The organism is Streptomyces sp. NPDC059679, from assembly GCF_042734105.1.
Lineage (GTDB): Bacteria > Actinomycetota > Actinomycetes > Streptomycetales > Streptomycetaceae > Streptomyces.
In genome coordinates, this window is the sequence record NZ_JBHWES010000074.1 from 1 (window position 1) to 56,096 (window position 56,096).

Below are 56,096 nucleotides of genomic sequence, written 5' to 3' on the forward strand. Positions count from 1 at the left end.
CACAACTTCAACGGCACGAGGACCCCGAGACATGAAAACAGGCCACAGACTTAAGCCTGCGATTTCAGGCGCATCACACTAGTGGCTTGGCTCGGATTGTCGACCGCGTAATTGGTTCGCCGTCCGGTGCCCGTCATTCTGCCTCCAGGTGTGATCTCGACGGTGGCCGTGAGGGCGTCCTGGAATGTTCGCAAGCCTGCGAGCATGGGCGGGGGCGCCTCCCACCCCGCGTGTCTCTCCGCTCTACCCGCCGTGGCCCGTCGCCTTGCCCGCCACTGCGGCGGCCGTGCGGACGAAGGCGGCCAGGGCTGGGGAGATGGCGTGCTCGGGCCAGGCGAGGAGGAGCGTGGTGGGCTCGGCATCATCGACTGGGACAGCGACCAGGTCGTCGCGGAGTTGGTCGCGGATGGAGGAGGGGAGGACAGCGACCATGCGGCGCAAGGCGATGAGGTGGAGAAGCTGCCCAAGGTCGTGGACCTCGGGTCCGTGTGAGCCACCCTCAGATGCGCCCGGCCAGCGCGGCAGGGGCTCCCCGGCGAGGTCGTTCAGGCAGACCCGGGTACGGCCCGCGAGGCGATGCGAACTCGGTACCACGAGAAGTTGAGTCTCGGTCAGGAGGTCCTGGGTGTCCAGGCCGGTGAGGTCGTGGTGGGGGCGGTGAAGCAGGGCGGCGTCGGCACGGCCCTCCCGCAGGAGGATCTCACGCTCGCCGAAGCTGCACACCAGCTCGACCGGCAGCGCACCCGGCTCAGTCTGATAGGCGTCGAGGATCGCGGGCAGCAGGCCACCGTCGCCGCCCGGCTTGATGACCAGGACCAGACGCGGTTCGGCGCGGCCGGCCCGACGGGTGCGGCGCGCCGCGGCCGACGCGGCGTCGAGCACCGTACGGCTCTCGCGGAGCAGGACGGCCCCCGCCTTGGTCAGTGCGACCCGGCGACTGCCACGTTCCAACAGGGCCACGCCCAGCCGTCGTTCGAGCTGCTGAATGGCGCGGGAGAGCGGCGGTTGGGTCATCCCTAGCCGGGCGGCCGCCCGACCGAAGTGCAGTTCCTCGGCGACAGCGGTGAAGTAGACGAGCTCGCGGACCTCCAGTCTTTCCATACCCGCACGGTATCGCTGCTTACCTGATCGGTGTTGGAACTCCCGGCCGCCCCCGTGGTGGGCTGAACGCATGACAGAAACCACAACTGCCCTGGTCACCGGTGCCAACAAGGGCATCGGGCGCGAGGTCGCAGCCCGGCTCGCCTCGCTCGGCACGAACGTCCTGCTGGCCTCGCGCGACCCGGACCGCGGTGCGGCAGCCGCAGCCGACCTGGGCCCGCAGGTGTACCCGGTCACCCTGGACGTCACCGACCGCGCCAGCGTCCTATCCGCCGCCCGCTGGATCGAGGAGCGCTTTGGCCGGCTGGACATCCTGGTCAACAACGCCGGCATCTCTGGCGACCTCGCCGCCCAGAGCCCTGGCAGTGTCGAACTGCCCGCTGTACGCGAGGTGTTCGAGACCAACGTGTTCGGCGTGATCAGCGTGACCACCACGATGCTGCCGCTGCTCGCCCGCTCCCCCGCCGCCCGGATCGTCAATGTCAGCAGTGGACTGGGCTCCATCGCCCGGATGACCGATCCCGAGGACTACTTCACAACCCGGCCCCCGTTGGCCGCGTACGTCCCGTCCAAGACCGCACTCAACTCGCTGACCGTGCAGTACGCCAAGGAACTGCGCAGCCGCAACATCCTGGTCAACGCCGCCGATCCGGGGCCGTGTGCGACCGACCTCACCACCGCATTCCCCGGCCTCACCCGCACCGCGGCCGACGGCGCGGCCGTGGTCGTCCGGCTCGCCACGCTGCCCGATGACGGGCCGACCGGCGGCTTCTTCGACGAGCACGGCCCGGTCCCCTGGTGAGCTGCCTGTCAGGGAACCGAGGGACGGGGTGGTGGGGGCCAGCCCGGACGGGATGGGCGAGCCGGAGACCGCGCCGGCGCCCGACGGGCCGCAGCGCCCGGGTTACCCGCCGGACCGTGAAGGGTGTCTTTATTGCCGTACGGTAGTTGACCTGGGGCTTTGTGCACGCCCGAGTGTGGGCATGATCAGTGATTGTGGGTCTGCGACTGCTCTAACTGATCTTCTGCCGCCTGCTGGGCTGCTTCCTGTTGCTGGGCCGGTCGGCCGCCGCGAACAACGCCGAGATCCTTGCCCTTCGCCATGAGGTCGCTGTGCTTCGCAGGCAGGTAGAGCGGCCGCGGCTGTCATGGGTCGATCGTGCCGTGCTCTCCGCTCTCGCACGGCACCTGCCATCCGCCTTGCGCCGCCATCGGCTGATCACCCCGGGCACCCTGCTGGCCTGGCACCGCCGTCTGGTGCGCTGGAAGTGGCGCCAGACGGCGGTCGGACCCGGTCGGCCACCGTTGCCGGAAGAGACAGTCGCGCTCATCCAGCGCCTGGCGACAGAGAACCCCACCTGGGGATACGTCAGGATCCAGGGTGAACTGCGACGGCTTGGCCATCGGGTCGCCGCCGCCACCATCCGGCGCGTCCTGCGCCGCTCCGGTCTGCCGCCCGCACCCCAGCGCGCATCCCAGCAGACCTGGCGCTCCTTCCTCGGAGCCCAAGCCCACACGCTGCTCGCCTGCGACTTCATGCACGCGGACACCGTCTTCCTCAAGCGTCTTTATGTCTTCTTCGTCATGGAGATCGCCACCCGGCGCGTTCACGTCCTGGGCGTCACCGCCCACCCGACCGGCGTATGGGTCACCCAGCTCGCCCGCAATCTCCTCATGGACCTTGAGGACAGGGCTGGGTGCTTCCGGTTCCTCATCCGTGACCGTGACAACAAGTTCACCGCCGCATTCGACGCCGTCTTCGTCGGCAACGGCACAGCCGTCATCCCAACGCCGCCGCAAAGCCCACGGTCCAACGCGTTCGCCGAACGATGGATACGCACAGCCCGCACCGAGTGCACCGACCCACTCCTCATCACCGGCGAACGACACCTGCGCACCGTCCTCACCACGTATGCCCAGCACTACAACGCCAGACGGCCCCACCGCAGCCTGGACCTACGAGCCCCAGACGACGACCCGAACATCATCCCCCTACCTGCCGGCACAGTCAGGCGCCGACAGGTGCTCACTGGACTGCTCAACGAGTACCACACCACGCCGCCCCAACCGCCTCACCATCGACAGAGAACGCCCAGCTCAGCAGCCTGATCGGAATAATGACACCCTTCAGGGCACGGGCCCGCTACTGATCGCCGGGCGCGACCCCGCACGGGCCGCTGCCCTCGTCCGCTCCCTCGGCCCCGCGGGCCCCCCGGTCGAGGCACTTGCCGTCGATCTGGACGATCCAGCTTCCCTCGACCGCTTCGCGGCCCGCTGCCGACTGGTCGTCAACTGCGCGGGCCCCTCCTACCGCGTCCTGGACACGGTCGCCCGCGCCGCGCTGCGCCGCGGCGCCGACTACGTGGACGCCGCGGGCGACGACCCGGCCGCCATCCGCCTCCGCGCCCGTTGCGGTTGGCGCGACTGGCTCACGGCCGGACGAACGGCCGTCTTGTCCGCCGGGGCGCTGCCGGGCCTCTCCGGACTCCTGCCGCGCGCCCTGGCCGCCGACACCGACCACCCGGTCCGCCTCGACGCATACCTGGGCGGAGTCGCGGCCCTCACCCCGGCGGCCGCGGGTGACGTCCTGCTCAGCCACGGCCCCGAACACGGCACCCCCGCAGCCGCCTGGCGCGAGGGCGGCGTGCGCCCGCGGACCCTCGAACCCCGCCGCGGCCTCTCCCTGACCGCCTTCCCCCAGCCGGTGAACGCCTTCCCCTTCCTGTCCACCGAGGCGGGGCGACTGCCCCGCGCGCTGAACATCGGCGAGGTCCACTGGTACACGGTCTTCGGGGGCGACCGGCTACCCGAGGAACTGGCCATGGCCTGGGCTCTGGGCAGCACCGACCCAGCGGCCCTGGTGACCGCCGCCGCCGAGGACGTACGACGTCACGGCTCCTGGTACGGACAGGAATTCCACCTGTGGACCGGCACCACGGACGGCCCGCCCGCGCACACGCTCACCCTGCGCGCCGACGACTCCTACGAGCTCAGCGGCCTCATGACAGCGGCCACGACGCGAGCGCTGCTCACAGGCGGCATCCCACCCGGCGTCCACTTCGCGGCCGATGTCCTTGACCCACAGGAGACGACGGCAGCTCTCTCGGCCGATCCTGCGGCCCGCATCGAGATCAGCTGAGCCCTTCACGGCCGCCTGGACATTTCACCTGGCTGCGCCACGCGAACCTGCTATGAGATGACTTCAGAAGATCGCTTCGCGCGGCACCATACCGAGGGATCAAGCTCCTGAGTCCTGATGCGTCGCTGTTACTGGGGTGGCCGTACCGGGCGCCGGTGGCGGCAGCGCAGCCCGCCCGCTTCCCGAAAGGCGGACGTGCCGTCGACGCGCCGCGTACCCGGGAGAAGATCTGGTGGTGAACTCATCTGTGGCGGAGGGTGTCTCCGTCGTTCTGCTCCTGGCGGTGCTGACGTGCGCCGTCATCCGCCCGTTCGGGTGGCCGGAGGCGGTTGTCGCCGTCCCAGCCGCAGGCGTGGTGATCGCTACCGGAGCAATCTCGCTGGAGCACGCCCGCGAGGAGACGGAGCGGCTCGGGCCCGTGATCGGGTTCCTCGCAGCCGTCCTGGTCCTCGCCCAGCTGTGCGACGACGAGGGGCTGTTTCACGCGTGCGGAGCCTGGATGGCCCGGAGCTCGGCGGGGCGCCCGCGCCGCCTGCTGGTGCAGGTGTTCGCAGCCGCATCGGTGATCACCGCGGTGCTCAGTCTGGACGCCACCATCGTGCTGCTCACCCCGGTCGTGTTCGCCACCGCAGCCCGGCTCGGTGCCCGGCCGAAACCGCACGTCTACGCCTGCACCCACCTGTCGAACACCGCGTCGCTGCTGCTGCCGGTCTCCAACCTCACGAACCTTCTGGCGTTTGCCGCCAGCGGGCTGAGCTTCACGCGCTTCGCCGCCCTGATGGCCTTGCCCTGGCTGGTGGCCATCGCCACCGAGTACGTGGTCTTCCGCCGGTTCTTCGCCACCGACCTGGACGCCGGCGCTCAGGCCCCGCTCGCCGCCGAGCCGCGCGAGCTGCCGGTCTTCGCCCTGGTCACAGTGGCGTGCACGCTAGCCGGGTTCATCCTGACCTCGGCTGTGGACATCAACCCCGCCTGGGCGGCCTTCGCCGGCGCCGTGGTGCTCGCCATCAGGGCTTTGGCCCAGCGCCGCACCACCCCCGGCGCCCTCGTGCGCGCCGCCGCGGTGCCGTTCCTCGCCTTCGTCCTGGCCCTGGGCCTGGTGGTCCGCGCCGTCGTCGACAACGGGCTGGCGACCGGGCTGGGTCATCTGATCCCCGGCGGCACGGGGCTGGGGGCCCTGCTCGGCATCGCGGCCCTGGCAGCGGTGCTGGCCAATGTCATCAACAACCTGCCCGCCGTGCTGGTGCTGCTGCCGCTGACCGCCCCGTCGGGGCCGGGCGCGGTCCTGGCGGTCCTGCTGGGGGTGAACATCGGGCCGAATCTCACCTATGCCGGCTCCCTGGCCACGCTGCTATGGCGGCGCATCGTGCACGAACACGACAGTGACGTCGAACTCGGCGAGTTCACCCGGCTCGGTGTGTTCACCGTGCCTGCCGCCCTGGGGCTGTCGGTGGTGGCACTGTGGACTTCGCTCACCCTCATCGGAGGCTGACCACCATGAGAGTCATCGCCTGGATCACCGAGGGCACCTGGCCCGCCGGCATCGACGCCGCCCGCACCCACGCCCCCGACGACGCCGACATCGTGCTGCTCCACGTCACCCCGGCCGACATCCCGGGCGCGGCGCACGGTGCGTTCGCCGGTCTACTCGGCCGCGGCCACCGAGAACGCGACCCCGGCACAAGGCTGGAACACCTGGCCGCCGCCTCCGCCGAGACGCTCCTTGACCAGGCCGCGCAGCGTCTGGGTCGCTCGTGCGCCCGCATCGAGCGCACCGGCCGCGTCGAGCGGGAAGTCGTTGCCACAGCCGAGGGCGCCGACCTGCTCGTCCTCGCCCGCGACGGCGACCGCACCCACCTGGGGCCGCGCAGCCTCGGGCCTGCCAGCCGCTTCATCGTCGACCACGCCCCCTGCCCCGTCCTGTTGGTGTGGCCCGAGGCGGCGCCCGGCATCGCCACCATCCCGCCCCCGCCACCGCACCCGCCGCACCACCGGTAGCGGCAGGCACCGGGCGCTGAACCGCCGTCCGCGGCCGGGAGTGAGGCTGACGACAAATCGGGATGATTTTTGGCATGATACCCGTCATGCGGCAGCTGCCGATCCCCTTGAAGGGGGTCAATATTCCGATCAGGCCGCTGAACTGGGCTTTCCCTGTGGACGGTGAGGCAGCCGGGGTGACGTGGTGCGGTACTCGTTGAGTAGTCCGCCAAGTACCTGGCGGCGCCTGACCGTGGCGGCGGGCAGGGGGATGATGTTCGGGTCGTCGTCGGGTGCTCGTAGGTCCTGGCTGCGGTGGGCTCGTCCCGCGTTGTAGTGCTCCGTGTACATGGTAAGGACCGTGCGCAGGTGTCGTTCGCCGGTGATCAGGAGCCGGTCGGTGCATTCGGCGCGGGCTGCGCGTATCCATCGTTCAGCGAACGCGTTGGACCGTGGGCTCTGCGGCGGTGTCGGGATGACGGCTGTGCCGTTGCCGGCGAAGACAGCGTCGAACGCGGCGGTGAACTTGCTGTCCCGGTCACAGATGAGGAACCGGAAGCACCCCGCCCTCTCCTCGAGGTCCATGACCAGGTTGCGGGCGAGTTGGGCAACCCAGGCGCCGGTAGGACGGGCAGTGACACCCAGGACATGGACGCGCCGGGTGGCGATCTCCATGACGAAGAAGACATAGAGACGCTTGAGGAAGACGGTCTCCACATGCATGAAGTCACAGGCCAGCAGCGTGTGGGCCTCCCCGCCAGCGATAACAACGCTCGTGATCAATACATCTAGCGCTTGTCGATGGCGAGCTCGCCGTTCAGGATCACCATGCTGAGGTCGCGAAGGTTGCCGATGTCCGCAGTGGGATCAGCGTTCAGCACGAGCAGGTCGGCGCGATTGCCGGGGGCCACCGTGCCGAGGTCGGGGCGGACACATTGCCGCGACGCGCCGCTGGTGCCTGCGGCCAGCACCTGGGTGGGCGTCATCCCGGCCGCCACCATGAGTCCGGCCTCTTCCAGAGTGTTGGCTCCGAACAGGCCCCGACCGCTGAAGGTGTCGCTGCCCAGCGCGATGTGCACGCCCGCCTCAGCGACCTTTTTGAGATTGACACGGGCGTCCGGGTGGGCATCGTCGATCCAGAGCGTGGGCGTGTAGGTGATGTCGTGTTCGAGCATCAGATCGATGAGGGAGTGGTCGGTGAGGGGCTCGACAGTGACACCGTGCTCCAGGCCGTCCGCCCCGGCCTCGATCGCCTCGCGTGCCGCGGCTTGCTGAGTGGTGTGGACGGTAACCCGAAGGCCCCGTTCGTGCGCGGTCTCGATACCCGCCCGAAGGAGATCGAGGGGGAGCCGTTCCAACTCGACACCATCCGGAAAGGCAGGATTCCGCCAGAGGTACTTCGGCTCGCCAGATCGTGCGCACGCGCCTTCCGACAGGAGTTTGATCGCGTCCACCTCGCGGTCAGCGAGGTGGTGCACCAGGTCGCGCATCTGCTGCACGCTGTCGACCTCTCCCGTGAAGCGCTCGCGCGCCCAGGGGTTGTCGCTGAACACCGTGGCGGCGGGGTGCCCGTCGCGTCCGGTGATGCCGCAGCCGGTTGCCAGCAGTCGCGGGCCTCTCAGCGTTCCTGCGGCGATTCTGGCCCGCGTGTCCAGGATTCCGCCCGTCGGATCGCCCACCGACTTGATGGTGGTGATCCCGTGGTCGAGGAACAGTCCGAGCTTTTCGGGAAGCTCGTTGTCCTCGAAGGCCCGCATCGAGTCCGGATCGGAGACCGCACGCACGTCGTAGAAGTGGATATGAGTGTCGATCAGGCCCGGCATGACCCATCCTCCGGCCGCATCCACCTCCTGTCCGCCCCTGAGCGGCTCGGCCGAGACGGATGCGATCTCTCCACCGTTGATGGCGACGTCGTACAGACCGGCGAGCGCCTGGCGGCCGTCGAAGACATGTGCGCGCCTGACCACGAGGTCGTAGGTCGCCGGGCCGCGAGCCCCGGCGCTCACGACTGCTTCGGATTCCTGAGGCATCGCATTTCTCCTGGCGCGTAGGTGTTCGGGCCGTGGTGCACGCATCGTGCGGCCGCTGGTATCGCGGGCCGGGAGGGTTCGGACCCCGCCCTAGAACAAACTGCAACTAAATCAGTCACAGTTAAGTTGTGTGTCGCGGCGCAGGGTGTGCATGCGCCACCGCCGGGTCAGTGATCCTTCACTTCGTTGTCGGCGGGCAGTATCTGCTGCAGCAGGCCGGCGATCGTCGTCCTGCCGAGTCGTTGCTCCAGAGCCCGCTCCGCGTTCTGGAACTCGGCGTCGAGCAGGTCGCCGATATTGCGTCCGACCTCGCACGCCCCGCTGGGCGGATGGGTGTGCCGCGAGAAGATCTGGCCCCCCTCGACGGCGGCGTACGCGTCATAGAGCGTGATGTCCCGCGGATCGCCAGCAAGGGACCAGCCGCCCCCTCGGCCCTCGGTGGACCGCACCAGGTGCGCGTCTCGCAAGCGCCCGAGGATGCGCCGCACGAGGACTGGATTGCTGTCAAGGCTGTCCGCGATCTCCGCAGAAGTCAACGAGCCCCCGCGCCGGTGCGCCAGCATCGCAAGCGCGTGAATCGCGACCGCGCTCCTGCTACTGAGACCCGCCAACTCCTGCTCCTGTCATCGCCACCATTAACTGCAACCAGGCTAGTTGCAGTTAAATAGGTGGTCAACCGAGCTGTAGTGCCGGCCGCGTTCGGCAGGGCGGCTGTGCCCGCCGGGCACAGCCACCCCGTGGCTACTACGACACCCCTGCTCCGCCGCAATCGGCGGTGGGCACGGGGAACCGCGTCGTCCCCGCGGTGGCGGACGCTTCCCGTGCCGGCCAGTTCCCCGTCCCATTTCGGCCGGTGGCGGCGGCGTGCCGGTGGGCGCGGACGAGACCATGCTGTTGAAGACCTGCCGGTCCGACACACGCGGTCGGCCCCTCGAAGCCCGCGGCATCAGCGGAGCGAGTAACTCCACTTCTGGGTGATGGGTTCATGGCGGCGTATCACCCCACTGTCATCCGCCACCCGGTGATCTTTGAAGACGGACCCTAGCCGTGGAAGGTCGCGACCTCTTCGAGCGCAGCTCGTTCGGTCGTGACGTGGTTCACCGGCGCGTCCTCGTCGGCGTAGCCGAAGGAGACGCCCACGAGCAGTCGCCCTGCGCTGACTGCGAGTTCGGCGCGGACCGTGTCGGCGTAGAAGCTCAGCAGCCCCTGCGGGCAGCTCGCCACGCCGTACGCGGTCATCGCCAGGAGCAGCGTCTGCATGTAGGCGCCGACATCGGCGGCCAGCCGGGGCCCGCCGTCCCCGGTGACGAACAGGAACGCGGCGTGCGGCGCGCCATAGAAGCGCAGGCTCTGCGCGTCGTAGGCAGCCCGCGCCTGGTGATCGTCGGGGCCGATGCCCAGTGCTCCGTACAGGCGGGCGCCGAACGCCGTCCGGCGCGCCTGGTGCACCGGTGCGTACATGTCCTCGGAATGCGGGAGGTCCGCCGAGGTGCGGTGTGCGGCGTGGGCCGACTGCAAGGCGTCCGCCAGGCGTTCACGCGCGGCACCGCTGGCCACCTCCACCCGCCACGGCTGCGCGTTGGAGTTGGACGGCGCGGCACCGGCCAGCGAGAAGATCGCGCGCATCGTGTCCTCGGGCACGGCGTCCGGACGGAACGCGCGGGTCGCGTGACGGCCGCGTATCAGCTTCTCCGCGCAGCCGCTCAGCTCGGTGGATACCGGCAAGCTCATGGACACTCCTCGACAGCAACGATGTAAACGAAACCGTTTACCTTGTGGGTACGGCGGGACCCTAACAGACGCCACTCGCCGGGGTAAACGCAGGCGTATACTTGGTGCATGAGCGCGACGACTACGGCCTCCGGAGGGCGCGGGCGGGGCGGACGGGAGCGCATCCTGGCCGCCGCCGCCCGGCTGTTCGCCGTCCAGGGGATCAACGCGACCGGCATGGAGCAGGTCGCGGAGGCGGCACCGGTGTCCAAGCGGACGCTCTACGCGCATTTCCGGACCAAGAGCGACCTGGTGATCGCCCACCTCCAGGACCTCGCCTCGTCGGGCGCGACCCTGGAGAGCGTGCTGACCCGCGAGGACATCCCTCCGCGGGAGCGGATCCTCGGGCTGTTCGACCAGCCCACGCCGGACGCGGCACCGGTGCGCGGGTGCCCGTTCATCGATGCCGCGGCGGAGTTCCCCGACCCGGACAGCACGGTCCACTCCTACGCCCGCGAGCAGAAACTGCGGATGGTGGGGCTGGTCACCGCACTGCTGACAGAGCTGGGCTGCCGCGAGCCGGCCGCACTCGCCGAACAGCTGGTCACCCTCGCGGACGGGGCGGCCAGCCGGGCCATGGTGCTGGGCGAAGCGGACTACGGCAGGCACGCACGGACAGCAGCGGAGACCCTTCTCGCCCACGCCCTCGCGGGGTGACCCTGCGGGTGCGATCAATCATCCACGCAGGTCGGGAGCTTGATCACAGATCTTCGGTTCTCCTCGACATGCACCCCGGGGTCTTCACCTGCGCAGGGCCCCGGCGGCACCATGATCTGTCGTGCTGCTGCGTCTGGCCTACCTCGCCGCGACCAACGCCCTCGCCTTCCTGCGCCTCCTGCCGATGAACGACAGGAAGAAGGACGTCGAGATCCTCGTCCTCCGGCACCAACTGCTGGTCCTACAACGCCAGGCCGGGAAGCCCGACCTTACCCGCAGGTGCAGCAGGGCCACGAGGAGTGCCCGGTCGGGCCAAGTCAGCTGTGGACTGCCGTCAGCTGTGGTGGACGGTCTACCTGTGAACACTTCCATATCGCCCAGGACATCGTCCCATTTGGCGAGTCCGCGGCAGCAGATCCGGCCGGCCCGGGCCGGGCCGGGGATGCCCCATGTCGGCGGGAACGGGATTGACCAGGCCTGGATGAGAGCGCGTAGCCCGGGCCTGGCCGCGCTGGGCGGCCAGGCCCGGGGCGGCTGCTGAGGGCCGCAGGGGTTTGTCAGGCGGAGGCGGGACGCAGCGGGTAGGCGTAGCTGTAGGTGCGCCCGGAGTGCAACAGGTACTTCTCCAACGGTGCCGCGCCCCAGGAGTTGATGCCGCCGACGCCCATCTGGCGGTGGTTGACGAGCAGGATCGTCTCGTCGCGACGCCTCAGCTGATACGGATGCCTGGGGCCGTCGAGGTCCGACGGTGTGAAGTGCAGGGCGCTGGTCTCCAGCAGCGGCTCGCCCTCGGCGGAGTCGGCGACGACGGTCAGACCCTCGCCGGAGCGGTCGGTCAGCGACAGCCGGCGGACGTCCGTCTGGTTCCCCGTCTGCAGGTCCGGCAGCCCGGCCGGGGCGTCGAGGGTGTGCCGCACCCGCACCTCCGGGCCGCTCACCGTGACCTCGGTCGCGGTCTCGGTGACCGTCAGCCTGCCGGTCACCGGGGCGTCGCCGGGGGCCGGGGCGTGCCAGTCCAGCGCCAGTTGCTCGGCGGCGACCTCCTGCCCGGCCGGGGCCCAGCGGGTCCGCTCGCGCAGGACGGCGCCTCCAGCGCCGCCCGAGGCCCCGATCAGGCCGATCCACCCGGCTGACACCTCTGCTTCCACGTCGTCATCCTCTCGGGTCGGCTCGTTCGGGGGGAGGTCACAGGCGTCATCACGGTGATCACACGCCCGGGTAGTTGCGCCATACGCCTCGAGGAAACGGCTTTCGGCGCAATACGGTCCCCATGACGTTCCTGAGGTCCGAGCACATGAAGTGATATCGGGCGGTTGGCCAGTCGCTTTCATCCTCCTCGGCGACCCCCTCTGGATCACGGAGGATCTCGGCGTGGATCCACTCCACGAGATGCCGGACCTCCGGGTCCGCGAACCTTAGAAGCTGTTGTCTTTCCGGGCTTGAGGACGGTGTTTTCGCTGGTCGGGCATAGGGGCGATGATCCTGTGGGAGTGGTGGTCTGTCGTGTCGCCGCTGCTGTGGAGGCCTTGGATGCCGTCGGTTGTGGGGCTGCTGGAACAGCGCGAGCTCGTCGCTCGCCGTCGCGTGGACGAGCTGCGGGAGGAGGCCGACCGTATCCAGGCTGAACTGGCCGTGGCCGAGCGGGACTGGAAGGAATGGGCCATCGCTCGCTTGCGGGTGGGCGAGGTGCTTGCCCCGGGAGACGAGACCGAGCGTGGCCACGACCAGTTCGACCGGATGTCGGCGTACACCTGAACGTGGCTCTGGCAAGATTTTCGTAGCCGGGGATCATCTCGGGAGTTCCATGGTCGACCGATCCACGGAGCGGCGGAGGTGGGCGATGAGGACGACGCGGTGGCGGAGCAGGGAGACGCTCGCGCGTCCTGCCATGATCCGTTTCTGGAGCTTCAGGTCGGTGATTCGGCCCTCATTGACGCCGGAGTTGTAGGGGGTGGTAATCCCCTGGGCGACGGCATACTGGTCTTCGCGCAAGGCTCCGGCAACACCGGCAAGCGGTGCCAGGCCGCTGCGGGAGAGATCGTCGAGCCAGGTCGGCAGGGGTGTTGCGTCCCGGTTGTCGAGCATGGCGGCGAACCGGCGGACCAGGTCGTAGGTGTGCTGAAGTTCCGGGCATTGGTCGAGGAGTCGGTGCAGGCGCTCGGTGGCATAGAGGTTGCGTTTGTCCGGGCGGGTGGTGATCCATCGGGCGGTCTCGCGCGGGGACGGTGGGCGCTCGTGGGGCTGGTCCAGCGGCAGCCCACGTCGCAACGGTGCGATGGCCATCTTCACGCGCTGGTAGTGCCCGAGGTAGCCCTTGGTTCGGAGTTCCTCGTGCAGGGCCTTAGCATTATGTTCTCCCTCGTCCCAGCGTTGTTGCAGGTAATCGCGGTAGGGGTCCAGGGTGGAGGGTTTGCGGGGCGGGCGCCGCATCACCTCCTGCCAGGTGCTGGCGAGGGCGTACTTCCGCACCGTGCGGCGGTCCAGGCCGAGTGCCCGGGCCACGGCGCTGTAGCTGCGGCCGATGTCGGTCAGCGCGTGCACGGCCTCGAACAGCCTCCTGGCGTGCCGCCCGGCTCGCGTGTCCTGTGCCGTTCAGAAACGCGTCACTGCTGGTCATGCCGCGTATCTGTACTCATTGATCAGGCCACCAAGGATACGGGTCTGGAGTAGCCGTCCTGGGGTTTTCAAGTCGCTCAGCGGCGCGGTGTGGTGGTCGGCGAGTGGAGGTAGTTGCTCTCGGGCCTGATGCGGTCGATGCCCGTTGTAGTGTCCGGCGTAGGTGCTGAGAACGTGGAGAGCGTGGCGCTCGCTCCAGAGCAACAGGTGGTCGAGGGCCTCGCGCCGTAGCGTCCCGATGACCCTCTCGCAGTGTGCGTTCATCCGCGGGGACTGCGGGGCGGTCTTGAGGGTTTTGATGCCCTCAGCTTCGAAAATCGCGTCGAAGGAGTCGGTGTATTTGTCGTCCCGGTCGCGGATCACAAAGCACAACGACTCCAGGCGCACGCCCACTTCAAGCGCAAGGTTGCGGGCCTGTTGGGTCGTCCACTGTGCGGTCGGATGCGCGGTCACCCCGGCGATGTGGAGGCGGCGTGTGCCGTGCTCGAGGAAGATCAGTGCGTAGACGCGGCGAAGATCCACCAGGTCGATGTGCAGGAAGTCGCAGGAGATGATGACCTCGGCCTGGGATGTCAGGAACTCACGCCATGTAGGCCCGCCGCGGCGGGGAGCCGGGTCGACCCCGGCTGCCGTCAAGATCTTCCATACCGTGGATGCGCCGATCCTGTGGCCCAGCCGGGCGAGCTCCCCCTGGATCCTGCGGCAGCCCCAGCGCGGGTTCTCCCGCGCCAGCCGCAGCACCAACTCCTTCACAACTTCCGCCGTCGCTGGCCGGCCCGGCTTGCTCCGGCACGCACTGTAGTCCCACCTGCGTGCAACGAGACGCCGATGCCAGCCGAGCAAGGTCCCTGGTGTCACGGGGAACACCTGTTCCCAGCGACGCCGAGGTATCAGCGAAGACAATGCCGCGAACCACAACCGGTCCGCCCACTCATACCGCACCGGACTCGAAAGTTGCCTGCGCAGCACCGCGTTCTCATGCCGGAGCACGAGCAACTCAGCGTCTGTGGCCATCCGCCGCCGACGCAGCAGCACCGCTGGGACCGTCAGAAGCTTCCGCGTGACCTGATACACCAATGAGACGATCACCTGCACATGGTCCCAACGAGCCCGCAGATCCCGCCAGACCGCCTACGACCTGCAGCGACGCATTTCTGAACGGCACAGGACCGGCGCGGCCAACTGGCGGCGCAGGACAGCATTCTCGTGCCGCAACACCAGCAGTTCCGCCTCCTTCGCCGTCCCGCGACGCAGGAGCACCGACGGAACCGTCAGCAGCTTCCGGGTCACCTTGTACAGCAAGGACACGATCACGGAGGACATGATCCCAGCGGACTGACCGCGCCCCGTTCACCTGCGGCGATGACTTTTCGAGCGGCACAGGATCGAGCTCGGGGAGAGCGTGAAGGGCTTACCTTCCCGAATGATCCTGTGATGGTCTCCGAGTAGGCCCACGTTGCAGCGCGGGTCGGGAAGGCACGCCTGTGCTCAGCGTAGTCACCGACGACGGCTCCACCCAGTCCGGCTCCCTGATCGACGAGATCGTCCGCGAAGGAGCCCGCCGCATGCTGGCAGCCGCGCTGGAGGCGGAAGTCAACCAGTACATAGCCGAGTTGGCTGCCGAGCAGGACGAGCGCGGACATCGCTTGGTGGTTCGCAACAGCCACCACCAGACGCGGACCGTGATCACCGCGGCCGGCCCGGTCGAGGTGCGGGCCCCGCGGGTGAATGACCGGCGGGTGGACGAGGCGACCGGCGAGCGTAAGCGGTTCTCCTCGAAGATCCTGGCTCCGTGGTGCCGCAAGTCCTCGAAGATCTCTGAGGTGCTGCCGCTGCTCTACCTGCACGGACTGTCGTCCGGGGATTTCGTGCCCGCGCTGGAGCAGCTCCTCGGCGGCGCTGCCGGGTTGTCGTTGGCCACGGTCACCAGATTGACGAAGCAGTGGGGCGATGACCACGCCGCCTTCCAGGCGCGTGACCTGTCCGACCGGGACTTCGTCTACGTCTGGGCCGACGGGGTGCACCCCAAGGTGCGGCTCGGGCAGGTCCACTCGTGCGTCCTGGTCCTGCTCGGCGTGCGCGTCGACGGAAGGAAGGAGCTGATCGCCTTGGCCGAGGGGTTGCGGGAGTCCACCGAGTCGTGGGCCGACCTGCTGCGCGACTGCCGCCGACGCGGCATGAGGGATCCTGAGCTGGTCCTCGAGGATGGCGCGATGGGCCTGTAGAAGGCCCTGGCCGAGGTGTTCCCCGCCGCGCGGCATCAAAGGTGCTGGGTCCACAAGGTCCGTAATGTCACGAACTGTCTTCCGGAGTCCGCGCATCCGGGCGCCATGAAGGCGATGCAGGACATCTACAACGCCGAGGACCGCACGCACGCCGAGCAGGCGGTTCAAAGCGTTCGCGAAGACGTACACCGCGAAGTGGCCCAAGGCCGTGGCGAAGATCACCGACGACATCGAGGAGCTGCTGGCGTTCTACGACTTCCCAGCCGAGCACTGGATCCACCTGCGGACCACGAACCCCATCGAGTCGACGTTCTCAACGGTCAAGCTGCGGACCAAGGTCACCCGCGGTGCGGGCAGCCCAGCCGCCGCCCTGGCGATGGTGTTCAAGCTGGTCGAGTCCGCCCAGGACCGCTGGCGGGCGATCATCGGAGCCCACCTGGTTCCTCTCGTCCGTGCTGGAGCCCGGTTCGAAAACGGCCACCTCGTCGAACGACCAGAGACCATGGCGGCGTGAACTCTGGGCTGAGCCGATGAGCTCAGGTCACGGACGGTCATCTCTTCCCAGACCGGCGAATCTTCCCAGACCGGCGAACCGGTCCGTGGCCGCGACGATGGCGTCGATCGTGGCGTCCCCCGACAGCCCGTGCCCCTCGTCGCCGATCAGCACAAGCTCCGCGTCCGGCCACACCTGGGCCAGGTGCCATGCGATGTCCGGGGGGCCGCTGATATCCATCCGCCCGTGAACCATCACGCCGGGGATGCCGGTGAGCTTGCCGGCATCGCGCAGCAGCGCTCCGTCCTCCAGAAAACCGGCGTGCCGCCAGTAGTGCGTGACGAGACGGGCGAAGCGCATCCGGAAGTGCGGGTCCTCGTAACGGGGATCGGGCCGGTGTCCCCGGTGGGTGGACACGTGCACGTCCTCCCACCGGCACCATTCCCGCGCCGCGCGCTCCCGTACGGCGGGATCGGGATCGGCGAGCATCCGGGCGTATGCCTCCACCAGGCTGCCGTCTCGCTCCGGTTCCGGTACGGCACCGCGGAACCTCTCCCATTCCTCGGGGAAGATCCGCCCCATGTCCCGGGTAACCCACTCCACCTCACGGCGGGTGGTGTTGGTGATGCTGAACAGCACCAGCTCCGATACGCGTCCGGGGTGTTGCTCGGCGTAGGCCAGCGCCAGGGTCACGCCCCAGGAGCCGCCAATGACCAGCCAGGTGTCGATGCCGAGGCGCCGGCGCAGAAGTTCGATGTCGGCTATCAGATGCGGGGTGGTATTGGCGGCGAGCGAAATCTGCGGATCGGCCGCGTCCGGGGTGCTACGACCGCACCCGCGCTGGTCGAACAGCACGATGCGGTACGCCGAGGCGTCGAACAACTGGCGCCAGAACGGCCCCGCGCCGGACCCCGGCCCGCCGTGCAGGACGAGGGCGGGCTTGCCCCCCGGATTTCCGCAGGTCTCCCAGTACACGCGGTTGCCGTCGCCGACGTCCAGCATGCCGTGCTCATACGGCTCGAAGGAAGGATAGAGCCCGATCATGTGAGACGCTCTCCCTGAGATGTGACAGTGCTGTTAGATTAGCAGGGGTGAGGAATCATCCGGATCCGGCCGCTGTCGGCACGCTGCTCCGCCACGTGCTGGAACTGCTCGACGCGGACGTGGCCAAGGTCTACCAGGAGCAGGGCTTGTCCGAGTACCGACCCCGCTTCTCCCCGGTCGTACGCGCGCTGCTGGCCGAAGGCCCGCTGTCGGTCCGCGACCTAGCAGCGGCAATCGGCGTCACGCACTCGGCCGCAAGTCAGACGGCGGCCCAGATGGCCCGCGCGGGCCTGGTCACTCATACCTCCGACCCGCAAGACGCCCGCCGCCGTCTGATCGAGCTCACCCCCAAGGCCCACGCCCTGCTGCCGCAGATCCAGGCGGAGTGGGACGCGACGGTGGCTGCGATGGCGGAACTGGACGCGGAACTTTCCATGCCGCTGGCGGACCTGCTGACCGAAGTCGCGCAGGCGGCACGCCGCCGCCCGTTCCGGGAACGGATCGCGGCGGCCTATCAGCGCTAGGCGTCCGCCAGAGCCCTCCCACCTGCGAGCCATACGCGCGGCAACAGCCGTGCCGATGGCTCGGACGCTACTGACTCCCTCGTGGTCCCCGCCGAACAGCAGAACGCCAAGACATCCGAGTCAACCCATCTACAAGTCTTGACTATTACTCCATGACGGGCGGAGTTTGTCTCATCGCCGTGTCATTTCCTCGGCGCGGACGTCAGCTCACGCGTTGTTCAGCCAGGTCCAGCCAGTGCTCCACGTCGGCCGGGGTGAAGTGCCTGATGGCCCAGTCGACCATGCGAAGGCTCATGTGCGCCCATGCTGGCCGGAGGATGTCCTCAGGGAGAGAGTCGAGGACAGCATCGAGACGTTGTGTCACGCCTGGATCGGTTTCCTTCGCATGAATGCCGAAGCGCAGGGTGACGAGGTCGAATCGGCGATCGCCGCGGGCAGCGCCGTCCCAGTCGACAACGCCGGTGATCGAGCCGCCGATGGTCAGCATGTTGCCAGGCTGGAAGTCCATATGCACGGCGTCCTGCCCGGCCAGCTCGGGAAGGTAGTTGCTGCCGACGGCAGCAATCCAGCGTTCGAGTGCGGCACTGCGGCGGTTGTGTTGGCGCAAGGGCCCGTGCAGGCAGTAGCCGGCCCCGTCTTGCCGCAAGTGAAGTGCCACCGTCGGAATGTCGGGGCGGTCGGCAAGCTGATCGGCCTGCATCTGGTTGAGTTCGAGCGCTTGGTCCAGGCCGCTGTGGTCAAGGTGGTCGATCTTCGTGCCCGGCAGGAGTTCTTGCACCATGACTACCGCGTGATCGATTTGAGCGACCAGCTCGGTAGCCGGGGCCGGATAGCCTGCCAGCCGTAGCACCTCTGCAACAGCGAGTGGTCCCGCTTGCATGCCTTCAGCCTGGCTATGCGGGCGCCATTTCAGGACTGATCGGTGATCGTCGGGCCAGCGCACGTAGGCTGCGCCGACCTGCCCGCCTGGACAGGGGCCATCGAGAGCCAAACGGACACCGGTCTGCATTTGAAGGGCGTCTATCATCTGGGCGGCGTCGAGCCGCTCAGCACGCGCCCAGTTCTGCCGTGGAGAAGTCACTGGAGCGATTATCGCTGCTGGCCTCTCAATGGTCAGCCCAGTCAGAACACTGTTCTCTGGTTTCGTTCACGCGGATCTCCTTTGCTGCGACGGCCACTCCCCGAAGGGGGTCAGCTTCATTGCTCGACCGGGTTCGACCCGCTCAAGAAGCGGCTGTCCAAGGTCTCGCTCCAGGCGGTTGATCTGGACCACCAGCGTCGACTGGTGGATGCCGAGGGCCTGGGCGGCCTCGCGGATCGTGGGGTAGGTGGCGGCTGCCATGAAGCGCCTCGGCAGAACGATGCTCCCGTCCAACACGCCGACGGGAGCACACCAGCAACGCTTTCACTCGAACGAGGTACGGCAGCGACTTGCTGTCCTGTCGAAGTACATCTGTCAGATGGCGAGCCGCTGATCTGGTGGGGCGCCATCTTGATTGAGAACGCCGGCTCTCGGTGTTCTCAATCAACATGGCTTTCACGGAATCGTGCTGACGGACAGGACGGCCGACTCAGTCGTCTTGATCTTCGTTGATGCTGCCCGTGGTCTCCCTCAGCCGGCGCCGTGCTGCGTCCAGACGCTCCGTGTAGTCAGCAGCGAAGATCCCGGGAAGTGCCTTGTCCAACGTCCCCGCGAGCTTGTGGATCGGGGCCCACGCAGCCGGATCGTCGACCAGACGACTGAGATCCGTCATCTGAACTCGCTCCAGCCAGTCCGAGAGGACGAGCGCCTCGTTGGAGGTGAGCTTGATCGTGATCTCCGTGTTGTCCACGAGTCGAACTTAGCCTGGCGCTTCGCGGAAGTCTCGTTCGTGATGGAGGCAGAACCGCCGGTAGAGAGGGTCTTGGGTTCCGAGGGCGGTGTAGATCCGAGCGAACCGTCGGCTCAGCTCGGCTGTCGTTGCCAGGTAGAGCTCTTTGGGGTCGATGGTGGCCGTCGGCGGATTGAGGATCAGCTTCGCCAGCACCACGATCTCGGGGAAAGTCACGAGGTGACGGCGGTCCTCGGCTGAGATCTTCTTGCTTGCGGAGTGGGCTTCGACGCGGTCGAGGCGATCGGTCCATTCCTTCCCGAGGTCGATCGGCATGCCGGAGGCGGACCACTCTTCAATGATCGTCCGCGCGAGGTCGAGTGCCTGCCGGACTTGTCGCTGACGGCGGGCGATCTGGTCGAGTCGGTGTTGGGCCTGGATGACTTCCGGGAGGTGTGTGAGGGGGATGTCATGGGTGGACCGGGTCCAGAGCTGATGTCGGGGACAGAGGTGCTGGTGGGCGGGCGAAAGGGTGATCACCACGGAAGCCGTGGGGCTGCGCCGGGCCGTGCAGCAGCCGCAGGGACGGCCGATCAGCCGGTCCGGTCGGAGATCGGGGCCGTTGGGGTTGAGGAAGTCGGCGAGTGCGGGTAGAGCTCTGGCGAGCCTGGCTGGCGGGCGCCCGGAGAGTGTGGCCAGGCGGTCGGGTGAGTGGGGAGTCCATCCGGCTGTGGTGTTGCTGAGCGGGGAGAACTCTGGAGGGAGGGGGCCCAGAAGCCGGGCAAGGACGCTGGCCGGGCGGTTGTTGGCGACGGCCAGGCGGTGGAGGTAGGAGCCGAGAGTCTCGTTGTGGACGGGGCCGAGAGAGATAGGCAGGGGGCGGAGTTGTTCAGGCTGCGTCGGCATCCGGCCTCCGGCGGCGGGGCTTTCGGGCTCTGCGCCGTTCGTTGCGTGCGTCCTCGGCGGTCTGGTCGACCTCGATGGCGTCGAGGGTCTTGCGGGTAACGGCCTCGTTGCCGCTAATGATGGCCTCAAGGGCCGCGCCGCGGACCAATTGGGAGAGACTGCCGATCGCGCCGTCGGTGCGTTCGTGGAGGTAGCCGTCGAGCTTGACCAGGCTTCCGGGCTTGTGCCGGTGCAGCCTGAGCGCGTCTTCGAGTGAGGCGACCAGGTTCCGCCAGTCCTGTCGTTGTGCGCTGGTGCCGTAGGCGAACGGTTCGGTGTCGGTGACGGTGTAGCGGCCGGCGATCTGCTGCCCGCGGACTCCGCTGAACAGGCCGCTGGCCGCGACGTCCGGCCAGTACGAAGGTGGCGGGGATGCGTTCGGACAGGTATTTGAGCTGGTCGGAGGCTTCAGCTCCGGCCTGGGTGGCGAGGTTGAGGTTGTGGATCTCGTCGACCAGGGCGAGCTCGACCCTCAGCTTGATCAGCAGGTCGCAGACCGCGTTGGTGATGGAGGTCTGCGTCTCGGTTCTGGGAACCGGGAGGCCCAGGAACCGGGCGAACTCGATGGCGAGCATTTTCGGGGTGGCCCGGGGCGGAACGGTGACGTAGACGACGGGCATGCGTCCCTCAGCGGCCGTGCCGAGCCGTTTGCGGACCAGGAGTTCATGGTTGCGGCCGCTGGGCGATGGCGGTGGTCTTCCCGGTTCCGGCCTGGCCGGTGACGATCAGGCCGCGGCGGCCGGAGATCTGGTGCCGGTTGAGTAGGACGAGGCGCCGTCCGGTGGTGAACACGCTGCGGATGGTGGGGGTGGCCACGACCACGAGGCGGGAGTGGTAGTCCAGCCGGGGCTCGTTGTAGGCGAGCCGGTTCTCCTCGCTCAGGGCCTGAAAAGCCCGAAGCGAGAGCAACTGCGGGCAGGTCGGGGTGTCGTCGACGAACCGTCGCCACCCGTCCTTCGTGGTGAGCGGGTTGTGCTCGTCGTCCGGGACAGCGGGCGCGGTCACCACAGCGGTTGTCCTTCCTCTTCCAGGGGGTTGAAGACACCGAAGGTGACCGGCCTCTCCTCGTCGTTGTCCTGGCCCTCCGAGTCGGCAGCCCGGGCGGGCGGGAGCGCCGGCCGTGAAGGGACCTCGATGGCAGCCCGGGTGCGGGCCATCACCTGAGCGGATCCGGCAGGCGGTTTCCCGGACCGGCGCAGGAGCTTGGCCAAGAACTGCGCGACGGCAGTCTCGCTGGTGTCGTCCTTGCCCTGGTCAGCGAGGAGCTGGCGCGCGTGGCGCAAGGTGAAGTCGGCGAACGGGGCCCGGACCATCGGCCGATGCGTCCAGGTGGCCTCGATCCACCGCCGGGTGTCGCTTCGCCGTACCCAGACGCGGGAGACGTCGTAAGGGTCGTAGTGGACCTCCCACAGATCCTGCTTGGCCGTCACCCCGGACGGCTGCCGGCGGAGCCGGTTGAGTTCCGGGCTGTCATAGGTGCGGTAGTCGATCTTGATGCCGTAGTCGTTGATGGCCCTCCAGACAACGGGCAGCAGCCCGATGTAGTCCTCCGCCGACAGCGCGACTGGCAGGTAGCCGGCCCGGGCGACGGCGATCGCGTACGACTCGTTCGGCGACAGCGTCCGCCCTGGCATGTAGGGGTTGCGCAGACCCTCGTGCGGACGTTGCTGCCAGCAGACGATCCACTCGTCCAGCAGGTCCTGGAGCTGGGCGAGGGTCCAGACCGCCTCGGCCGCCGGATCACTGCCGCGGCGGGTGACATCGGAGCCGGTGTAGCCCGCGACGTACTGACAGAACAGCGAGTTGATCGACGCGAAGGTCCTCTCCACGATCGCCTTGTCCGTCGGGGTTCGGGGACGGGCGAGCTGGAGAGATTCCCAGCAGTGAACAGGCCGAGGAGAACGTGTCGGAGACGAACAGCTTGCCGTGGTCGATGACGATGGTGTCCGGGATGATCACCGGCTTGGCCGCGGCCTGCTCCAGCCGTGTATCGATCGCCGTCAGCCGCTCATGCGGCAGAATCGAGTCCGCCATCGCCAGTGCCTGGCTCCAGCCCGGCCGCATCGGCTCCGGCACCAGCATCCTCGCCAGCAGCACCGCGGCGTCGACGCCCTTGGTGCCCGCCGGCCGCAGCAGGGCCGCACAGATCGTCCGCGTGGTGACATCGACCGCGATGGTCATCTCCGGACGGGCCACGACACCCTCGTCCAGCACCGCCATCACATCCAGCCGCGTGGAATCGATCTGCACGATCTCCCCAGGCCGGGCGGCCATCGACGGGGTGAACGGACCTGCGGGCCGAAGCGCCCGCTGACGGCGGACCACTGCCGACCCGAAGGGCTCGTTGTTCTTGGCGACGTTGTTCACCAGCCGGTAGAAGGTGGCCCGCTTCGGCAGTTCCACCACCCCTTCGCCGTACTTCTCGGTGAGGATCTGCTCGGTCTGCATCATCAGCCGCTTGCGGTCGCCGGTCGACAGCTCCGTCTGCCCGGCCAGGGCCTCGGTCAGGGCGGACACGACACGTTCGTCAACCCGGCCCGTGCCCGGGACCGGGGTCGGAGGCTTCCGGGACCGGCCGTCCACCAGCCCCCCAGAGTCCCTCGGCCTCGTAACGCTGCCGCATCCGCAGAAAGGTCCGCTGGCTGAGCTGCTGTCCGCCAGCCGCCAGCTCGGCGACCTTCGCGGCTTCCCGTTCCATGAGCGTCCGCCAGGCCGGGTCGTACTCCGGCCGGGGAGCCGTGCCCTCCTCCGCGTCCGGCGGCAGGCCGGTGATCACTTCCACGACGTGCCGTTCCCAGAACCGGGCCTGCTCGACCACCGGCGGAGGCAGCGCGTCCACCAGCGCAAACGGCGGCAATGCCGACTCCGGGACGGCATCAGGTGCCCGGTCGAGGAGCTCGAAGTCGGCAGCGGCCATCACGTATGAGGCCGCCATCACGCTGGCGTCCCCCTCCTCGCTGACCAGCCGCAGGGCCGTTCCCTCCAGCCCGACGATCTGATGGGTGCGGCCCTCGAACCGGATCCGGTCCCCGACACGCAGCACCCCTCGGGGAGCCAGCTCACCCATGGCCCACCGCCGCAAGCCCGACACGGGAGCCGTCGCCCAGTGGAACCGCCAGATTGGTGTGCAGGTCACCGCACCACAGCAGGTGAAAGAGCGTGGGCAACACCGCCAACGGGTCACCCACCGCCTGGGCGCCGTCCATCAGCAGCTGCGGCTCGCGGAAGACCTCCCCGAGGCAGGCCGCGATGGCGCCGATCCGATTGCGCGGGTGCCGGTAGCCCGACAGCCAGCGGACGTTGGCCATCTCCACCGGATCCGGCTCGTGTACCAGCGAAAACGACCAGCACCCCGTCGCCTGACACATCGCCTCGGTCGCCGCGAACTTCACCGCGTCCTCTGACCCCACCCGGTCCGCCGGCCGGACATCGATGACCAGGCCCGAGCCGTCGTCCAACCGCGCGAAGTAGTCCGGCGTGTGCGAGATCCGGCGCCTCGGCCCCGGCCACGTCACCCGGAACGGCTGCGAGGCCAGCCCCACCACCCGCCGATCGTGATCGAGCAACATCGCCCGGTCCCGCTCCAGCCAGGACTCGAACCCCACCAACGACTCCGTCGTCGCAGCCCAGTACCAGCCCGGAAAGTGCCGCTGCCCGCGGTAGGACACGAAATGCCGGACCGGGGGCACCGCCTCGAACGCAACCCGAGCCACTGCCCCGAGCACCGACTTCCGCAGGCCACCACTGTCCCCGTCAGCCCACTCAACCTCGACCAGATCCAGGTCCATCGACACCCCCAGCACTCACGTACATGCTGAAAGCGACCGTGACAGGAACAGTGGGAACGAGACCAGCGAAGTGAGATCAAACCCCACGAACGAAGCAAACACCGCCGCTCAGGAGCCACCACACTGAGAATCTGCCAGCACGAACGAGACCGACTGGGAATCCGACAGCTTCAATGCGACAGGACAGTCGCTGGGCGGCCGTGCCGTGTTGATCGAGCTGAGTGTGCGACGTCTGTACTGCGAAAACGCCACGTGCGGAAAGACCCCATTCGCCGAGCAGGTGCCGGGTCTGACCGTGCGCTACCAGCGGCGCACGCCGCTGCTGCAGCACCTGGTCGAGGCAGTGGGCGGGCCGAGGCGGAGCCCGGATGCTGCGGATCCTGAACATCACGCTCTCGCGCTGCACCGTCCTGTCACAGCTGATGCGCATGTCACTGCCAGCCCTTCCCCCGCCCCGAGTGCTGGGCGTGGACGACTTCGCACTCTACGGTGACACCTTCGGAACCCTCCTGGTCGACGCCACCACCCGGCTGCCCCTCACACTCTGGGAGGGACGGGATGCCGAACAGCTCAGCCGCTGGCTGCACGAGCATCCAGGCGTCGAGATCGTCTGTCGTGACGGCTCCCTCACCTACCGGCAGGGCATCACCGACGGCGCCCCCGACGCCGTGCAGGTCAGCGACCGCTTTCACCTCTGTCAGAGGCTGTCCCGCCGCGTCCAGGACATCGCCGCCGCGCACCGTGGCTGCCTGTCCACGGCACTGCCACCGACTGTCGAATCCAACCCGTCTCCGGCCGGGGAGACCGTCGAGGACGCCGCGGCGGACACCCGGGCCGGGCGTCACGCCAGAAGGCTCTTCGAAGCCGTACACACCCTCACCGACACGAGCCGGCCCTACAGCGCCGTAGCCCGCGAACTCGGCCTGGACCGCCGCACGGTCCGCAAGTACGCCCGGGCCCGCACCTGGCAGGAGGTGATGCGCCGCCCGCCCCGTCGTTCCTCAACCCTGGATCCCTACCTCGACTACCTGCAACAACGCTGGGACGAGGGAGAACACAATGCGAAGATCCTCCACGAGGAAATCCAGGCCAAGGGGTACCTCGGCCACTACCAGCGCGTGAAGATGGCCGTCGCACCCCTGCGACGCGGTCTTCCCCTGGACGAGCCGCGCAAACGCCCGCCCTCCCCGCGCGAGGCCGCACGCTGGATCACCACTCACCCCGACCGCCGTAATCCACTGGCCAACGAACGGCTGCACCAGCTCCTTGAACACTGCCCGGAGCTCCGGCTCACGCACGACCTGGTCCGCCGGTTCGCCGCCATGCTGGACAGCCGCGATGCCACACCCCTGCCGACTTGGCTCGACGATCTCTCCAACAGCGGCCTGAAGCCCCTCGTCGGCATCGCCGGAGCCCTGCGCGAAGACCGGCACGCCGTGGCCGAGGGGATCACCACACCCTACAGCTCCGGCGTCAACGAAGGCCGCATCACCGACGTCAAACTGCAAAAACGACTGATGGCGGGACGCGCCGGTGTTCCGCTCCTCCGTCAACGGGTCGTCCTGATCGCCCACTTCCGCCGCCGCTATGCGGACGGGCTGACCGCCACCCCGAGATGATCTCCGGCTACGAAAATCTTGCCAGAGCCAGAAAAGTCCGTACGCCGACACACCAGCAACTCGGCGCCCCGATCGTGCTCGTGTGGGACAACCTGAACGTGCACAGAGACCGCCGACTGCAAGAGTTCATCGACACCCATGACTGGATCACCTGTTACTTCCTGCCGTCCTATGCACCCGATCTCAACCCCGTCGAGGGCATCTGGTCACTACTGCGACGCAGCAGCCAGGCCAATACGGCCTTCACCGACCCTGACCACCTCATGAGCGCGCTTCGGCACGGTCTCCGCCGGATCCAGTACCGCAGCAACCTCATCGACGGATGCCTCGCCGAAACCGGCCTCACCTTGACGACATCACGGCAACAAGGTCAGTAAACCAGTGGCGTCCCCGTGGACGAACCTCATAGCTTGTGAACTCGTGACTGATGCTCCGAAGATGCGCCCGAATCCACACGACCTCGGCCGGGTGTTCAACGAGGTGCCGGAGCTCTACGACCGAGTGCGGCCGGGGTACCCCGACGAGCTGGTCGCGGACCTTGTCGCCGTCACCGGCATGGACGATAAGTCGTCGGTCCTTGAGGTGGGCTGCGGTACCGGTCAGGCGACGCGCTCCCTGGCAGCGCTTGGATGCTCAGTGACCGCCATCGAGCCGGGCCTGGAAATGGCTGCACTCGCTCGCCACCGGATCAGCTCCTTCCATAACGTCGCAGTCGAGACGTCGACGTTCGAGGAGTGGGACGACCGCGGTCGACGCTTCGATGTTCTCGTGGCTGCGCAATCATGGCACTGGGTCGACCCTTCGATCGGCTGGCAGCGAGCGCACGACGTGCTCTACCCCGGGGGCTGGATGGCGCTGCTCGGCCACGTCGTTGTCCGCCGGCCGGGAGAGCCGGAGGTGTACGCCGAGACCGCCGATCTCCTCGAGCGGTTCTGCCCCGGGAACCCCGACTGGGGTCATCCTCCGCTGGAGGACGAGGTGCGCACCACAGACGTGGGCTGGGGCCTGGTCGACGATCCCGGGGGATTGTTCGGCCCGACGATCGTGCGCTGGTACCCAACCGTTCAGTGGTTCAACGGGGACGGCTTTGCCGATCACCTTCGCTCGTTGTCGCTGTACCGGAGGCTCGACCGCGACGTCCGTGAGCCCCTGCTCGACTCAATCGCCGAGCGCATCCGCACGCGGATGGGCGACCGGGCATCACGTCGTTATCTGAGCGTCCTCCGTGTCGGACAGCGCGCCGAGTGAGCCCAGTGGTGAAGGACCTGCCGAATCGGCGGCAACGGACCCACCGCACTTTCATGCCTGCCTGCCGAAAACGCCGTGGGTTCCCAGTGAAAGCACCTCAGTTACGCTGAACCCACGGCCGACGTGCCGGTAAGAACGCTGTCACCAGCCGCAAACGGCGGTGATCAGTCCTCGGACCTGGTGGGTTGCGGCAGTTCCGGCGTGCTCGTCACCTCAGCGAGTGCGAGGCGACCGCCCTTCAACTCGGGCACGTAGTTGTAGATCGTGTTCCTGGAGACGCTGAGGAGCTTCGCGATCGAGGTGACGGTGTTCTCCGGGCGGGCAAGCAGGTCGCGGGCGTGACGTACCTGCTCCTCCGTCATCGCTGGCGGGCGGCCGAGTCGGGCGCCGCGGGCGCGGGCGGCGTCCAGGCCCTCGTTGGTGCCCTGCACGATGAGTTCGCGGATGAACTCCGCGAGCGCCGCGAACACGTGGAAGACCAGGTGCCCGCCGGGCGTGGTCGTGTCGAGCGCCTCGTGCAGCGAGGTGAAGCCGACGCCACGCTTGCGCAGGCCGGACACGATCGCGATGAGGTCCTGGATGGAACGGCCGAGCCGGTCCAGCGACGGGACGACGAGGGTGTCGCCCTCGCGCAGGTAGTCGAGGGCCTTCCACAGTTCCTCGCGTTCGGCGTTCTTGCCGGACTTCTTGTCGGAGAAGATCCGGATGCAGCCCGCTGTGTTGAGTGCGTGGATCTGCCGGTCGAGCAACTGCCCCTTGGTGGACACGCGTGCGTATCCCACGAGGCTGCCGGTCCGTACGGCCGGAACGGGTGCGAGGAGATCGGCGGTGTCGTCGTCCTGGGGTGGCTGCACCTGTCAGATCGTGCAGAAAACGGTGCTCCTCAAGTTCTTGAGCACATTGACTTTCTGGCACCGTTTTATGGGCATGATCCGCCGGCGATCAGGCCGCGCGCCACTGCTTATTGATCTTGCTCAGGAATCGGTCGATTCATCAACAGTCGCTCTACTCCGCCACCTGGCGAGGTCGTTGCGGATGTTCAGGGTGTGGGGGTGGTCGGGGCCCAGCACCCGCACCCAGTCGGCCAGCAGCTCTTCATACGCGTCCGCGGCACCCGCCACGTCCCCGCCTCACCGATGGCGAGTACCTGGCGCCCGGGATCGAAGGCCGTTCTTGAGTTAGCTCGCACTGTCAGCCGAAAGCGTCATCGTCTGTAATTATTCGAGTCCGCCAGTACTTGTGCCTACTTCGGATTTCGCGGATGTACGGGTGGCTGGGGCCCAGCACCCGCATCGCGGCGTCCAGTAGGTGACTTAGCTCGGCCTCGGCGCCAAGCCAGTCCCCTTGCACTCCCCGCAAGTCGGCGAGGTGGCGTCGAATGAGGAACGTTTCGGGGTGGTTGGGGCCTAATACACGCATCACGTCGGATAGTAGGCCGGTCATCGCGGTTTCTGCGCCCCTCAGATTCCCCGCTTCTCCTCGCCACTGAGCGAGCTCCCGCCGAGTGGTGAGGGTATCGGGGTGGTCGGGGCCGAGTACACGCATCACGTCGGGTAATAGGCCGACCATCGCGGCTACTGCCGCACGCGGATCCCCCGCGCTCCCCCGCCAGTGAGCGAACTCCCGCCGGGCGGTGAGGGTGTCGAGGTGGTCAGGGCCGAGGTAGCGAGTTGTTGCGGTAGTCAGATGGTGCAAATGGTCGCGGATTGCGATCCTCTCCAGATCGGTAAGGCCGATACCGCTAGAAGAGAAACCACCGATGTGGTAAAGCACCGCGTGGGCGTTCGGTCGGTAGAGGGCCTCGCCGGCATTGTCGGCCAGCGCCGCAGTGTTGGCGCGCAGGGCGAGGCTGGTAGCCACGGTCATCCTCTCCTGCCACGTCTCAAGTAGTGCGTCGGCGGCGGTGCGGGCGAGCTGGTGGTGCTGGTCGGGGGTGAGGGTGTCGCGGGTGGCGCGTTGGATGAGCTGGTGGACGCGCACGGCCTGGTGGGGGGTGGTGGGGCTGTGGTCAATGAGGCTGAGTCGGTGGAGAGCACGTAGCGCGAGCGCGGCGTCTTCGGCCGAGACCTGGGCCGATGGGTGGGTGCTGCCCGTGCTGGTCGGGGGGCGGTGCTCAGTGAGGTATGCGAGGGCGCGCTGCGTGGTGAGGACCGTGGCGGGGATGCCGTTGGGGTCGAGCAGGACTGTGAGGTGAAGCATGGGGCGTGCCAGGCCCGCCGGGCGGATCTTGTTGGCGTGTTCGGTGGACAGGGCCCATGTTGCGGCCACCGTGGCGGCTTGGTCGTCGGGGAGAGCACTGTCCTCGGGGATGAGGTCGGCGAGTCTCCTCTTCCGCTTCGCCAGCAGGGCACGGTAGGCGGCACAGGACAGGAGTGTGTCTGTGAGGTAGGCCGCGGCCTGGGACAGCGCCAGCGGCAGGTACCCCAGATCGCGGGTAAGACCGGCGAGTTGGTCGTCGGGTTCGCTGCGGCCGTAGATGTTCAGGGCGTCGGTGAGGTAGGCGATCGCTTCGGCTTCGGTGAACAGGCCGACGGTCACCACCCGGCCCCGGCCGGTCAGGGCTGCGTCGCGGCGGCGCGTGGTGGCCAGGGTCCGCCCGGTCGGGGAGGCGGGCGGCCATAGGCCCCGCACATGACTGGGATCGGTGACGTCGTCCAGGACGACCAGCCAGCGGCACGGCGCGGCACCGGGCTTGGGCTGGAGCCAGGCCAGGAAGGCTCGTGCTGCCTGCTCGGTGTCGCCGGCGTCGGCGCCGCACAGCTCCTCGGCAGCTTGGGCGTAGCCGGCCACGATCGCGTCGCGGCTGCTGGCACTGATCCAGATCAGCACGTCCACCCCGCCGGGCTCGGCCCCAAACTTCCAGGCGGTGCGGGCGTAGTCGGCGGCCAGCTGGGTTTTGCCGACACCGCCCATCCCGGACAGCACCTGGGACAGCACCGCTGTGCCGCCCTCGGCGACCGCCTCCCGCAGATGTTCGGCCTGCTCACGGTGTTGGAAGGCCCCGGCCTGTGGGGGAATGGTCCCGACCTGGTGCGGCCACGTGGCTGGTGGGCGAGGCACCTTCAGCGTGACGTCGCCGTGGACATCTCCGCCGACCGCGATGCTGCCGCCGGCCGCGTAGACGCTGACCGGCGGCGGAGGAGTGTCCGGGCCGGGTGGCCGACCGCGGGGTGGGCTTGTGCGCGCCGGGTCTCCGCTCAGCCCTTGGGCGGAGTCGGCGTGGAAGGGTGGTTGATGGTCGCGTTTCCGTGTAGGACGCCGGTGGCGATGGAGCCGTCCTTGGCGGTGATGCGCGTATCCCGCCCGGCGGCCAGGCCGCCGTCCCCGGCCGATGCCCCACCAGCAGGTGGGGGCTGCTCATCAAGCAACGCTCGCAGGGCGAGGCCAGCCTCGTCCTGGTCAGCCTCCTGAAGGTTTTCCAGCAGGTCCTGGAACCGGCCACGCCAAATCGCCTCATGCACGAGCCGAGGCTGGCCGTCACCGCGTTCGGCCGCCGCCGCCAGCTCGTCGGCCGTGGCGTCCAAGCGCCGCAGCGCCGCCTGCTCCCGCTCGGCATCTCCCCTTCCGAACCAGCCGGCCACCCTGGTGCGGAAACCGGTCCAGGCGTCCGTGCCCGCTGCCTGCGCCACAGCCGCCCCACCCGCGGCGGCCAACGCCATCAGCGCCCCCTCAATCACCCTGCCATCCTCTCCCGACACGGAATCGGTGATCCTCCGTGCCACCGTAGCGCCCGGTCAGGCAGCCGCACAGCGCTCTCCCACCAGTGCCTCCGGCGATGGCGGCGGATTTCGGTCACCGGGGGAACACGCCGAAGTCCAAGCGGTTGTCCATCTCCAGGCGGAAGGTGCCATACGGGTTGATGTTCGGCCAGAAGAGGGCGGTCAGGCCGCGCCGGTCCTCCTCGCTCATCCGCTCCGCCCAGGCCGGCTCGGCGAGCACCCGCTGGAGCAGCACTACCCCGGTCTCGCGATGCAAGCCGAAGCGGTCGGGCAGAGCTCATGCAGCATCGCGAGAATCGTGTCCGCATCCGCGAATGTCAGCTCCTCGACGAAGTAGTGCTCGCGGTGTTCCGGGCCGCACTCCGGTGTGGGGCGGTACTCATCTCCGTAGAGACAGCGGGCGTGCTCCGTCAGGGTGCTGTGCATGGGCTGGAGCCTTCGGCGTCGCGATCCGCCAGATAGAACTTAGGCCGAGGTCAGCCCGTGATCGTTCTCAGCGCCAAATCCTGTACCGGAACTACTCGGCCCCGGTGAGTCCCGTAAGTTCACGCAATCTGAAGGGTTCTCGGTGGGAACTCAAGGGTCCGTCGTCGTGCTCTGCGGAGTTGCTTCCGTGGGTTCGGGGCCAACTCGCGACCTTGCCGTTCCTGGTCCCCTGGACCGGCAAGACGCCGAGCGGCCCCCTGCTCGAACGCAGCGAAGCGGAGTTGAGAGCTTGGGGGCGGGGCAGCCTCGGGTCGCTGCTGTACCGGCGGGCGCTGGGCGAGGCCGTCGCCACGGCGCTGGCGGTACGCGACGGCGCGCCGTCGACCGGCCCCGCACCCACGTACGCGCAGGTGCAGGCCCTCGTCGACGGGCCCGGCGTCACGTGCCGGTGAGCTTGTCGAGGTCGGGGGCGTAGACGGTCATCCAGTGCGGGTTCAGCCGGTAGTAGACGACCTCGCGGTTCCAGTCGAAGGCGTCGTCGTCGCCGTAGAAGTCCTTCAAGTAGGCGAGGAGTTCCTGCCAGTCGGCCGTGGTCTCGGCGTCCTCGGGGTTCAGCTCCTCCACCGTGCCGTGGGTGAACACGCCGAGGTCCTCGCCGCGCATGTGCGCGACGCTGGCGGCCGGACGGGCCGCGAGATGACGGGCCTTGGCGGCGTTGCGCGCCGTGCCGAAGTGCCACCGGCCGTGCAGGAAGTGCCCGTCGGCGCCGCTGATCCGCGGTTCGCCCTTTGCGGTCACCGTCGAGAGGGCGAGCGTGCACATGCCGGTGAGGACCCCGGTGAGCTGCGCCGCCGTGATGGTGCGGCCCTCGACGATCGAGCGGAGGTGTGCGGTCGAGCCGGAGAGGGAGGAGTCGAGGAGGGACTGGAGCTTGTCGAGTTCTTCTGGGGTTTCGCGCATACGTCCATCGTCGGCCGTAAACCCGACACCTTCTGTCGTCATTGATGAAGCAGCGGTGAGGTTGCTCCGCGCGGGTTGCGCTCGGTGCTGCGTGGATGGCAACAGGTGGGGGACGAACGCCGGGACATGTTCATGTATTCGCGGTTGATTGACGAGCTGTGATGCCGTTGGTCCTGCTGTCAGGCCGCACGACGCGGTGTTCCCTTGAACTGATTGAGCAGCCATGATGTGCCGCCGTGACGGATTTCGTGGTTCCTCTCGCCATCGCAGTGATCGGGTTAGTGGCAACCGGCTTGGGAGCGGTTGCTGGGGCGCGGGCAGCTAAGTTCGGCGCGGAAAAGAATGCCGAAGCCGTCCGGCGGCAAGTACAGGACCAAGGTGCCGTCGAGCACGGTCACTGGATGCGCCAAGAACGCCTCAACACCTACGAGAGCTTTCTTGAAGCCTGGGATGAGTGCCTGCGCCTCTCCCAAGGATCTGCCGACGCCGACTCCAAGTCGCGTCAATCCGGGCGAAGTTCTTTTCCTGAGGGCGATGCCGAGTGCTCGGCGGCCTGCGCCAGCAGGGCGCGTGCGGAGTCCGCGTAGCGCATCGCAGTCTTCTCATCGAGCCCGAAGACCTCGGCGAGGTGGAGGGGGTCGGGGCCTCGGACCATGGCCTCTTCAAGCTGCCGGTCGACGCGGAGCCGCTCCAGTGTCGCCGTCTGCCCGCGCATCGCAGCACTGATCCAGTGGTTGCTGGCTCGACTGGCCTTGGTGGCGTTCTGGTTGTTGATCAGCAGGTGGAGGTTCGCGGTGTTCGGCCATCGGCTCCGTCGGTGCTCCAGCCAGTCCAGCAGCAGCTTCAGGGTGAGGTCGTCGAGTCGGCGTACTCGTCCGGCGATGGTCAGCCGTCGGTTGCCGATGTCGACATCGTCGAGCGTGAGGGTGCCGATCTGGGCGACCCGGGCAGCATGGACCGCGGCGAGAGCGAGGATGAGCCGTGTCGCCGGGGTGGTGGCCGCCGCGACGGACCGGTCGACCTGGTCCGGGGCGAGGGGCTGCAGCACGGCGTACTCGTACTGCCCGACCTTGATCCGACTGGTGGGGTTGCGGAAGATGAGCCCGGACCGCTTGACCCAGGCGAACAGCGCGCGCAGGGCGACCAGTTGATCGTGGCGTTGGTGGCCGTGCAGCGTCTTGAGATGGGTGAGGACGTCCTCGCGGGTCACCTCTCGCAGGTGGTCGTAGCGGTTCGACCACTCCAGCAGGGCCGGGCGGACCCGGTTGAGGTAGAGCCAGACCGTGCCCTCCCGTCGCGGGCGGCTGCGGGGGCCGCCGTCGCGCAGGAGCCGCGTCCAACGCTCGGCCTCCGAGCGGATGCCGGGGGCGAGGCCCTCCAGTCTTTCGGCTAACCAGCCTTCGAAGGAGGGTTCACTGTCGTCCTGGAAGATGCCCATCTCCTCCAGGACCGTGACGGTGTGGACGACCGGCAGGTCGAGGGCCCGGAGCGGGGCGAAGATCTCGCTGCGCCGGATGACGTCGCCCTCGACATGACCGGTGAGGACCAGGGCCAGGCCGCGGTTGACGGCGAAGCGGATGTTGCGGCCCCAGCCCCGGGCCTCGGCGAGCTGGTGGGCGAGGTACTTCGACCAGGCCAGCCAGGGGCTGGCCAGGTTGGCGTCGGCCAGGGCGAGTCGGCCGTAGTCACGTGGGATCTGCGCGAACAGCGGCAGCTGCCGCCAGCCGGGATCTGGACGCCAGGCCGGTGCGCGCGGCGGCTTGCGAGGGGCTCCCCGCCGTCCTCCGCGCCGCCGGATGGAACGTGCCGATCCGTTGCGGTGATGCATGCCCATGAAGAACAGCTGATGGTGCCGGACGGCGCCGAGCCGTACTCTCACGTCCGCCTCGTCCGCCAGCTGGTCGGCGAGGGCCTTGGCGCTGAGGCGGGCCTGGCACCAGCACAGACGGCAGTATCCCCACTTCACCGGCTGGATGCGGCGGCAGCCGGCACAGGCGGCCGTGTCATAGCTCCGGCCGAACATGTAGCACGCCGGGCAGAGACGTCCGCTGAAGTTCCCCCAGGCCAGGCAGCTGTCGCAGGAGTCAGTGGGCTTGACGTACCCCTTCGGGAAGCGCGCCACGGGCTCACTCCGGCGGCAGCGACCGGCCGTCCCGGCGCTTGGGGATCACGGCTGGTGCGACAGTCCCCGCACCGACCGCCGCTCGCTCCGTCTCTCCGGCCTGGCCTGGGCGGCTGACCTTCTCCGGCTCGGGGATCAACAGGTCACCGACCTCGCAGCCGAGGACGACGCAGATGACGTCCAGGTCCTCCAGCTTGAGGGAGACCGGCTGGCCGGACCACAGCCCGGACATCTTCCCCGCCGAGATCACCAACCCGTGCTCGGCCAGGCTCCGTTGGAGCTCGGACGCCTTCCAGATGCCCTTGTTTGCGGCCGTCAGCCGCAGGTTCCACCTCATCGGATCAGCCCTTCCAGCCGCTTCGCGGCCCGCTCGGTCCCGGCGGCCCAGGCGTCCTCGACCCGGGTCTGCTGAACATGGACGTACCGCATCGTCGCGGCGATCCAAGAATGTCCCAAAACCTCCTGAATCGCGAGCAAGTCCAGCCCGTTCGCATAGAGCTGGGACACGCAGAAATGCCGCAGGACATGCGGGGTGAGCCGCTCGCCCCACCCCGGCAGATGCGCTTTGGCCGCGTCCTTGAGCCCTTGCCGCAGGGCGTCGTCGCCCACCCGGCGGGCCGTGCCCACGCTGGATCGGCTCGTGCCGACGCGAGGCAACCGACCGCATCCTGATCACGGAAGAGCGCCACCTACGCCTCGTCGTCAGTGAGTACACAGATCACTACAACCAACACCGGCCACACCGAACCCTCGGACAACGGGCGCCGGACCGACTCACCGAACCCGAAGCACCCACCGCCACCGACAACACTCGCGTCCTTCGACGCGATCGACTCGGCGGCCTCATCCACGAATACACCCAGGTCGCATAGGGCGACACGGTTTCCGGCACCCACAGGGTGATGTTGTCCTGGGCGGTATTCAGCGGCCCTGCGAACGTATCGTTCGCCGCGCGCCGCGTGGAGTGTCGACGGACCCGTTGGTCGTCAACGGCCGAGTTGCGCCTACGCTACGCCATGGTGGACTTCTCCCACGCGGTCCTCGAATACCCCTTCACGATCGCCGCAGAGCTCGCCCCCTTCGTTCTCCCCAACGGACATCCGGTAGCAGAACACGCTCTTGCTGACGCGCCCGCCGCCAGAGTGCGGATGGCCTCGCTGCGTGGGGTGGACGCGGCCCATCTGGTCCTCGCCGACGTCGACCTGTCCCGGTGCCTATTCAGCGGGACCGTGCATCTGGACCAGCTGCGACTGGAGGGCGCCTGCTCCTTCGACAAGGTCCCGCCCCGCACGCGACGGCGCTGGCGCCCCGTACGGTTCACCCAGCGCCGCACCCTCACCGAAGAACACCACTGGCGCGCGAGCCAGCCGACAGCCGTCCGGGGCTGGAACGTCGCGGTACTCGGAGCCGGACACGTCGGGCCGGCACAGCTGGCTCCGGTGTACCGGGCGCTGCGCAAGGCGTTCGAGGACGGCAAGAACGAACCAGGGGCGGCGGACTTCTACTACGGCGAGATGGAGATGCGCCGCCACGACCGCACCGGCACCACCCGCGCCGAGCACGGACTGCTGCACGGCTACTGGATGCTGTCCGGCTATGGGCTGCGCGCCTCCCGAGCCCTGGGCTGGCTGGCTACCGCCATGCTCGTCACCATCGTGCTGCTGATGGGCTTCGGGGGCTCCCCCAAGACTCCCCGAAGCAGCAAGCCACCGGCACCGTCCCGCCCGGCGGAGGCAGCGTCACCTTCGAGATAGAAAAGGACGACCCGCAGAACCCCACCGGGAACAGGTTCACTGACGAGCGCTTTGAGAAGGCCCTGAACGTCACACTGAACTCCGTCGTGTTCCGCTCCAGCGGACAGGATCTGACCACCGTCGGCACCTACATCGAGATGACCTCCCGCCTCCTGGAACCCATCCTCCTCGCCCTCGCCGTTCTCGCCGTCCGCGGACGCATCAAACGCTGACCACCCGATGCCTGACTGCCACCCGCCGCGCCGACACTCCCCGAATGCCTGCCAACGCGGTGGTTCGCAGGTCATACCTGCTGGCTGATTGATCAGGCCGGTTCAAGCTCGGTGTATGGCGCTGACGTGATCACCGCAGGTTTCCCAGCCTTGGTCCACGAGGTCAAGTTGGTCCAGCCAGTGACGATCAGGGCTGCTGCTGCCGTAGTGGGTGCACGAGTCCGGCACGCACCGGCGGCTCACGCGGCGCCGGAGCCACGCCGGACAGTAGCCGACCTCGGACTGCTTCAGCCCGTACCGCTCGGCCCACTCGGTCACGATCTGCTGGGCAGCAGGTCGGTCCTGCAGCGCTTCCTGGTAGCCGGCTGGGCCGTCCGGGCTGCGGTAGTGGGAGCGGTCAGGGTCAGCGACCCCATACGGCCACCCGTATTCGACAGACCACAGAGGCCCGGACGACGAATGGCCGACGGTAGGGTCCCCGTCTGCCACCATATTGGGGTGGTGTCCAGGCCCCATGACGGTATCCCTGGGCGTTCCGCGGCCCGCACAACGAGGCACTGGCGGAGGAGCGGTCAGGGGCTCTTACTCATCGCCGATCGCTTCAGCCAGGTGCGTGGCCAAGGCTTCGGCCATGGGGCGGAGTCCCATGGCGCGCGGCAGTACGTGATCATCGTAGTCGCCGCGTTCGATCGCTTCCAGGTTGTTGAACAGGACGCTGACTTCAGGGTCAAGCATGGTAAGGAACCAGGAGACGAATTCGGCCGCATCCAACGCCGCGTATCCACGCAGGCTCAATCCACTGCCGAGACTGTACTCCCCGGAGCGCTCGGCCCCATTTTCGAATGTCATCGCAAACCGGGTCCGCTGCGCCGTTCCGGAATCGTCTTCGATCAGACGCGTGCTGCAGTCGGGCCACCGACTCTCGGCCGCCTGCGCAAACCGTTCTGGCGTGACCTGCCACCGCTCGCCCTTCATAGGGGCGAAGTAGTAGCTCGTGATGACGTTGGCGGCTTCATCGGGAGTCACCAAACACTCCTTCTCAATCGTTCTAGGCATCGTGATAGCGGACGCTGCCCGGCACACCTTCCTTCGCCATCAGATACTGCCAGTAGGCCATGGCCTCCGGGCCGTTCGTGATGATCTCAAGCCCCTTGATCTTGCTTCCGTCAGCCTTGATCGCACGACCATAGTCTTGGATCTCCACCTCGTCGCCCTCGTGTGGCCCGGTCTCCCAGGGCTTCTTGGCATCGTCGGGAAGCTGAAGCTTATCCAGTGTGCGGGCCGTCTTGCATGAATTCGGTTCATGGACATATTTGGCATCGAGGGCATATCCGTCCGCCGCCCGCAGGCCGTCTGCCTGCTGGATACTCTTCTCACCGTCCATGGGAGGCAAGGGAAGATCGTACTCAGGATAACCTGCGGTGTCAGCCTGGTACCGGTTTGCCTTGTCTTTCTCGGTTCTTTGATTGGCGAAGTCATGCCGGTGCAGACCAGACATCCACTTTCGGAAGTCAGCCTGCTCTTTGGCGCTGAGCCGGTTTCTGTTCGTCTCGGGCGGCAACGGGCCCTTTGGATTGACGCCAGGGCGGGGCGGGCCTGGCTTCGGAGGCTTACGCCCCTCATAGAGCGCGTTCAAGATGCTGTTTGTCCCGGGGGCCTTGACCACAGCCGGGACCAGGGGAATGCGCACGGGCAGAGGGGTTGTCGGAAAGACCGACGGGAGGTCCGGGTCCCAGGGGCCCGAGGCCTCAGGCAGCTTCACCTTGCGTCCCGAGCCATCAAGAATGCCCGGGATGCGACCGAGCCCATTGATTTTCGTATCAGCACAGACGGCGTCATTGAGGCCGTGGTCGTTGTCGTTATCGAACAACCCGTCGCCCCACGACATACCACCATCCATCCAGTCTGCTTTGGCATCGTCGATGTGCCCAGCGTAGGCGTAGCAGGCATCGGCGATCTCGTGGCAGGCTGTGGCCAGATTTGCCAAGAGCGCCTCGCCTTGGGCGGTTTGTTGGGGGCGGCCACTCTTGCCGATGAAGAGATCGAAGTAGTCAACGAATGAGGTGACAGCTCTGCCCGCCCAATCCTTGACCAAGATCCTTTGCCCCGTCTGAGCGCTAACGCGAGTCTCGTCCAGCAGCTCTCCCGCTTTGCGCCAGGCCTTGCCGGTATCGCGGACCTTTCCAGCATTCCCCCGCGGCCCCTGGGTGGTGAAGTCGTCGAGCCAATCCTCCTTGGCGACAACTTCAGGGAGATCTTTTTCGCTGCCCAATGGATTGCACTGGCTGTTGGCGGCAGGCCCCTTGAGCCTGCTAATAGCTTCGTCGGGCGAGTACTTGCCGATCAGAGATGCGGCCACCTTGCTGTCTGCGGCCAGGAAATCGAAGGCCATCCTCATCACTGAGGCAGAGAGATTGCCCATCGTATAGGTAGAGAAGGCCATCTGAGCCACAGCCTCACAGGCCGCCTCCTTATACAACTTTGCAAAGTTTCGGCCCCCCGCGTCATCGCCAGCCATCCCTTGGGAGCTCTCCAGCGCCACCACCAAAGCGTTGACAACCTCAACGAGGAAGTTCATATGGGTACTAAACCCGCCGGAGATAGCAACTAACTGGTCTGACTTGACATCCAAATCCGCCACCGACGCTCCTCCCCTAAGCGTATTCCGCACCAGACAGACTAGCGGCGACGACTGTCAACCCCCAGGCTATAACCGGCGGCTCGAACGGTGACGGCGCCGCGCCATGGGGCCGGGGCATGTTTCAAGCCGACCGATGCTCAGACGTAACGAGGCGCCAAGTTTCAAACCCGCATAACTTCGGAACGATTTGCGGTGAATGACTGCTGCGTGCATATTTCGCCTCTCTTGGTAGGGGGTGTTGAACTTGCCCTTGCCGGAAATCTCATCCGTGCAGGTCACGCTGCATGTCGGTATTCGTGGAGGATGCCGCCGAGGCGATCGTGTCGGCGTATCTCGAGGCGGGCTAACGCGTCGGGATTGTCGATCGGCGGGGGCAATGGGTGCAGTGGCCTGGCGTTCGCGATGCCTTGGTGTGGTCGGTGTCCGTTGTAGAACTGCTCGAACTCGTGCAGGGTGTGGAGTAGGTGTCGCTGGTTCCAGATCAATGTCCGGTCCAGGAGCTCGCGGCGACAGGTCTGTATCCAGCGCTCCGTGATCGAGTTCATTCGTGGGATCTGGATGCCGCTGAGGACGACGTCGATCCCTGCGTCCTTGAGGACGGCATCGAAGAGGGCGGGGAACTTCCCGTCCCGGTCCCGGATCATGAACCGTGCGCGGCGGCCGAGGTCTTCGAGGTCCATGACGAGGTTTTTCGCCGCTTGCGCTACCCAGGATGCGGTTGGATGCGTGGTGGCGCCCAGGATGCGGATCCGGCGACTGCTGTGTTCGATCACCACGAGCACGTACATCCGTACGCCCGACAGGGTGACTGTTTCCATGAAGTCGCAGGCCAGCAGGGCATCAGCCTGGGAGCGAAGGAAGGTGGCCCAGGTACTGGAGTTCCGCTCGGGTGCTGGGTCGATGCCGGCCTCCTTCAGGATTTCCCAGACGGTGGAGGCGCCCACCTTCACCCCCAGCACAAGCAGCTCGCCGTGCAGGCGTCGGTACCCCCAGCTCGGGTTCTCCTTCGCCAGGCGCAGCACCAGGATGTGGATCGAGCGCACCGTGCGCGGCCGTCCCGGGCGCTTGGGCCTGCAGGCGGCGGCATGGCGGCGCGCGACGAGGCTGCGGTGCCAACGCAGCACCGTGTCGGGGCGTACGAGCAGCCGTAACCGTCGCAGGACGTGCAGGGGCATCCGGTGCAGCAGCGCTGCCAGGTACGCCCGATCGCTGGGCGTGAACCGGACCTTGTCCTTGCCGAGTTGGCGTTCCAGCACGGTGATCTGGTGGCGCAGGGCGAGGATCTCAGCGTCCTTGTCCCGGTCGGTCATCGGCAGCAGGCGAAGCATCGCGAACGCGTTCGACACACCCAAGTAAGCCAGTCGCAGCAGCACGATCGATCATCATGACGCGCTGACAGCAGCTGCGCCAGAGCGTCGGACCGAGCGACCGCGGCCAAGATTTCGGGAACCCGAAGAAGCGGTCCCCACCAGGGCGGATGAGAATTCCGGCAAGGGCAGTGCTCACCGCCGCCCCCGGGCCATGCCCGGTGGTCGCTGCGGCTGCTGGAGAAGCACGTCGCGCTGGTCAAGGACATCCCCGATCTGGACCATTCCACCATCGGGCGGGTCTTAAAAAAACGGAGCTGCGCCCTCACCTGAAGAGGTGCTGGACCATCCCGCCACGGGCGAACGCGCAGTTCGCGGCCCGGATGGAAGACGTGCCGGCCGTCTATGCCCGGCCCTATGACCCGGCGCGTCCGGTGGTGTGCATGGACGAGAAGCCCTACCAGCTCCTCGACCATGCCCGCGGCCCGCTCCCGGCCCGCCCGGGTCACGACGCCTGCCAGGACAGCGAGTACATCCGCCGCGGCACGTGCTCCATCTTCGTGTGGGCCGAGCCCTTACGCGGGTGGCGTCGGGTCCAGGCACTGTCCCGGCGGACCCGGACCGACTGGGCCTCCTCATCAGGGCGAACGTTGCCTGATGTGGCACAAGATGCCCCAGACAGGGCGGGCAGCGTGATCAGGATGCAGTCGGTGACCTCGTGATGGCACCCGACGTGAGCTGTGGGGTATTGGCGCGCCCCCTCGGACACGATCTTCCGTACACAGATGACGCGGGTTGTGACTCAACGGTCACGGTCCGTGTTTTCGTGTTGCTGGCCGAGCCCGGAGACCGGAGCCGGGCCCGTGATCAGTTCGGCCCAGATCGTCTTGCCATGACGGCCGTGCCGCGTGCCCCAGCGTTCGGCTAGCTGGGCGACGATGAACAGGCCGCGGCCGCCCTCGTCGTAGGTTCGAGCCCGCCGCAGGTGGGGGGTGGTGGTACTGCCGTCGGAGACTTCGCAGATCAGACTGCGCTCTTCGAGGATGAGGCGGAGCTGGATCGGGGACTGCGCGTAGCGGATGGCGTTGGTGACCAGCTCACTTGCTATGAGTTCGGTCGTGAAGACCGCGTCCTCAAGCCCCCATGCGGTGAGCTGGTCGGACACGTGCGCGCGGACGCCGGCGACGACGGCGGGGTCTGTCGGGAGGTCCCAGGTGGCGACGTGGTCGGCGTCCAGGACTCGGGTGCGCGCGATGAGCAGGGCCACGTCGTCGGTGGGCTGGTCCTCGAGCAGCGCGCCGAGTACGGCCCGGCACCGCCCGTCCAGCGACGGCTCCGGGATGCTCAGCGCTTGCAGCAGCTCCTGGACTCCGCTCTCCAAGTCTCGATGGTGCTCGCCGATGAGGCCGTCGGTGTACAGGGCCAGGAGACTGCCTTCCGGCACGTGTACGTCCACTGATTCGAAGGGCAGGTTCCCCAGGCCGAGGGAAGGGCCCAGGGGCGTGTCGACGATCTCGGCGTGATGATCCGGTGTGACGATGACAGGTGGAAGGTGGCCGGCGCTCGCGAGGGTGCAGCAGCTGGCGATGGGATCGTAGACCGCGTAGAGGCAGGTTGCTCCCACCTCTCCTACGGTGTCGCCGGTGTCCGGATCCGCGGTCTCGTGTACGGGTCTGCTTTCGGTGCTGAGCCGACGGACGACGTCGTCGAGGTGGGTGAGGAGTTCGTCGGGTTGCAGGTCGATGTCGGCCAGTGTGCGCACGGCGGCACGCAGCCGGGTCATGGTGGCGGAGGCGTGCAGTCCGTGCCCGACGGCGTCACCGACGACGAGCGCGACACGAGCGCCGGACAGCGGTATCACGTCGAACCAGTCGCCGCCCACGCCGACGCTGTGGCTGGCCGGGATGTATCGGCTCGCCACCTCGGCCGCGGCGACTTCGGGCATGTGTCCGGGCAAGAGGCTGCGCTGCAGGATCAGCGCGGTGTCGCGTTCGCGGGCGTACCGTCGGGCGTTGTCCAGGCAGATGGCGGCCCGTGTCCCGATCTCCTCGGCGAGAGCGAGATCGTCGGTGTCGAATGCGTAGGGCGGCCGATGCCGCCGAAGCGTCAGCGCACCAAGGGCCCGCCCTCCAGCGCACAGTGGAACAGCGATGGCCGAGTGCATGCGGTAGGCATCTGTCTGGTCGGTGTGGCCCCGCGCCGGCCAGCCCTCGATGTCGGTGGTGTCCACGTAGCTCGCCCGTGCGGGTGCGCACGCGGCCAGGTAGCGCGCGGGGAGCGATACGTCCCGGAGCTCTTCCTCCTTTTCAGCCTTCAATTCGTCGTCGGTGCGTGCTCGGGCATCGGGACGGTGGGCGACGTGGCGCAACGCGACGGACTCCGTGAACGGCTTGGCGGGGGGCTCTCTGCCTTTCAGGACGGCATCGAAGAGGTCCACACTGACGTAGTCCGCGAATGCGGGTACGGCGACCTCCGCCAGTTCCCAGGCGGTTTGCGTCACGTTCAGCGTTCCGCCGAGGCGCTCGCTCGCCTCGCTCAGCAGAGACAGTCGACGTCGGGCGATCATGAGCCGTATCCGGATCTTGCAGACCGCGAGGCTGACTACCCCTGCCAGCGCGACACCCGTGATGACCACGACGCGGCCGCCTACGGAGATGACAGGCAAGACGACGCCGTAGATGCAGATGGCCGCCGCAAGGGAGAGAACACTGATCACCAGGGTGTGGCGGAGTGACAGCAACGCGGCGGCCGCGAGAGGCGCGACCGTCGCATACACAGCCCACCGGAGGAGGCCCCTGCCCGAGACTTCGACCACCACGGCTGAGAACAACGCTATGTACCCGACGAGGATCGCGACTACCCAATCGTCCTTTCGAAGGGTGATCGCCATATCCTGCTCTCCTTTGCCCGGACGTGAGTCCCCTGGCTCGTGCGCCGCGAGGGGAACCCAAGTGACGCTGGAGATAGTCGCCCGCAGCAGCTGTCAGCAATCCGACCACCCCGGCTGAGCCTCCTGGCGGCTCCTGGGAAGGCCGGCTACTTCTCTCACGCTAACAGGCGGATGATTCTCCGTCCTGCGCGGTTGAACAAGTTTCCGCCGTCAATTGCTAACAATAGGTCTTCGAGCAGTCACCTTCCGTAGTTGGGGCGTGGAGGTAAATCGCCCCCACGCCTGCTGGGGCCCTCAAGAGTGGAGGGCCCCATGTGTTCGCCACTGAGCAGGGCGTCGAGTTGCCTTGTGCTAGGGGCGGAAGATTGGCTGCTTCTCCTTGCGAAGCGAGTTCATCACGGTGTCATTGAGGTTGAGGTGGTTCCGGACCAACTCGCCAGGGGTCAGTGCCATCCACTGGGCCAGGCTGACGTCCTCGAAGCGGGGCGCCAGGAACATTTCGAGCAACCTCAGCGGTGTGCTGCCGGTGTTCTCGATGTAGTGGCCCATGGCGAACGGGACATAACCCACGTCCCCGGCCTGGTAGTCGAACGTCCTGTTGCGCCCTGAGTCGGCGAAGACGCCCATCCTTCCCTGCCCGGATATGTAGTACTGCCACTCGTCGTTGTTGGGGTGCCAGTGCAGTTCCCGGATGGCGCCGGGGGCGATCTCCACCAGTGCCGCAGACGTGGTCGTCGAGGCCTCGAAATTGCGTGAGTCGACAATCCGGGCGGTGCCGCCACTGGTGCGGACCGGGGTCTGCGAGTCGAGACTGTGCTTGAAGCTGCGGGGTACGTCACCGCTCGGGCTGAGAATCCGGTCGGATTCGAGCGCCGGAGGGACCGCGCTGTTGAAGATGTAGCGTTCGGAAGTCGGGATCGAGGAGAAAGCCGCCTCCGGGACGCCGAAGTTCTTGGCCAGGACCGACCGGGGTGTGTGGGCGAACCAGTCGCTGATGAGGAACGTGTCGTTTTCGGAGAAGTCTCCGTCGTTGAAGACGAGGAGGAACTCGACGCCCTCCTCCAGCGCCTGGATGTGGTGCGGGATGCCCTGGGGGAAGAACCAGAGGTCGCCGGCGGAGACGTCTTCGAGGAAGTTCCGGCCTTCTTGGTCGACAGCGCTTATCCGGCACTTGCCCTCCAGGATGTACGCCCACTCCGACTGCTTGTGCCAGTGCAGCTCCCTGATCGCTCCGGGCTTGAGCCGCATGTTGACGCCGGCGAGCGTGGTGGCGATCGGCATTTCGCGCCGTGTCACCTCGCGGGCCCATCCGCCCTCCTCCAATCGCATATGCGCCTGGCTGAAGGAGAACTTCAGATTCGGCAGCGTGCCCGAGTCGGTTTTGGGAGGGACGAGGGTGTTGGGGTTCTGCAGGTCCAGTTGCGTGTTGCGCGGGCCGTTGTCGGTGGCTCCTTCGCCGTCGCGGATGGGCTGCGGCACCTCGCGTGCAATGGTCTCGGTCATGGCGGAGTCCTTTCGAAGAGTGCTGGGCGGAAGCCATATGCGTAACCGGGAGGACGCCCGAGGTGTGTACCGAGGACACGTCCTTCGGTGATCAGCCGCCTTTCACAAGGGTCACGATGAGGTAGACGTTCAGGCAGATCACCAGGGCGCACACGAGTGCGCCGGCCGCTGTGGTCGCGGGCGCGTTGGCCAACGGGCCCATCAGGTCTCTGCGGCGTGTGATGATCACGAGCGGGAGCAGGGCGAAGGGGATGCCGAACGCGAGGACGACCTGGCTGAATACCAGAGTGGAGGTGATGGGAAGACCGGCGGACAGGATGAACAGCGCCGGTGCCATCGTGATGATCCGTCGCGCGAAGAGAGGGATACGCCGACGCAGGAATCCCTGCATCATCACTTGGCCTGCGCACGTGCCCACACTTGCGGAAGAGAGGCCGGAGGCGAGCAGGGCCACCGCGAAGGTCATCGCTGCCCCACCACCGATGGTCCTGCCCAGGTCGGTGTGCGCGGCGGTGATGGCATCCACGTTCCCCAAGTCCGTGTCACGGAAAAGAGCCGCGGAAAGGCAGAGAATGCCCAGGTTGACGGCGCCCGCGACGGCGAATCCCAGCGCGCAGTCGATTCGCAGATAACGCAGTAGAAAACGTTTCTCGCTCGGCTTGTCGGCCTGCACCCTGCGCTGTGTGAGTGCGGAATGAAGATAGACAGCGTGCGGCATGATGGTCGCCCCGACAATGGCTGCCGCGAGCAGCCCGGTGGTTTCACCGCGGAGGTGGGGCACCATGCCTGCTGCGGCACTCGCAGCGGATTGATGGCCTACGATCAGCAGATCGTAGGAGAATCCGGACAGGACCAGGAGCAGCAAGGCGAACACGGCGAGTTCGAAGAAGCGGCAGCCTTTTTGCTGGCAAGCCAGAACGGCGAACGACACCAGCGCCGTCACCAGCCCGGCGAGCGGGATCGGCATGGCGAACAGCAGGCTCAGCCCGAGCGCGGCGCCGGCGAATTCCGCCAGATCGGTGGCCATGGCGACCAGCTCCGCCTGTGCCCACAGCAGTCGGCTCAGCCATCGCGGCGCGAGTTCACGGCACTGTTCGGGGAGGTTTTTCCCGGTGGCCAGCCCGAGCTTCGCCGACATGTACTGCACGAGCATCGCCATGATGTTGGCAAGCACGACAACCCATACGAGCATGTAGCCGGTGCGCGCGCCCGCCTCGACGTTGGTTGCCACATTGCCCGGGTCGACGTACGCCACGGCCACGACGAAGGCAGGGCCGAGCAGAGCCAGTCGGAACCGCCACCTGCCTCGGGACCGGAGGTCGCCAAGCCCTCCGAGGACCTGGGAGCGTTCGTCCGGGGCTGCGGTACGGGTCGGATGCGTGACCGCCGGAGCACTCATCGGCGCCGCCCGTATTCCGGGAGGCCGGGTGTGGCAGGTGTCAGCCAATTGTGGGCGAGGGGACGGCCAATGACGCGGCACATGAGAAAGGCCGCCAGCAGAAGTCCCCGGCCAGGCGAGTGGTGTGCCACGGCGAGAATGACGAGAAGCAGCAGCATCCCGTCGTAGATCTTGGTCGGAATTCTGGTGCGTCGGCGCGAATGGGAGCGCGCAGACCGGCAGAACGGTGGTGAGGATGCGAAGCGGTGCGTGAACACGGTGTCTCCCCTCGTCTCTTTGCCGTCCCCAGTGCCGGGTCACCAGCCGGGGCACTGAGAGGAGCTTGGTGGAACCGGATCACCGGCTCGTCACCACGACGTCACCCCCGCGCGCAGATGTGCCAAAAGTCTTGCGGTGTTCCAATGGGAGGTGCGGCACTGATACAGCGCGGCACCGCGCGTCGGCAGAGCCCCAGGTGGCAGCCACTAAAGGCGCACCACGGATTTCGACGCGAAGTGCGCAATCCTCACCGAGGACCGCCGGAGATGCCGCGCCAGGGATTCCCACTTCGCCCGCGACGGCTTCTTCGTGGTCTGAGGAGGCGCAATGCAGAAGCACTCCGACGAGTACCGCCTGCACCACCTTCCCTATTTGTCGCTCATGGGAAGTTTCGACCTTCGATACGAGGGACAGTCCGTGCTGATCGCCCCTGCGGGCCAGCGGTTGCTGAGCCTGCTGGTGCTGAGTCGCCGCACACTCACCCGTGAATACGTCGCCGAGAGACTATGGCCGGACGCCTCCGGCATCCGAGCGGCCGGCTGTCTGCGCTCAGCGCTGTGGCGGTTGCCGAAACTGAATCTGCCGTTGGTCATCGCCACGCCGAGCACCCTTCAGCTGTCACAGGACATCGAAACGGATCTGACGGCCACCGAGGACATCCTGCGCCGGGCGATCGCCTGGTCGGAACCGTCGGGTGGCCACATCCCGCGAAGGACGCCCCTTCCGGACGTGGAACTCGCCGATCAGGCTCTGAGCAGCGACCTGCTGCCGGAGGCGTGGGACGAGTGGGTCATCGTCGAGCGGGAGAGATTGCATCAGATGCGCCTTCACGCTTTGGAATCGCTGGCCTGTGTACATCGATCCGCGGGCAACTTCGGCCAGGCACTGGACGCGGCACTTCGGGCGGTTGCCGGAGAACCACTGCGTGAAAGCGCCCACCGGCAGGTCATCGAGACCTACCTCGCGGAGGGCAACACAGGCGAAGCCATCCGGCATTTCAGGGAACTGCGAAGCCTTCTCCGCAGCGAACTCGGGCTTGAGCCGTCATCCCTGCTGTGTCGCCGCGTGGCAAGCGCAGCCGGCCGTGACGTCTAGGTGGCGGCAGAGCGCAACGCTGGAGTCATGACTGTTCTTCACACTCCCACCGGAGTCCTCATCGTTCGTGTCTGGTGGGAGCCGGGACAAGCACCGGCCCTGCGGGCACGCGTACTGGTTGCCGACAGCGCCCAGCAAGCACCTGTCGTGTATTCGACCTCCGCGGGCCTGGACGACATCTGCGAACAGGTACGCGGATGGCTTCAGAAATGGAGTGAGGGCATGGAAACCCCGGGCGAGTGACAACAACCGACGTCCGGCTTCCTCAGCCCAGCCCATCGAGCGCGCGGTAGCGACTGTATACGCTATGTATACGAGCCTCTGGGGGTTGCGGTGGCGTCCGGTCGGGAGACGGCGTACGCGTACCTGAAGGACACGGTACCGGGCGCCCAGTGGACCAGAACGGTCCGGCCGCCGCCGTCGGGGTCGTCGGCCAGCACGCGTTCCCGTACGCCCGGACCGGTCTCCGCGGAAGTGGTCCACGGTCCGGCGGGCAGGTGGAATTCCAGCTCCGGCTTGCTCACTGCCATACCTCCGGCCGCCTGTTGGCCAGCACCGATGTCTTCTTCCGTACCGTCGTGACCTCGTCGATGTCGAGGTCGGCGACCAGCAGATCCGGTTCAGCGTCCAGGGCGTGCCGCACGGTTCCGTCGGGGCCGACGATCCGGCTGTACCCGATGCCGGTCGGCGCGTCTCCCGGGGCGGTGCCGGGGTCGGCCTGGTCGACGGCGGCCAGCCAGAGGGTGGCGTCCAGGGCGCGTGCCCGCACCAGCAGCGCCCGCCGTGCCTGGCGGCTGGCCGACGTCGAACCACGTCTGGACGACCTCACCCTGCGCGCCTGGGTCACCCGCGACGGCACCGAGACCGAGATCCAGCACGGCACCCTCGCCGAGCTCCTCACCCCTGCCTACTGGGTCGACGTCCTGCGCTCCCGCGACGCCCTCACCCCAGGCACCGTCCTCATCTCCGGCACCATCCCCATGACCCCGGGTGTCGACCAGTTCGCCGACGCCTGGCGCGTGGAACTGGGCGACCCCGCCACCGGCGACACCATCCGCCTCGCCTACGACGTGCACCCCATGCCGGAACCCATCGGCTGACGAGCCGACGGCGGCCCCCGGAGCCCGCCGCCACCTCTGCCCTTGCCGGAAATCTCATCCGCCCTGGTGGGGACCGCTTGTTCGGGTCCCCGAGATCTTGGCCGCGGTCGCTCGATCCGACGCTCTGGCGCAGCTGCCGTCAGCGCGTCATGATGATCGATCGTGCTGCTCCGACTGGCTTACTTGGGTGTATCGAACGCGTTCGCGATGCTTCGTCTGCTGCCGATGACCCACCGGGACAAGGACGCGGAGATCCTCGCCCTGCGCACGATCGTCGCATGAGTGCACACCTACCCGAGCCCACAGACGAACACCGGGCTGAGCACCTTCATCTGTACTTCGTGCAAGTACGCCGACACGTGGTTCAGAATCAGGGCATGGATGTCCCCAAACTTCTGGAAGCCGCCTTTCTGCTGGTCCCCGAAGAGATCGCCACCGAGAACGACATCACGGTCAACGAGTCTGGGAGTACCTGACCCACGACGAGTGGGAGGTGGCTCTCGGGCTTTTGGAGGAACTTGGCGACGTCCATCCGCTTCAGCTCAGCTTTTGGGAGACCCTCGCCACAGCTGCCGAGCAGATGCAACTGGAAAAGAGCGCGGCTTGGTGTCGTTGGCGCTGCTACGAAACCTGCAACGGGATCATCCGCGCGGACCTCACCCTCCGACCGGCCAGTGAGGGTCGGCGGCAGACTCCCTTCTCCGGAGCTGGCGTTCTTCGGCCGATGTGGAATATCGGAAATCGAACCCCGGCCGGCGAACCGGCCCTCAACATCGCGAGCCTCTGGGTCGAATTCACACCCTCCCTGGGACCCGGCGAGCGATCCTCCGTGCGACTCGCACCCCTCGACCCCTCCCAGTGGCGGCACCTTCAGCCCGGCCAAACGATCACCATGCACGAAGACCGAACCGTCGCTGGAACGGCTGTCGTCCTGGAGATTCAGGAACCTGTGGCCACGCCCACAACATAGAACTGACGGCCTCGCACTCCGTCTGTTGGTGCAGAGAAGGGTCTTCGCTTCCTGCGGCCAGGAAGCATTCTTCGAAGGGCACGTGCACGCGTTCCGGACGCTGGGTGGTTATGTGGGTGACAACTCTTCCGCGATCTCGTGTTCCCGGCCAGGATGGTCGCTCCCGTCGAGGAGCTCGCATGGCCTGGCAGCGAGCAATCGTCAAAACCTGTGGATGAGGTGCCGACCCGTCGAATCTCTTGCACCTATCACTGGCTTAGGAGGACGATCAGCCCACGCCCGGTTCGGGCGGCTTCGTCCAACCATTCCTGGTGGAACCAGACGATGCTGCGAAAATGCTCGATGTCGCGGACATCGTGCCTGGTGATGCGTGGTGGCATCACGGCACTCGTAGCGGCGTGTTCGATCTCCGGCCACGGTACCGCCCGCGCGTGCTCAAGCACTGAACGAACCGTCGTCGGGCGCATCGAGTAGTACATTTCGTGCTTCGCAAGTTCGATGCCGGTATCGTCGGCCAGATCACCAGGTGGCTCCGGGCACCCCGGTCCGAGCTCGTGATAGACCGAGCCGAAAAATGAATCGGCCTTGCCGCGTACCCGGCTGGGCAACCGACGGCGCAAGATCTCATAATAGAAGCCCGCTTCGATGAAGTCGAAGCCGCGGCGGGCGCGTTCGATCGCGAATGGAAGATCGTCGCCGTTTGGGTTCTCAGGCGCATCCCAATAGAAGTCGGCGCCGCGAGACTCCCGGCAGGCCGCAACGGCAGGAGCCCACTCGGCGATCAGGCAGATGACGTCGAAGCTCATCGCTCCTCCTGGCAATGATCTCAAGCCGCCAAGGTCTCGGCCCGTTCAACGAGGTGACCGCGTTCGAAGCGGGCCCCGGCGCGGACCAGCGGCACCAGGTGCGCGCCGTTGACAGCCCGCCAGCGGGCCTGGGCCGACTCGACGAGCTTGAACACCATGGCCAGGCCAGCGGCTCGGCTGCCGGCGCCCCTGGTGACCTTGGTACGGAGCCGGACGGTCGCGAAGGTCGACTCTATAGGGTTGGTGGTCCGCAGGTGGATCCAGTGCTCGGCCGGGAAATCGTAGAAGGCCAGCAGCTCGTCCTGGTCGTCGGTGATCTTCTTCACGGCCTTGGAGAACTTCGCTCCGTAGAGCTTGGCGAACAGCTTGATGGCCTGCTCGGCGTGCTCACGGTCCTCGGCGTTGTAGATCTCCTGAAGGGCCTTCTTCGCCGCCGCCTGGGCCGACTTCGGCATGGTGTCCAGGACTTGGCCGTTTTGTGAACCCAGCACCTCTGCTCGCGGGTGGCAGGGAAGACCTCCCGCAGGGCCTTCCAGAAGCCGAGCGCGCCATCGCCCACGGCCAGGACTGGGGCCCGCATGCCGCGGCGCGCGCAGTCCCGCAGCAGGCCCGCCCAGGCCTCGGACGATTCGCGGTAGCCGTCGGTCATGGCCACCAGCTCCTTGGTGCCGTCCGCGCGGACCCCGATGACGACCAGGACGGCGGCCTTGGCCTGGTCCAGGCGTATGCGCAGGTGGATGCCGTCGACCCACACGTAGACGTAGTCGGTGGCGGACAGGTCGCGCTCCTGGAACGCGGCGTGGTCGGCCTGCCACTGGGCTGTCAGCCGGGTGACGGTGGCCGGGGACAGGCCGGCCGTCGAGCCGAGGAACTGCTCCATCGCCGGTATGAAGTCGCCGGTGGACAGGCCGTGCAGGTAGAGCAGCGGCAGCACCTCGGCGATCTTCGGGGATTTGCGGCACCAGGGCGGCAGGATCGCGGAGGAAAATCGCTTGCGCTCACCGGTGGCCTCGTCGACGCGCTTGTCGTTCACCCGCGGGGCCTTGACCTCGATCGATCCGGCGGCGGTGGTGACCTTCCGGGGCTGGTGGTAGCCATTGCGGACCACCAGACGGCACCCCGTCTCGTCCCTCTCCTCGGTCAACTCGGCGATGTAGGCGTTGACTTCGGCTTCCAGCGCGGCGGCAAGCATCCGCCTGGCGCCCTCGCGGACGATCTCGTCCAGCAAGGAGCCGTCTTTCGTCGAGCCGTCGGCGTTGACTACGGTGAGCACGGGCGTGCCTTCCCGGCCGACGCTGCGAACGTCGGCCTACTCGATGACCATCACGGGATCATCCGGGAAGGTACGCCCTCCGCGTTCCTCCCGGAACCGATCCACAGGTCTTGAGCATTGCTCCCTGGCAGCCGCAGTTGGTACGACGCGTCGATGCCTCGGGCAACCCCGCGGCATCGCTCGGTCACGCCTTGGTCGACGACTACTTGGAGTTCGTGGCGGCACGCTGCCGGCCGAACACCCTGCTGGCCACCGCCTACGACCTGAAGGTCTTCTTCTCGGTGGTGCCCAAAGAGCCGGCCGACGTCGTCACCGCGGACATCTTCGCGTTCATCACCGCCCAGAAGAAACCGCGGCGAGGGCCGAAGGTCGTCCGGCTCGAGGACGGTGAGGCGGGGCTCTCGGCCCGGACGATCAAGCGCCGGCTCGCCAGCATCTCCGGGCTGTTCGGCTACCTGATGACCCGCGACGACCTCGCCATCGACCGCAACCCCGTGCCCACGGGCCTGGCCAATCGCCGCCGCAGCGGTAACCGCGGGGCACCGCTGCTGCGCACGCCCCGCACCCTTCCGCGCGTCCTCGGGCCGGGCGAGGTCGAGACGGTCCTTGGTGCACTGAACACCGCGCGGGACCGGGCCATGGTCCTGGCGATGCTGCTGGGTGGACTGCGTCGCTGCGAGGTGCTCGGCCTGCGGCTGGGCGACCTGTCTCCGGGTGAGCGTCGGGTCTTCATCAGTGAGGGCAAGGGCGGGCATCAGCGCCTGATACCCGTCTCCGCGCAGTTCTTCAGCGCGGTTGGCGACTACCTCGACCGGGAGCGTCCGCCGGCCGAGCACGACCGCCTGTTCGTGGTGTTGCGTGGACCGACCCGCAGCCGGGCGCTGTCGGCCGACGGCCTGGACGAGATCCTCGACGGCGTCCGGAAGCGGACGGGACTGCCGAAGTTGACGTGCCATCAGCTGCGGCACACCTGCTTGACCCGGCTACGGGAGGCGGGCATGGCCCTGGAAGCAGTACAGGCCCAGGCCGGACACCGCTCCATCGAATCGACCCGCGTCTACATCCACCTGGCCAACGCCTGGCTCGTCGAGCAGTACCTTGAGGCCAGCGCCGCCATCGACGCGGACCGGGCGGACAGCTGATGGGCCGGGTCCGCGCCGCCGCGCTGCCGATCGTGCGCCCGGACCTGGTCGAGTCCTACCTCGCCCACCGGGCCGCGCAGGGCATGAACACCGACCACAAGGTCCGCTGGGGTGCCCGAGCACTGCTTGCCCAAGTCCCCGATCTGACCGGCTTCTGCCGACTGTCGTTGGAACGCCAGCTCGCCTTCAACCACGAGAGCCACCGGTTCATCAGCTGGCTCTCGGTCACCGCACGCATGCAGCCTGGGGCGGACTACCTGGTCGCTCGCCGCCCTCGTCTGGGCATCGTGCTCGCGCGCACGGAGCCGGAACTGCACCTGCGGTTCATGGAGACCGCCCGCACGCTGGGCTTTCGCGACACCGTGGCCATGACGCAGTTCAACTTGTTGGCGCACTTCATCGCGCTGTTCGGCAGGCAACCACACGAGCTGCAGCAAAGCGACTGGGACGAGGGACGTCGCCTACTGCTGGAAGCGGCTCGCCGCATCCCAAACCGTGGCGTCAAGGCTCTGCCGACCGCCTTGTTCAACCTGGAAGCGACCCTGTTCCACTGCGAGTTGAGCGACCAGCTGCCTCGCCGACGCTCGCCGGACCGCGCCGACATGCGGGCCCGAGAATGGGGCCGTGTCCCAGCTGGGATGGCGGACACGATGCAGCACTACCTGGGGCAGATCGCCGGAACGATGCGGCCGGGCACCGTGAAGAACGCCGAGCTGACGCTGCGGGAGTTCGCCCTGCTGATCGCTGCCGAAGACACGGGCGTCACCTGCGTCGCCGAGCTGAGGCGAGGGCACATCGAACGCTACCGGCAGTGGCTGCTGGAGCGGCCGGCCGCCCGCGGTGGCCCGCTACATAGGCACACCGTCCGTGACCGCCTCAGCAAGCTCCGCGGCTTCTTCCACCGCCTGGACGAGTGGGACGCTTCCGACCGTCCACCCCGCCAGATGGTCTTCGACAGTGACTTCCCGATCGCGGACGAGCCGCTGCCCCGCTTCCTCGACGACGCCGCGGCCGCCAAGCTGCTGGCCGCCGCCCGCCAGGACCCCGATCCGTTCGCCCGGCTGGCCATCGAGATCCTCGCCCGGACCGGGATGCGTCGCAGCGAGATGCTCGGCCTCACCATCGACGCAGTGGTGCAGATCGGCTCCGCCTACTGGCTGCGCGTCCCGGTCGGCAAGATGCACACCGACCGCTACGTCCCCCTTCACCCGCAGCTAAAGACGCTGCTGGACGACTGGCTGCTGCACCGTCCCGAGGGCCTGCGCTCGAACCTGCTGTTCACCGACCATGGCCGCCCGGTCAACGCCTCCCGCATCGAGGCAGCCGTCCGCAAGGCCGCCGAGCGGGCCGGACTGGGCCGGGTCACCCCGCACCAGCTCCGCCACACTCTGGCCACCCAGGCGATCAACAGGGGCATGTCCCTGGAGGCCATCGCTGCATTGCTCGGACACAAGTCGCTGTCCATGACGCGTGTTTACGCTCGGATCGCTGACCGGACCGTCGCCGACGAGTACCTTCGCCGTCTCAGAGAAGGTCGAGGCACTCTACGACGCCCCGCGTCAGCTGCCGGCCGACGCCGAGGGCTTGGAGATGGGCAAGCTCCGCCGGGAGATGCACCGCCGGATGCTCGGCAACGGCTACTGCGCTCGCCCTGTCGAGATGGACTGCCACTTCGAGTCGATCTGCGAGTCCTGCACGTTCTTCGTCACCACGATCGAGTTCCGGCCCACCCTCGAACGCCAGCGGGACGACGCGGCAGCCAAGGGACAGGTCGCCCGCGAGCAGATCTTCGATGGACTGCTCAGCCGACTGGACGGAGAAGCGTCCTGAACTCCTTCACACACCGACGATGCAGCTCGGTCAGTGCGACGGCCAAGGCAGAAGCTGGATCACCCCGACCGAGGTCTCCTCGATCGGCGAGGCATAGACGGCGCGGACTGCCCAGCGGCCGGGCCGAATCGGGACGGGCGCTTGCTCCGGCAGGCCACCGCCAGCCGGGTACTCGACCCCCAGCTCGTCCCCGCCTGTCACGGAGTCCATGAGCACCGCCGGGCCATCCGTCTCCCAGACACCGCATTCCTCCCACGCGGTGGTGGGATCAGTAAGCACCGCCTCTGCCGCGGCGATCAGATTCACCTCGCAGTTGGCGCCCAGCCAGCGGACGAACGCTTGGTGCTCCGGCAGATAGCAGCTGCTGACGGGCTCGTCCGCCAAGACAAGTCCTTGGGCACCCTCCTCGCCGACTGCAATCACTCCGGCCAGACCCTCTACCTCGCAGGCGCGGTCATAGTCGTCCCGAACGTTCCCGTCGCCGACGACCATCCCCGACTCTGTGCAACCACGCCACCGGGCCAAGGCGGAAACCGGCACTGCTATCAGCGGGCCGCCCATCGACTCGACCCAGGCCGGGGAAGGTTCGGCTGAGCTGGCTGTGGTGGCGGAGGACGTCTTCACGACGTCAGTATCCCCGCGGCCACTGACAACGAGCCTTCGAGCTGATCAACACGACCCGTGGCTTGACGCCGAGACCCGCATATTAGAGGCATTCCCCGGAGCCGAATCCGCTACGACAATCTGCGGGCCGCGGTCGAGCGAGTCCTGGGCTTGGGCCGGGCCCGGGAGGCTCAACCCACCGTCACCGCGTAACGGCAACACCAGATTTGTCGCAATACCCTGGCCAGCAGCTCGTCACTTCGCGCGCCACCGGCCAGGCACGGCCCGGCCATCCCGCTGACCTTCCATCCCAAGGACGACCGGGCCGAAGCCTTGCCCACCCGCGAAGACCCTCTGCAGCCAGCCCAGCGGTCGCTTGGCACACTATTTAGCGCGCAAGGGCGCCTGCCGGCTGTCTCGCTACGGCGCTACAGAGCCCGATAGGGCGCTCACGCCCTGGGAGTGCCCCGTCTGCCGGCGAACACCAAGGGGCATTACCTCGTCTTGACACGGCAGGCATCTTGCGGCCGGGACACCCGAGCAACGGCTGCCTGCGGAAACACGCCGACCGAGGCCCTCAGCCCACAGCTTTCCCCTGTCGCATGGGGAGCACGAGATCGTGCTCCCACCCCGAAAGGGGGTCGAGAACCGACAAGGGGTTCTTATGCCTCTCGATGCAGAGAGCATCCGAATCGATCGGGTGACATCGGGGCCTGCGGTTGACGACGGCGCACGCGGGCGCGGTACGGCGCTGTAGGTCTACCTGATCGAGTGACGGACGAATCGGGCACCGTTGACACGTCTGCGAGTTGGGAGCACGAGAGCTCCCAGAGGGCTCCCACTTGCTCCCAGCCCGGAAACGGTTAAGGCCGCCCCCGCTACCCGCGGAAACGGCCTCCGACCTGCGATGATGCTGGTCGGGACGACAGGATTTGAACCTGCGACCCCTTGACCCCCAGCCCAGCGACAACTCTCCGCGACGACCCGTATCACTCTGTAGCAGAGTGTCACGGGGCCGTACACCGCCGTACGGAGCAAGAGAACACCGCTCCCAGCGCCCCTTCCGAGCAGGCCCATCCTGCTACCACACTCCTATATT

At 67.4% G+C, this 56,096-nt stretch carries 55 protein-coding genes and 6 pseudogenes; 20 read left to right on the plus strand and 41 right to left on the minus strand.

Annotated features, from left to right (window positions below; translation table 11 throughout):
- Positions 1-243 precede the first annotated feature (243 nt).
- A complete protein-coding gene (locus ACFV2X_RS46000) occupies positions 244-1,101 on the minus strand; it encodes a LysR family transcriptional regulator (protein ID WP_385628030.1) in 858 nt (285 codons plus the stop codon).
- A 70-nt stretch (positions 1,102-1,171) separates the two neighbouring features.
- Between ACFV2X_RS46000 and ACFV2X_RS46005 the strand changes: the two genes are divergently transcribed.
- The 5 genes from ACFV2X_RS46005 to ACFV2X_RS46025 all read left to right on the plus strand — a co-directional run bounded on the left by ACFV2X_RS46005 (position 1,172) and on the right by ACFV2X_RS46025 (position 6,238).
- Positions 1,172-1,903 (plus strand): SDR family oxidoreductase, encoded by a 732-nt coding sequence (locus ACFV2X_RS46005; protein ID WP_385628031.1) that lies wholly within the window; start codon positions 1,172-1,174, stop codon positions 1,901-1,903.
- A gap of 362 nt (positions 1,904-2,265) precedes the next feature.
- Positions 2,266-3,210: an integrase core domain-containing protein gene (locus ACFV2X_RS46010; protein ID WP_385628034.1), complete on the plus strand. Its 945-nt coding sequence runs from the start codon at positions 2,266-2,268 to the stop codon at positions 3,208-3,210.
- Positions 3,211-3,250: 40 nt separating this feature from the next.
- Entirely contained in the window at positions 3,251-4,240 is a 990-nt protein-coding gene (locus ACFV2X_RS46015; RefSeq protein WP_385628136.1) for a saccharopine dehydrogenase NADP-binding domain-containing protein, read from the plus strand.
- A gap of 235 nt (positions 4,241-4,475) precedes the next feature.
- The gene (locus tag ACFV2X_RS46020; RefSeq protein WP_385628138.1) at positions 4,476-5,732 is read left to right on the plus strand and encodes an SLC13 family permease; all 1,257 of its coding nucleotides are present in this window, start codon (positions 4,476-4,478) and stop codon (positions 5,730-5,732) included.
- 5 nt (positions 5,733-5,737) lie between these two features.
- Complete coding sequence (locus ACFV2X_RS46025) at positions 5,738-6,238, plus strand: universal stress protein (protein ID WP_385628036.1); 501 nt, start codon at positions 5,738-5,740, stop codon at positions 6,236-6,238.
- Positions 6,239-6,367: 129 nt separating this feature from the next.
- Here the strand turns inward: ACFV2X_RS46025 and ACFV2X_RS46030 are convergent, their stop codons facing one another.
- From ACFV2X_RS46030 to ACFV2X_RS46045, 4 genes are all read right to left on the minus strand, one after another.
- Positions 6,368-6,940: an integrase core domain-containing protein gene (locus ACFV2X_RS46030; RefSeq protein ID WP_385628038.1), complete on the minus strand. Its 573-nt coding sequence runs from the start codon at positions 6,938-6,940 to the stop codon at positions 6,368-6,370.
- Positions 6,941-7,005: 65 nt separating this feature from the next.
- Positions 7,006-8,247, minus strand: coding sequence for an amidohydrolase family protein (locus tag ACFV2X_RS46035; RefSeq protein WP_385628040.1), 1,242 nt, complete (start codon positions 8,245-8,247; stop codon positions 7,006-7,008).
- 167 nt (positions 8,248-8,414) lie between these two features.
- Complete coding sequence (locus ACFV2X_RS46040) at positions 8,415-8,858, minus strand: Rrf2 family transcriptional regulator (RefSeq protein ID WP_311728151.1); 444 nt, start codon at positions 8,856-8,858, stop codon at positions 8,415-8,417.
- Between the two features lie 430 nt (positions 8,859-9,288).
- Positions 9,289-9,978, minus strand: a complete 690-nt coding sequence (locus tag ACFV2X_RS46045; protein WP_385628042.1) for a nitroreductase — start codon at positions 9,976-9,978, stop codon at positions 9,289-9,291.
- 108 nt (positions 9,979-10,086) lie between these two features.
- Between ACFV2X_RS46045 and ACFV2X_RS46050 the strand changes: the two genes are divergently transcribed.
- Positions 10,087-10,674 (plus strand): TetR/AcrR family transcriptional regulator, encoded by a 588-nt coding sequence (locus ACFV2X_RS46050; protein ID WP_385628044.1) that lies wholly within the window; start codon positions 10,087-10,089, stop codon positions 10,672-10,674.
- Between the two features lie 557 nt (positions 10,675-11,231).
- Here the strand turns inward: ACFV2X_RS46050 and ACFV2X_RS46055 are convergent.
- On the minus strand, positions 11,232-11,822 hold the full coding sequence (locus ACFV2X_RS46055; protein ID WP_311728148.1) for a hypothetical protein: 591 nt from the start codon (positions 11,820-11,822) through the stop codon (positions 11,232-11,234).
- A 382-nt stretch (positions 11,823-12,204) separates the two neighbouring features.
- On the opposite strand from ACFV2X_RS46055, the pseudogene ACFV2X_RS46060 reads away from it, so the two are divergent.
- Positions 12,205-12,411 (plus strand): annotated as a pseudogene (locus ACFV2X_RS46060) (hypothetical protein); the annotation flags it as partial.
- A gap of 51 nt (positions 12,412-12,462) precedes the next feature.
- Here the strand turns inward: ACFV2X_RS46060 and ACFV2X_RS46065 are convergent.
- The 3 genes from ACFV2X_RS46065 to ACFV2X_RS46075 form a co-directional block, all read right to left on the minus strand.
- Entirely contained in the window at positions 12,463-13,215 is a 753-nt protein-coding gene (locus ACFV2X_RS46065) for a transposase (RefSeq protein ID WP_385628048.1), read from the minus strand.
- A 72-nt stretch (positions 13,216-13,287) separates the two neighbouring features.
- The gene (locus ACFV2X_RS46070; protein WP_385628050.1) at positions 13,288-14,379 is read right to left on the minus strand and encodes an integrase core domain-containing protein; all 1,092 of its coding nucleotides are present in this window, start codon (positions 14,377-14,379) and stop codon (positions 13,288-13,290) included.
- A 42-nt stretch (positions 14,380-14,421) separates the two neighbouring features.
- Entirely contained in the window at positions 14,422-14,613 is a 192-nt protein-coding gene (locus tag ACFV2X_RS46075; protein WP_385628053.1) for a hypothetical protein, read from the minus strand.
- Between the two features lie 161 nt (positions 14,614-14,774).
- Here ACFV2X_RS46075 and ACFV2X_RS46080 point away from each other — a divergent pair.
- Positions 14,775-16,029, plus strand: a pseudogene (locus tag ACFV2X_RS46080) (IS256 family transposase).
- Positions 16,030-16,056: 27 nt separating this feature from the next.
- On the opposite strand, the gene pip reads toward ACFV2X_RS46080, so the two are convergent.
- A complete protein-coding gene (pip, locus tag ACFV2X_RS46085) occupies positions 16,057-17,052 on the minus strand; it encodes a prolyl aminopeptidase (protein WP_385628055.1) in 996 nt (331 codons plus the stop codon).
- A gap of 47 nt (positions 17,053-17,099) precedes the next feature.
- Between pip and ACFV2X_RS46090 the strand changes: the two genes are divergently transcribed.
- Positions 17,100-17,576, plus strand: a complete 477-nt coding sequence (locus tag ACFV2X_RS46090; protein WP_385628056.1) for a MarR family winged helix-turn-helix transcriptional regulator — start codon at positions 17,100-17,102, stop codon at positions 17,574-17,576.
- Between the two features lie 202 nt (positions 17,577-17,778).
- Here ACFV2X_RS46090 and ACFV2X_RS46095 read toward each other — a convergent pair whose 3' ends face one another.
- The 10 genes from ACFV2X_RS46095 to ACFV2X_RS46140 all read right to left on the minus strand — a co-directional run bounded on the left by ACFV2X_RS46095 (position 17,779) and on the right by ACFV2X_RS46140 (position 24,120).
- A complete protein-coding gene (locus ACFV2X_RS46095; protein ID WP_385628058.1) occupies positions 17,779-18,657 on the minus strand; it encodes a phosphotransferase in 879 nt (292 codons plus the stop codon).
- 66 nt (positions 18,658-18,723) lie between these two features.
- Positions 18,724-18,918: a LysR family transcriptional regulator gene (locus ACFV2X_RS46100; RefSeq protein ID WP_385628060.1), complete on the minus strand. Its 195-nt coding sequence runs from the start codon at positions 18,916-18,918 to the stop codon at positions 18,724-18,726.
- 229 nt (positions 18,919-19,147) lie between these two features.
- Positions 19,148-19,408 (minus strand): hypothetical protein, encoded by a 261-nt coding sequence (locus ACFV2X_RS46105; protein ID WP_385628063.1) that lies wholly within the window; start codon positions 19,406-19,408, stop codon positions 19,148-19,150.
- Between the two features lie 9 nt (positions 19,409-19,417).
- Positions 19,418-20,293 (minus strand): TniQ family protein, encoded by an 876-nt coding sequence (locus tag ACFV2X_RS46110; RefSeq protein ID WP_385628065.1) that lies wholly within the window; start codon positions 20,291-20,293, stop codon positions 19,418-19,420.
- Between the two features lie 125 nt (positions 20,294-20,418).
- The gene (locus ACFV2X_RS46115; protein ID WP_385628066.1) at positions 20,419-20,952 is read right to left on the minus strand and encodes an ATP-binding protein; all 534 of its coding nucleotides are present in this window, start codon (positions 20,950-20,952) and stop codon (positions 20,419-20,421) included.
- Positions 20,953-20,995: 43 nt separating this feature from the next.
- Positions 20,996-21,337 (minus strand): hypothetical protein, encoded by a 342-nt coding sequence (locus ACFV2X_RS46120; RefSeq protein WP_385628068.1) that lies wholly within the window; start codon positions 21,335-21,337, stop codon positions 20,996-20,998.
- On the minus strand, positions 21,334-22,161 hold the full coding sequence (locus ACFV2X_RS46125; RefSeq protein ID WP_385628070.1) for a Mu transposase C-terminal domain-containing protein: 828 nt from the start codon (positions 22,159-22,161) through the stop codon (positions 21,334-21,336). Before ACFV2X_RS46125 ends, ACFV2X_RS46120 begins: the two co-directional genes overlap by 4 nt.
- The gene (locus tag ACFV2X_RS46130) at positions 22,073-22,849 is read right to left on the minus strand and encodes a hypothetical protein (protein WP_385628071.1); all 777 of its coding nucleotides are present in this window, start codon (positions 22,847-22,849) and stop codon (positions 22,073-22,075) included. The genes ACFV2X_RS46125 and ACFV2X_RS46130 overlap by 89 nt, the downstream gene beginning before the upstream one ends.
- A gap of 10 nt (positions 22,850-22,859) precedes the next feature.
- Positions 22,860-23,399 (minus strand): hypothetical protein, encoded by a 540-nt coding sequence (locus ACFV2X_RS46135; protein WP_385628074.1) that lies wholly within the window; start codon positions 23,397-23,399, stop codon positions 22,860-22,862.
- On the minus strand, positions 23,392-24,120 hold the full coding sequence (locus ACFV2X_RS46140) for a TnsA-like heteromeric transposase endonuclease subunit (protein WP_385628077.1): 729 nt from the start codon (positions 24,118-24,120) through the stop codon (positions 23,392-23,394). The genes ACFV2X_RS46135 and ACFV2X_RS46140 overlap by 8 nt, the downstream gene beginning before the upstream one ends.
- Before the next feature lie 368 nt (positions 24,121-24,488).
- Between ACFV2X_RS46140 and ACFV2X_RS46145 the strand changes: the two genes are divergently transcribed.
- The 3 genes and pseudogenes from ACFV2X_RS46145 to ACFV2X_RS46155 all read left to right on the plus strand — a co-directional run bounded on the left by ACFV2X_RS46145 (position 24,489) and on the right by ACFV2X_RS46155 (position 26,987).
- Positions 24,489-25,739 (plus strand): ISL3 family transposase, encoded by a 1,251-nt coding sequence (locus ACFV2X_RS46145; protein ID WP_385628078.1) that lies wholly within the window; start codon positions 24,489-24,491, stop codon positions 25,737-25,739.
- A 47-nt stretch (positions 25,740-25,786) separates the two neighbouring features.
- A pseudogene (locus ACFV2X_RS46150) lies at positions 25,787-26,116 on the plus strand (transposase); the annotation flags it as partial.
- 43 nt (positions 26,117-26,159) lie between these two features.
- On the plus strand, positions 26,160-26,987 hold the full coding sequence (locus ACFV2X_RS46155) for a class I SAM-dependent methyltransferase (protein ID WP_385628080.1): 828 nt from the start codon (positions 26,160-26,162) through the stop codon (positions 26,985-26,987).
- A gap of 164 nt (positions 26,988-27,151) precedes the next feature.
- On the opposite strand, the gene ACFV2X_RS46160 is transcribed toward ACFV2X_RS46155, so the two are convergent.
- From ACFV2X_RS46160 to ACFV2X_RS46185, 6 genes are all read right to left on the minus strand, one after another.
- On the minus strand, positions 27,152-27,841 hold the full coding sequence (locus ACFV2X_RS46160; RefSeq protein WP_385628083.1) for a recombinase family protein: 690 nt from the start codon (positions 27,839-27,841) through the stop codon (positions 27,152-27,154).
- Positions 27,842-27,961: 120 nt separating this feature from the next.
- Positions 27,962-28,108: a hypothetical protein gene (locus ACFV2X_RS46165; protein ID WP_385628086.1), complete on the minus strand. Its 147-nt coding sequence runs from the start codon at positions 28,106-28,108 to the stop codon at positions 27,962-27,964.
- Between the two features lie 70 nt (positions 28,109-28,178).
- Positions 28,179-30,047: an NB-ARC domain-containing protein gene (locus ACFV2X_RS46170; RefSeq protein ID WP_385628089.1), complete on the minus strand. Its 1,869-nt coding sequence runs from the start codon at positions 30,045-30,047 to the stop codon at positions 28,179-28,181.
- A gap of 137 nt (positions 30,048-30,184) precedes the next feature.
- A complete protein-coding gene (locus ACFV2X_RS46175; RefSeq protein WP_385628091.1) occupies positions 30,185-30,664 on the minus strand; it encodes a hypothetical protein in 480 nt (159 codons plus the stop codon).
- Between the two features lie 115 nt (positions 30,665-30,779).
- Positions 30,780-30,962 (minus strand): hypothetical protein, encoded by a 183-nt coding sequence (locus ACFV2X_RS46180; protein ID WP_385628094.1) that lies wholly within the window; start codon positions 30,960-30,962, stop codon positions 30,780-30,782.
- Positions 30,941-31,132, minus strand: coding sequence for a hypothetical protein (locus ACFV2X_RS46185; RefSeq protein WP_385628147.1), 192 nt, complete (start codon positions 31,130-31,132; stop codon positions 30,941-30,943). The genes ACFV2X_RS46180 and ACFV2X_RS46185 overlap by 22 nt, the downstream gene beginning before the upstream one ends.
- Before the next feature lie 212 nt (positions 31,133-31,344).
- On the opposite strand from ACFV2X_RS46185, the gene ACFV2X_RS46190 reads away from it, so the two are divergent.
- A complete protein-coding gene (locus ACFV2X_RS46190; protein WP_351636105.1) occupies positions 31,345-31,584 on the plus strand; it encodes a hypothetical protein in 240 nt (79 codons plus the stop codon).
- Here ACFV2X_RS46190 and ACFV2X_RS46195 read toward each other — a convergent pair.
- The 4 genes from ACFV2X_RS46195 to ACFV2X_RS46210 all read right to left on the minus strand — a co-directional run bounded on the left by ACFV2X_RS46195 (position 31,571) and on the right by ACFV2X_RS46210 (position 34,823).
- Positions 31,571-32,092, minus strand: a complete 522-nt coding sequence (locus ACFV2X_RS46195; protein ID WP_037700075.1) for a pyridoxamine 5'-phosphate oxidase family protein — start codon at positions 32,090-32,092, stop codon at positions 31,571-31,573. The two genes, ACFV2X_RS46190 and ACFV2X_RS46195, sit on opposite strands and share 14 nt — an antisense overlap.
- A 502-nt stretch (positions 32,093-32,594) precedes the next feature.
- Complete coding sequence (locus ACFV2X_RS46200) at positions 32,595-34,214, minus strand: hypothetical protein (RefSeq protein ID WP_385628096.1); 1,620 nt, start codon at positions 34,212-34,214, stop codon at positions 32,595-32,597.
- A 4-nt stretch (positions 34,215-34,218) separates the two neighbouring features.
- Positions 34,219-34,551, minus strand: a complete 333-nt coding sequence (locus ACFV2X_RS46205) for a helix-turn-helix domain-containing protein (RefSeq protein WP_385628098.1) — start codon at positions 34,549-34,551, stop codon at positions 34,219-34,221.
- On the minus strand, positions 34,548-34,823 hold the full coding sequence (locus tag ACFV2X_RS46210) for a tyrosine-type recombinase/integrase (protein WP_385628100.1): 276 nt from the start codon (positions 34,821-34,823) through the stop codon (positions 34,548-34,550). Before ACFV2X_RS46210 ends, ACFV2X_RS46205 begins: the two co-directional genes overlap by 4 nt.
- A gap of 23 nt (positions 34,824-34,846) precedes the next feature.
- Here ACFV2X_RS46210 and ACFV2X_RS46215 point away from each other — a divergent pair, with 23 nt between their 5' ends.
- From ACFV2X_RS46215 to ACFV2X_RS46225, 3 genes are all read left to right on the plus strand, one after another.
- Positions 34,847-35,086, plus strand: a complete 240-nt coding sequence (locus tag ACFV2X_RS46215) for an integrase core domain-containing protein (protein ID WP_385628141.1) — start codon at positions 34,847-34,849, stop codon at positions 35,084-35,086.
- Positions 35,087-35,230: 144 nt separating this feature from the next.
- Positions 35,231-35,968, plus strand: a complete 738-nt coding sequence (locus ACFV2X_RS46220) for a hypothetical protein (RefSeq protein WP_385628102.1) — start codon at positions 35,231-35,233, stop codon at positions 35,966-35,968.
- 86 nt (positions 35,969-36,054) lie between these two features.
- Positions 36,055-36,180: a hypothetical protein gene (locus ACFV2X_RS46225; protein ID WP_385628103.1), complete on the plus strand. Its 126-nt coding sequence runs from the start codon at positions 36,055-36,057 to the stop codon at positions 36,178-36,180.
- A gap of 582 nt (positions 36,181-36,762) precedes the next feature.
- On the opposite strand, the gene ACFV2X_RS46230 is transcribed toward ACFV2X_RS46225, so the two are convergent.
- The 6 genes from ACFV2X_RS46230 to ACFV2X_RS46255 form a co-directional block, all read right to left on the minus strand.
- Entirely contained in the window at positions 36,763-37,206 is a 444-nt protein-coding gene (locus ACFV2X_RS46230; RefSeq protein WP_385628106.1) for a hypothetical protein, read from the minus strand.
- A gap of 22 nt (positions 37,207-37,228) precedes the next feature.
- Complete coding sequence (locus tag ACFV2X_RS46235; RefSeq protein WP_385628109.1) at positions 37,229-38,821, minus strand: restriction endonuclease fold toxin-2 domain-containing protein; 1,593 nt, start codon at positions 38,819-38,821, stop codon at positions 37,229-37,231.
- A 275-nt stretch (positions 38,822-39,096) separates the two neighbouring features.
- Entirely contained in the window at positions 39,097-40,194 is a 1,098-nt protein-coding gene (locus tag ACFV2X_RS46240) for an integrase core domain-containing protein (RefSeq protein ID WP_385628111.1), read from the minus strand.
- Between the two features lie 736 nt (positions 40,195-40,930).
- Positions 40,931-43,018, minus strand: coding sequence for a SpoIIE family protein phosphatase (locus ACFV2X_RS46245; RefSeq protein WP_385628114.1), 2,088 nt, complete (start codon positions 43,016-43,018; stop codon positions 40,931-40,933).
- A gap of 351 nt (positions 43,019-43,369) precedes the next feature.
- Positions 43,370-44,521 carry an oxalate decarboxylase family bicupin gene (locus ACFV2X_RS46250; protein ID WP_385628116.1) on the minus strand — a complete coding sequence of 384 codons (1,152 nt, stop codon included), beginning with the start codon at positions 44,519-44,521 and terminating at the stop codon, positions 43,370-43,372.
- A gap of 91 nt (positions 44,522-44,612) precedes the next feature.
- On the minus strand, positions 44,613-45,920 hold the full coding sequence (locus ACFV2X_RS46255; protein WP_385628118.1) for an Nramp family divalent metal transporter: 1,308 nt from the start codon (positions 45,918-45,920) through the stop codon (positions 44,613-44,615).
- Positions 45,921-46,505: 585 nt separating this feature from the next.
- Here ACFV2X_RS46255 and ACFV2X_RS46260 point away from each other — a divergent pair.
- Positions 46,506-47,273 (plus strand): BTAD domain-containing putative transcriptional regulator, encoded by a 768-nt coding sequence (locus tag ACFV2X_RS46260; RefSeq protein ID WP_385628120.1) that lies wholly within the window; start codon positions 46,506-46,508, stop codon positions 47,271-47,273.
- A 305-nt stretch (positions 47,274-47,578) separates the two neighbouring features.
- On the opposite strand, the gene ACFV2X_RS46265 is transcribed toward ACFV2X_RS46260, so the two are convergent.
- Together ACFV2X_RS46265 and ACFV2X_RS46270 are read right to left on the minus strand one after the other, a co-directional pair.
- Positions 47,579-47,797: a hypothetical protein gene (locus ACFV2X_RS46265; protein WP_385628122.1), complete on the minus strand. Its 219-nt coding sequence runs from the start codon at positions 47,795-47,797 to the stop codon at positions 47,579-47,581.
- Positions 47,794-48,048 (minus strand): annotated as a pseudogene (locus ACFV2X_RS46270) (nitrilase-related carbon-nitrogen hydrolase); the annotation flags it as partial. The pseudogene ACFV2X_RS46270 and the gene ACFV2X_RS46265, both read right to left, overlap by 4 nt.
- Between ACFV2X_RS46270 and ACFV2X_RS46275 the strand changes: the two are divergent.
- Positions 47,951-48,373 (plus strand): DUF2848 family protein, encoded by a 423-nt coding sequence (locus ACFV2X_RS46275; protein WP_385628125.1) that lies wholly within the window; start codon positions 47,951-47,953, stop codon positions 48,371-48,373. The pseudogene ACFV2X_RS46270 and the gene ACFV2X_RS46275 overlap by 98 nt on opposite strands.
- Positions 48,374-49,591: 1,218 nt before the next feature.
- Here ACFV2X_RS46275 and ACFV2X_RS46280 read toward each other — a convergent pair.
- Positions 49,592-50,149 (minus strand): hypothetical protein, encoded by a 558-nt coding sequence (locus ACFV2X_RS46280; RefSeq protein ID WP_385628127.1) that lies wholly within the window; start codon positions 50,147-50,149, stop codon positions 49,592-49,594.
- A 20-nt stretch (positions 50,150-50,169) separates the two neighbouring features.
- A pseudogene (locus tag ACFV2X_RS46285) lies at positions 50,170-51,422 on the minus strand (IS256 family transposase).
- Positions 51,423-51,532: 110 nt separating this feature from the next.
- Here ACFV2X_RS46285 and ACFV2X_RS46290 point away from each other — a divergent pair.
- Together ACFV2X_RS46290 and ACFV2X_RS46295 are read left to right on the plus strand one after the other, a co-directional pair.
- A complete protein-coding gene (locus ACFV2X_RS46290) occupies positions 51,533-52,564 on the plus strand; it encodes a tyrosine-type recombinase/integrase (protein ID WP_385628129.1) in 1,032 nt (343 codons plus the stop codon).
- Positions 52,565-53,508: 944 nt separating this feature from the next.
- Positions 53,509-54,606: a tyrosine-type recombinase/integrase gene (locus tag ACFV2X_RS46295; RefSeq protein WP_385628144.1), complete on the plus strand. Its 1,098-nt coding sequence runs from the start codon at positions 53,509-53,511 to the stop codon at positions 54,604-54,606.
- On the opposite strand, the pseudogene ACFV2X_RS46300 reads toward ACFV2X_RS46295, so the two are convergent.
- Positions 54,527-54,955: pseudogene (locus ACFV2X_RS46300) on the minus strand (Imm21 family immunity protein); the annotation flags it as partial. The gene ACFV2X_RS46295 and the pseudogene ACFV2X_RS46300 overlap by 80 nt on opposite strands.
- Between the last annotated feature and the right edge of the window lie 1,141 nt (positions 54,956-56,096).

What these genes read in the sequence shown, in the direction of transcription:
- ACFV2X_RS46035 (WP_385628040.1), bottom strand. Translation starts at nt 8,247, where the DNA reads ATGCCTCAGGAATCCGAAGCAGTCGTGAGCGCCGGGGCTCGCGGCCCG.
- ACFV2X_RS46280 (WP_385628127.1), bottom strand. Translation starts at nt 50,149, where the DNA reads ATGAGCTTCGACGTCATCTGCCTGATCGCCGAGTGGGCTCCTGCCGTT.
- ACFV2X_RS46275 (WP_385628125.1), top strand. Translation starts at nt 47,951, where the DNA reads ATGCCGGTCGGCGCGTCTCCCGGGGCGGTGCCGGGGTCGGCCTGGTCG.
- ACFV2X_RS46260 (WP_385628120.1), top strand. Translation starts at nt 46,506, where the DNA reads ATGCAGAAGCACTCCGACGAGTACCGCCTGCACCACCTTCCCTATTTG.
- ACFV2X_RS46025 (WP_385628036.1), top strand. Translation starts at nt 5,738, where the DNA reads ATGAGAGTCATCGCCTGGATCACCGAGGGCACCTGGCCCGCCGGCATC.
- ACFV2X_RS46145 (WP_385628078.1), top strand. Translation starts at nt 24,489, where the DNA reads ATGCTGCGGATCCTGAACATCACGCTCTCGCGCTGCACCGTCCTGTCA.
- ACFV2X_RS46140 (WP_385628077.1), bottom strand. Translation starts at nt 24,120, where the DNA reads ATGGACCTGGATCTGGTCGAGGTTGAGTGGGCTGACGGGGACAGTGGT.
- ACFV2X_RS46000 (WP_385628030.1), bottom strand. Translation starts at nt 1,101, where the DNA reads ATGGAAAGACTGGAGGTCCGCGAGCTCGTCTACTTCACCGCTGTCGCC.
- ACFV2X_RS46205 (WP_385628098.1), bottom strand. Translation starts at nt 34,551, where the DNA reads ATGAGGTGGAACCTGCGGCTGACGGCCGCAAACAAGGGCATCTGGAAG.
- ACFV2X_RS46255 (WP_385628118.1), bottom strand. Translation starts at nt 45,920, where the DNA reads ATGAGTGCTCCGGCGGTCACGCATCCGACCCGTACCGCAGCCCCGGAC.
- ACFV2X_RS46115 (WP_385628066.1), bottom strand. Translation starts at nt 20,952, where the DNA reads ATGCCCGTCGTCTACGTCACCGTTCCGCCCCGGGCCACCCCGAAAATG.
- ACFV2X_RS46220 (WP_385628102.1), top strand. Translation starts at nt 35,231, where the DNA reads ATGGTGGACTTCTCCCACGCGGTCCTCGAATACCCCTTCACGATCGCC.
- ACFV2X_RS46075 (WP_385628053.1), bottom strand. Translation starts at nt 14,613, where the DNA reads ATGTCCTCCGTGATCGTGTCCTTGCTGTACAAGGTGACCCGGAAGCTG.
- ACFV2X_RS46005 (WP_385628031.1), top strand. Translation starts at nt 1,172, where the DNA reads ATGACAGAAACCACAACTGCCCTGGTCACCGGTGCCAACAAGGGCATC.
- ACFV2X_RS46245 (WP_385628114.1), bottom strand. Translation starts at nt 43,018, where the DNA reads ATGGCGATCACCCTTCGAAAGGACGATTGGGTAGTCGCGATCCTCGTC.
- ACFV2X_RS46185 (WP_385628147.1), bottom strand. Translation starts at nt 31,132, where the DNA reads ATGCACAGCACCCTGACGGAGCACGCCCGCTGTCTCTACGGAGATGAG.
- ACFV2X_RS46050 (WP_385628044.1), top strand. Translation starts at nt 10,087, where the DNA reads ATGAGCGCGACGACTACGGCCTCCGGAGGGCGCGGGCGGGGCGGACGG.
- ACFV2X_RS46100 (WP_385628060.1), bottom strand. Translation starts at nt 18,918, where the DNA reads ATGGCAGCCGCCACCTACCCCACGATCCGCGAGGCCGCCCAGGCCCTC.
- ACFV2X_RS46250 (WP_385628116.1), bottom strand. Translation starts at nt 44,521, where the DNA reads ATGACCGAGACCATTGCACGCGAGGTGCCGCAGCCCATCCGCGACGGC.
- ACFV2X_RS46030 (WP_385628038.1), bottom strand. Translation starts at nt 6,940, where the DNA reads ATGCATGTGGAGACCGTCTTCCTCAAGCGTCTCTATGTCTTCTTCGTC.
- ACFV2X_RS46295 (WP_385628144.1), top strand. Translation starts at nt 53,509, where the DNA reads ATGGTCTTCGACAGTGACTTCCCGATCGCGGACGAGCCGCTGCCCCGC.
- pip (WP_385628055.1), bottom strand. Translation starts at nt 17,052, where the DNA reads ATGATCGGGCTCTATCCTTCCTTCGAGCCGTATGAGCACGGCATGCTG.
- ACFV2X_RS46195 (WP_037700075.1), bottom strand. Translation starts at nt 32,092, where the DNA reads ATGCGCGAAACCCCAGAAGAACTCGACAAGCTCCAGTCCCTCCTCGAC.
- ACFV2X_RS46110 (WP_385628065.1), bottom strand. Translation starts at nt 20,293, where the DNA reads ATGCCGACGCAGCCTGAACAACTCCGCCCCCTGCCTATCTCTCTCGGC.
- ACFV2X_RS46045 (WP_385628042.1), bottom strand. Translation starts at nt 9,978, where the DNA reads ATGAGCTTGCCGGTATCCACCGAGCTGAGCGGCTGCGCGGAGAAGCTG.
- ACFV2X_RS46135 (WP_385628074.1), bottom strand. Translation starts at nt 23,399, where the DNA reads ATGGGTGAGCTGGCTCCCCGAGGGGTGCTGCGTGTCGGGGACCGGATC.